This window comes from Prevotella corporis DSM 18810 = JCM 8529 (assembly GCF_000430525.1).
Taxonomy (GTDB): Bacteria; Bacteroidota; Bacteroidia; order Bacteroidales; family Bacteroidaceae; genus Prevotella; species Prevotella corporis.
The window spans coordinates 115,344-173,014 of the sequence record NZ_AUME01000002.1 but is presented as its reverse complement, the minus strand read 5'-3'; the positions used below and the strand labels follow the sequence as shown (position 1 = coordinate 173,014).

At 45.2% G+C, this 57,671-nt stretch carries 46 protein-coding genes; 34 read left to right on the top strand and 12 right to left on the bottom strand.

Annotated features, from left to right (window positions below; all coding sequences use genetic code 11):
- Nucleotides 1-435 precede the first annotated feature (435 nt).
- Genes H515_RS0101630 through H515_RS0101620 form a run of 3 tightly spaced genes read right to left on the bottom strand, consistent with a single transcriptional unit; the run spans nt 436 to nt 3,937 of the window.
- Nucleotides 436-1,191 (bottom strand): succinate dehydrogenase/fumarate reductase iron-sulfur subunit, encoded by a 756-nt coding sequence (locus H515_RS0101630; protein WP_028901488.1) that lies wholly within the window; start codon nt 1,189-1,191, stop codon nt 436-438.
- A gap of 45 nt (nt 1,192-1,236) precedes the next feature.
- A complete protein-coding gene (locus tag H515_RS0101625; protein WP_028901487.1) occupies nt 1,237-3,219 on the bottom strand; it encodes a fumarate reductase/succinate dehydrogenase flavoprotein subunit in 1,983 nt (660 codons plus the stop codon).
- A gap of 28 nt (nt 3,220-3,247) precedes the next feature.
- Nucleotides 3,248-3,937: a fumarate reductase gene (locus H515_RS0101620; protein ID WP_025875930.1), complete on the bottom strand. Its 690-nt coding sequence runs from the start codon at nt 3,935-3,937 to the stop codon at nt 3,248-3,250.
- Between the two features lie 900 nt (nt 3,938-4,837).
- Between H515_RS0101620 and mnmG the strand changes: the two genes are divergently transcribed.
- The 9 genes from mnmG (at nt 4,838) to H515_RS0101570 (ending at nt 13,801) form a co-directional block, all read left to right on the top strand.
- Complete coding sequence (mnmG, locus tag H515_RS0101615; protein WP_028901486.1) at nt 4,838-6,709, top strand: tRNA uridine-5-carboxymethylaminomethyl(34) synthesis enzyme MnmG; 1,872 nt, start codon at nt 4,838-4,840, stop codon at nt 6,707-6,709.
- Between the two features lie 58 nt (nt 6,710-6,767).
- Complete coding sequence (locus H515_RS0101610; RefSeq protein WP_025875932.1) at nt 6,768-7,298, top strand: adenine phosphoribosyltransferase; 531 nt, start codon at nt 6,768-6,770, stop codon at nt 7,296-7,298.
- Between the two features lie 176 nt (nt 7,299-7,474).
- On the top strand, nt 7,475-9,319 hold the full coding sequence (gene uvrC, locus H515_RS0101605; RefSeq protein ID WP_025875934.1) for an excinuclease ABC subunit UvrC: 1,845 nt from the start codon (nt 7,475-7,477) through the stop codon (nt 9,317-9,319).
- 18 nt (nt 9,320-9,337) lie between these two features.
- Nucleotides 9,338-9,790, top strand: coding sequence for a D-aminoacyl-tRNA deacylase (gene dtd, locus H515_RS0101600; RefSeq protein WP_025875936.1), 453 nt, complete (start codon nt 9,338-9,340; stop codon nt 9,788-9,790).
- A 71-nt stretch (nt 9,791-9,861) separates the two neighbouring features.
- A complete protein-coding gene (locus H515_RS0101595) occupies nt 9,862-10,146 on the top strand; it encodes a hypothetical protein (RefSeq protein ID WP_025875938.1) in 285 nt (94 codons plus the stop codon).
- Nucleotides 10,147-10,168: 22 nt separating this feature from the next.
- Nucleotides 10,169-10,510: a nucleotide pyrophosphohydrolase gene (locus H515_RS0101590; RefSeq protein WP_025875940.1), complete on the top strand. Its 342-nt coding sequence runs from the start codon at nt 10,169-10,171 to the stop codon at nt 10,508-10,510.
- Nucleotides 10,511-10,557: 47 nt separating this feature from the next.
- Nucleotides 10,558-11,403 carry a type II CAAX endopeptidase family protein gene (locus H515_RS0101585; RefSeq protein WP_025875942.1) on the top strand — a complete coding sequence of 282 codons (846 nt, stop codon included), beginning with the start codon at nt 10,558-10,560 and terminating at the stop codon, nt 11,401-11,403.
- Nucleotides 11,404-11,428: 25 nt separating this feature from the next.
- Nucleotides 11,429-12,340: a deoxyribose-phosphate aldolase gene (gene deoC / locus H515_RS0101580; protein ID WP_036891423.1), complete on the top strand. Its 912-nt coding sequence runs from the start codon at nt 11,429-11,431 to the stop codon at nt 12,338-12,340.
- A 96-nt stretch (nt 12,341-12,436) separates the two neighbouring features.
- On the top strand, nt 12,437-13,801 hold the full coding sequence (locus tag H515_RS0101570; protein ID WP_161625394.1) for a WG repeat-containing protein: 1,365 nt from the start codon (nt 12,437-12,439) through the stop codon (nt 13,799-13,801).
- Nucleotides 13,802-14,002: 201 nt separating this feature from the next.
- On the opposite strand, the gene H515_RS0101565 is transcribed toward H515_RS0101570, so the two are convergent.
- The gene (locus H515_RS0101565; protein ID WP_025875946.1) at nt 14,003-14,980 is read right to left on the bottom strand and encodes a polyprenyl synthetase family protein; all 978 of its coding nucleotides are present in this window, start codon (nt 14,978-14,980) and stop codon (nt 14,003-14,005) included.
- Nucleotides 14,981-15,066: 86 nt separating this feature from the next.
- Here H515_RS0101565 and polA point away from each other — a divergent pair, with 86 nt between their 5' ends.
- Complete coding sequence (gene polA / locus H515_RS0101560) at nt 15,067-17,829, top strand: DNA polymerase I (RefSeq protein ID WP_028901484.1); 2,763 nt, start codon at nt 15,067-15,069, stop codon at nt 17,827-17,829.
- Nucleotides 17,830-17,854: 25 nt separating this feature from the next.
- On the opposite strand, the gene H515_RS0101555 is transcribed toward polA, so the two are convergent.
- Nucleotides 17,855-18,796 carry an acyltransferase family protein gene (locus H515_RS0101555; RefSeq protein ID WP_025875948.1) on the bottom strand — a complete coding sequence of 314 codons (942 nt, stop codon included), beginning with the start codon at nt 18,794-18,796 and terminating at the stop codon, nt 17,855-17,857.
- Nucleotides 18,797-19,659: 863 nt separating this feature from the next.
- On the opposite strand from H515_RS0101555, the gene ychF reads away from it, so the two are divergent.
- Nucleotides 19,660-20,763 carry a redox-regulated ATPase YchF gene (gene ychF, locus H515_RS0101545; protein ID WP_025875950.1) on the top strand — a complete coding sequence of 368 codons (1,104 nt, stop codon included), beginning with the start codon at nt 19,660-19,662 and terminating at the stop codon, nt 20,761-20,763.
- A gap of 170 nt (nt 20,764-20,933) precedes the next feature.
- On the top strand, nt 20,934-21,782 hold the full coding sequence (gene lgt, locus H515_RS0101540; RefSeq protein ID WP_025875952.1) for a prolipoprotein diacylglyceryl transferase: 849 nt from the start codon (nt 20,934-20,936) through the stop codon (nt 21,780-21,782).
- 182 nt (nt 21,783-21,964) lie between these two features.
- On the opposite strand, the gene mutS is transcribed toward lgt, so the two are convergent.
- Both mutS and H515_RS0101530 read right to left on the bottom strand, forming a co-directional pair.
- Nucleotides 21,965-24,628 (bottom strand): DNA mismatch repair protein MutS, encoded by a 2,664-nt coding sequence (gene mutS, locus H515_RS0101535; protein ID WP_028901483.1) that lies wholly within the window; start codon nt 24,626-24,628, stop codon nt 21,965-21,967.
- A 148-nt stretch (nt 24,629-24,776) separates the two neighbouring features.
- The gene (locus tag H515_RS0101530) at nt 24,777-26,276 is read right to left on the bottom strand and encodes a DUF3943 domain-containing protein (RefSeq protein ID WP_025875954.1); all 1,500 of its coding nucleotides are present in this window, start codon (nt 26,274-26,276) and stop codon (nt 24,777-24,779) included.
- Nucleotides 26,277-26,518: 242 nt separating this feature from the next.
- Here H515_RS0101530 and H515_RS14360 point away from each other — a divergent pair, with 242 nt between their 5' ends.
- From H515_RS14360 to porZ, 6 genes are all read left to right on the top strand, one after another.
- Complete coding sequence (locus H515_RS14360; protein WP_154653611.1) at nt 26,519-26,677, top strand: hypothetical protein; 159 nt, start codon at nt 26,519-26,521, stop codon at nt 26,675-26,677.
- Between the two features lie 347 nt (nt 26,678-27,024).
- A complete protein-coding gene (leuS, locus tag H515_RS0101525; protein WP_028901482.1) occupies nt 27,025-29,874 on the top strand; it encodes a leucine--tRNA ligase in 2,850 nt (949 codons plus the stop codon).
- 75 nt (nt 29,875-29,949) lie between these two features.
- Entirely contained in the window at nt 29,950-30,924 is a 975-nt protein-coding gene (locus H515_RS0101520) for a YitT family protein (protein ID WP_025875956.1), read from the top strand.
- 15 nt (nt 30,925-30,939) lie between these two features.
- Nucleotides 30,940-31,533: a non-canonical purine NTP diphosphatase gene (locus H515_RS0101515; RefSeq protein ID WP_025875958.1), complete on the top strand. Its 594-nt coding sequence runs from the start codon at nt 30,940-30,942 to the stop codon at nt 31,531-31,533.
- A 256-nt stretch (nt 31,534-31,789) separates the two neighbouring features.
- Nucleotides 31,790-32,674 (top strand): glycosyltransferase family 2 protein, encoded by an 885-nt coding sequence (locus H515_RS0101510; RefSeq protein WP_028901481.1) that lies wholly within the window; start codon nt 31,790-31,792, stop codon nt 32,672-32,674.
- Between the two features lie 3 nt (nt 32,675-32,677).
- Nucleotides 32,678-34,705, top strand: coding sequence for a type IX secretion system anionic LPS delivery protein PorZ (gene porZ, locus H515_RS0101505; protein ID WP_036890690.1), 2,028 nt, complete (start codon nt 32,678-32,680; stop codon nt 34,703-34,705).
- A gap of 247 nt (nt 34,706-34,952) precedes the next feature.
- Here porZ and H515_RS0101500 read toward each other — a convergent pair whose 3' ends face one another.
- Nucleotides 34,953-36,311, bottom strand: coding sequence for a hypothetical protein (locus H515_RS0101500; protein ID WP_154653610.1), 1,359 nt, complete (start codon nt 36,309-36,311; stop codon nt 34,953-34,955).
- 109 nt (nt 36,312-36,420) lie between these two features.
- The gene (locus H515_RS0101495; protein WP_025875964.1) at nt 36,421-37,371 is read right to left on the bottom strand and encodes a glycosyltransferase family 2 protein; all 951 of its coding nucleotides are present in this window, start codon (nt 37,369-37,371) and stop codon (nt 36,421-36,423) included.
- Nucleotides 37,372-37,456: 85 nt separating this feature from the next.
- Between H515_RS0101495 and H515_RS12785 the strand changes: the two genes are divergently transcribed.
- From H515_RS12785 to rsxA, 9 genes are all read left to right on the top strand, one after another.
- Nucleotides 37,457-38,221, top strand: coding sequence for an acyltransferase family protein (locus H515_RS12785; RefSeq protein WP_306302510.1), 765 nt, complete (start codon nt 37,457-37,459; stop codon nt 38,219-38,221).
- A 1,136-nt stretch (nt 38,222-39,357) separates the two neighbouring features.
- Nucleotides 39,358-39,675, top strand: coding sequence for a heavy metal-binding domain-containing protein (locus H515_RS0101485; RefSeq protein ID WP_025874700.1), 318 nt, complete (start codon nt 39,358-39,360; stop codon nt 39,673-39,675).
- Between the two features lie 321 nt (nt 39,676-39,996).
- A complete protein-coding gene (locus H515_RS0101480; RefSeq protein WP_025874701.1) occupies nt 39,997-40,431 on the top strand; it encodes a SoxR reducing system RseC family protein in 435 nt (144 codons plus the stop codon).
- Between the two features lie 35 nt (nt 40,432-40,466).
- Nucleotides 40,467-41,375 carry a Fe-S cluster domain-containing protein gene (locus tag H515_RS0101475; protein WP_028901480.1) on the top strand — a complete coding sequence of 303 codons (909 nt, stop codon included), beginning with the start codon at nt 40,467-40,469 and terminating at the stop codon, nt 41,373-41,375.
- Nucleotides 41,372-42,733 carry an electron transport complex subunit RsxC gene (gene rsxC / locus H515_RS0101470; RefSeq protein ID WP_028901479.1) on the top strand — a complete coding sequence of 454 codons (1,362 nt, stop codon included), beginning with the start codon at nt 41,372-41,374 and terminating at the stop codon, nt 42,731-42,733. The genes H515_RS0101475 and rsxC overlap by 4 nt, the downstream gene beginning before the upstream one ends.
- 8 nt (nt 42,734-42,741) lie before the next feature.
- Complete coding sequence (locus H515_RS0101465) at nt 42,742-43,737, top strand: RnfABCDGE type electron transport complex subunit D (RefSeq protein WP_025874702.1); 996 nt, start codon at nt 42,742-42,744, stop codon at nt 43,735-43,737.
- Nucleotides 43,734-44,312: an RnfABCDGE type electron transport complex subunit G gene (locus H515_RS0101460; RefSeq protein WP_028901478.1), complete on the top strand. Its 579-nt coding sequence runs from the start codon at nt 43,734-43,736 to the stop codon at nt 44,310-44,312. Before H515_RS0101465 ends, H515_RS0101460 begins: the two co-directional genes overlap by 4 nt.
- 15 nt (nt 44,313-44,327) lie before the next feature.
- Nucleotides 44,328-44,912 carry an electron transport complex subunit RsxE gene (rsxE, locus tag H515_RS0101455; protein WP_028901477.1) on the top strand — a complete coding sequence of 195 codons (585 nt, stop codon included), beginning with the start codon at nt 44,328-44,330 and terminating at the stop codon, nt 44,910-44,912.
- 6 nt (nt 44,913-44,918) lie between these two features.
- Nucleotides 44,919-45,521 carry an electron transport complex subunit RsxA gene (gene rsxA / locus H515_RS0101450; protein WP_025874703.1) on the top strand — a complete coding sequence of 201 codons (603 nt, stop codon included), beginning with the start codon at nt 44,919-44,921 and terminating at the stop codon, nt 45,519-45,521.
- A gap of 220 nt (nt 45,522-45,741) precedes the next feature.
- Here rsxA and H515_RS0101445 read toward each other — a convergent pair whose 3' ends face one another.
- Entirely contained in the window at nt 45,742-46,551 is an 810-nt protein-coding gene (locus H515_RS0101445) for a DUF3108 domain-containing protein (RefSeq protein ID WP_028901476.1), read from the bottom strand.
- Nucleotides 46,552-47,043: 492 nt separating this feature from the next.
- Between H515_RS0101445 and H515_RS0101440 the strand changes: the two genes are divergently transcribed.
- Nucleotides 47,044-47,346 carry a hypothetical protein gene (locus tag H515_RS0101440; protein ID WP_028901475.1) on the top strand — a complete coding sequence of 101 codons (303 nt, stop codon included), beginning with the start codon at nt 47,044-47,046 and terminating at the stop codon, nt 47,344-47,346.
- A gap of 323 nt (nt 47,347-47,669) precedes the next feature.
- Nucleotides 47,670-48,191: a hypothetical protein gene (locus H515_RS0101435; RefSeq protein WP_036890483.1), complete on the top strand. Its 522-nt coding sequence runs from the start codon at nt 47,670-47,672 to the stop codon at nt 48,189-48,191.
- Nucleotides 48,192-48,583: 392 nt separating this feature from the next.
- Here H515_RS0101435 and H515_RS0101430 read toward each other — a convergent pair whose 3' ends face one another.
- Together H515_RS0101430 and H515_RS0101425 are read right to left on the bottom strand one after the other, a co-directional pair.
- Complete coding sequence (locus H515_RS0101430; RefSeq protein ID WP_025874706.1) at nt 48,584-49,633, bottom strand: glycosyltransferase family 9 protein; 1,050 nt, start codon at nt 49,631-49,633, stop codon at nt 48,584-48,586.
- Nucleotides 49,634-50,236 carry a DUF4254 domain-containing protein gene (locus tag H515_RS0101425; protein ID WP_025874708.1) on the bottom strand — a complete coding sequence of 201 codons (603 nt, stop codon included), beginning with the start codon at nt 50,234-50,236 and terminating at the stop codon, nt 49,634-49,636. It lies immediately after the preceding gene.
- Between the two features lie 330 nt (nt 50,237-50,566).
- On the opposite strand from H515_RS0101425, the gene H515_RS0101420 reads away from it, so the two are divergent.
- From H515_RS0101420 to H515_RS12780, 5 genes are all read left to right on the top strand, one after another.
- Nucleotides 50,567-50,803 carry an acyl carrier protein gene (locus H515_RS0101420; RefSeq protein ID WP_025874710.1) on the top strand — a complete coding sequence of 79 codons (237 nt, stop codon included), beginning with the start codon at nt 50,567-50,569 and terminating at the stop codon, nt 50,801-50,803.
- A gap of 254 nt (nt 50,804-51,057) precedes the next feature.
- Nucleotides 51,058-52,320 (top strand): beta-ketoacyl-ACP synthase II, encoded by a 1,263-nt coding sequence (fabF, locus tag H515_RS0101415; protein WP_025874712.1) that lies wholly within the window; start codon nt 51,058-51,060, stop codon nt 52,318-52,320.
- Nucleotides 52,310-53,356 carry a ribonuclease III gene (gene rnc / locus H515_RS0101410; RefSeq protein WP_025874714.1) on the top strand — a complete coding sequence of 349 codons (1,047 nt, stop codon included), beginning with the start codon at nt 52,310-52,312 and terminating at the stop codon, nt 53,354-53,356. The genes fabF and rnc overlap by 11 nt, the downstream gene beginning before the upstream one ends.
- Nucleotides 53,357-53,547: 191 nt before the next feature.
- The gene (locus tag H515_RS0101405; protein ID WP_028901474.1) at nt 53,548-55,083 is read left to right on the top strand and encodes a GH3 auxin-responsive promoter family protein; all 1,536 of its coding nucleotides are present in this window, start codon (nt 53,548-53,550) and stop codon (nt 55,081-55,083) included.
- Nucleotides 55,084-55,159: 76 nt separating this feature from the next.
- Entirely contained in the window at nt 55,160-57,199 is a 2,040-nt protein-coding gene (locus tag H515_RS12780) for an Ig-like domain-containing domain (protein WP_081410099.1), read from the top strand.
- Nucleotides 57,200-57,671: the final 472 nt, after the last annotated feature.

Here is a 57,671-nt window from a genome sequence, read left to right as displayed (position 1 = left end):
GGCACTCCCGTGCAATTGTAAAATATTTTCGCAAACGGAACGTCATAACTGACCTTCGATGAGCCCAAAGGTCAGCTATCGCCATGCAAAAGGTGAGCTTTTGAGAGCTAATAGGTAAGGTTTTGCGTATCAAAATATAATATACTGATTATCAATTTATTATAGATGAAAAAAGATTGCTTAGCATTGTAAAGAATTTTTACGTTCACTGGAGTTGGGATGTGGGAGGAAGCAAAGGCAGAATCGGACACAAGACCGTGGGGTTCACACCATCATCAGGAGAAATGGCTGCGCCGACAGCTTTCAGATGATGGGCGGGAAGATTCACAATGGCACGGTTTGACTCAAAAAAAATCCCACGACACCAATGAAAGTGTCATGGGATTTGTATCAGATCTTAGTAAGAAAAGTGTAGCTTTCCTTAAAAATTAGAAGTTAGTCGGCAAGCTTCGCCTTGATGAACTCACGGTTCAGGCGGGCGATATTGGCGATAGACTCGTTCTTTGGGCACTCTGCCTCACAGGCACGGGTGTTGGTACAGTTACCGAAGCCGAGCTCCTCCATCTTCATAATCATGTTCTTGGCACGTCTTGCAGCCTCTGGGCGACCCTGTGGGAGCAATGCCAGCTGACTGACCTTTGAAGAGAGGAACAACATTGCCGAACCGTTCTTGCAAGCTGCAACGCAAGCCGCGCAACCGATACATGTGGCACAGTCCATTGCTTCGTCGGCAGCCTCTTTGGAAATAAGGATGGCATTGGCGTCCTGTGGTTGTCCGGTGCGAACACTGGTGTAGCCACCTGCCTGAATAATCTTGTCGAATGCGCCACGGTCAACCATGCAATCCTTGATAACTGGGAATGCGGCTGAGCGCCAAGGCTCTACGGTGATGACGTCGCCATCGTTGAAACGACGCATGTAAAGCTGGCAAGTGGTAGCACCCGTAGCAAGTCCGTGTGGGTGACCGTTGATGTAGAGTGAGCACATACCGCAGATACCCTCGCGGCAGTCATGGTCGAAGACAAATGGCTCCTGACCGTCCTCGATGAGTTGCTCATTGAGTATATCCAGCATCTCAAGGAAGGAAGTGTCGCCAGTGATGTCCTTCATCTCAAAAGTATCAAAATGGCCCTTTGCTGTAGGTCCGTTCTGACGCCAAACTCTAAGTGTGAAACTTATATTTTTTTCCATATTGAATTTCTTTTTATTGTTTGTTGAAAGCAACTTTGACCTATATTAATTCTTGTAGTTACGTGTTTGAACCTTGATTGCCTCATATTCGAGCGGTTCCTTGGTGAGTTCTGGAGCAACCTTATCATCGCCCATGTACTCCCAGCAGCCTACATAGAAGTAGTTTTCGTCGTCGCGCTTGGCCTCGCCTTCCTCGGTTTGATACTCTTCGCGGAAGTGACCACCACAGCTTTCATTACGTGAGATTGCGTCGAAAGCAATCAGCTCGCCCATAAGGATGAAGTCACGGAGGTGGATAGCTTTGTCGAGCTCGACGTTGAGTCCTTCCTTGCTTCCGGGAATGAAGAGGTTGGTGTTGAATTCGTCACGAAGTGCTTTCATTTTCTCAAGTCCCGTCTTCAGACCTTCGAGCGTACGGCCCATGCCTACGTACTCCCAGAGGATGCGTCCGAACTCCTTGTGGATTGAATCAACAGAGCGCTTGCCCTGAATGCCCATCAAACGGTCGATTTCGGCTTGTACTCCCTTCTCGGCAGCTTCGAATTCAGGAAGATCTGTTGATAAATGCGGCCAGATTTCCTGATCGGCCAAATAGTTCTGAATGGTGTAAGGCAACACGAAATAACCGTCGGCAAGACCTTGCATCAAAGCAGAGGCACCCAGACGGTTGGCTCCGTGGTCTGAGAAGTTGCATTCTCCGATAGCGAAGAGACCCCTGATGGTAGTCTGAAGCTCATAATCTACCCAAATTCCGCCCATCGTATAGTGGATGGCAGGATAGATCATCATTGGATTATAGTACTTAACACCATTGATTTCCTTAGCCAACTCGCCTGGATTCACATCGGTGATTTCCTCATACATGTCGAAGAGGTTGCCGTAACGCTGGCGAATGACGTCGATACCGAGACGGTTGATACTCTCGGAGAAGTCGAGGAATACGGCCAAACCAGTGTTGTTGACACCAAATCCGTGGTCGCAACGTTCCTTTGCAGCACGAGAAGCCACATCGCGAGGTACGAGGTTACCGAATGCTGGATAACGACGTTCCAAATAATAGTCGCGCTCTTCTTCAGGAATGTCTGAGCCCTTCTTTGTCCCTTCCTGAAGTGCCTTTGCGTCCTCGATGTTCTTAGGCACCCAGATACGTCCGTCGTTACGCAGAGACTCTGACATCAGGGTCAACTTTGACTGCTTGTCGCCGTGAACGGGGATACAGGTTGGGTGAATCTGAACAAAGGCAGGGTTGGCAAAGAACGCACCCTTGCGATAACATTGAACGGCCGCAGTACAGTTGCAACCCATGGCATTGGTTGAAAGGAAGTAAGCATTGCCATAACCACCAGTGGCAATCACAACGGCATTGGCTGAGAAACGCTCCAACTTTCCGGTAACCAAGTTCTTGGCAATGATACCGCGTGCTCGGTCGTTGACAATCACCACGTCTTCCATTTCGTAACGGGTGTAGAGCTTTACACGACCGTCGTGAACCTGCTTGCTGAGCGCAGAATAAGCGCCGAGAAGAAGTTGCTGACCCGTCTGTCCCTTGGCATAGAACGTACGGGAAACCTGTGCGCCACCGAAAGAACGGTTTGCCAACATACCACCATACTCACGAGCGAATGGAACGCCTTGTGCCACACACTGGTCAATTATGCTGTTTGACACTTCCGCTAAGCGATAGACGTTGGCTTCACGAGCACGGTAGTCGCCACCTTTGACTGTATCGTAGAAAAGGCGATAAATAGAGTCGCCATCGTTCTGATAATTCTTTGCGGCATTGATACCTCCCTGGGCAGCAATAGAGTGAGCGCGACGCGGTGAGTCCTGAATGCAGAAGTTATATACGGTAAAGCCCATCTCACCGAGTGAGGCAGCAGCACTGGCTCCGGCCAGTCCCGTACCAACAACGATGACATCAAGCTTCAGTTTGTTTTTAGGATTAACCAGTCGTTGGTGAGCTTTGTAGTTGCTCCACTTCTCAGCTACTGGTCCTTCTGGAATTTTCGAATCTAATATTTTAGCCATAATCTTGTACTTTTCTAAATATTATGAATTAAGCAACACAGCAAAGACTTGGTGCGCAGCCAAATGCGAATGCAAGAACAACAACCAAGAAGCCGAGCATGAGAAGGGTTGTGTAAACCAAACCTATGATTCTCCAGCGGTTGAACCACACCTTGCCATTGATACCAATGGTCTGCATGGCGCTCCAGAAACCATGTGAGAGATGGAACCAGATGGCAACAAGCCAAATGACATAGAGAACGACGAATACTGGATTGGCAAATGTCTCCTTGATGTAACCGAAACCGTTAGTAGGGTCGCCCAATGGATCGGCAACATGGAAGAGTTCAGCAAACATCATGTTGTACCAGAAGTTGAAGAAGTGGAGTACCAGACCCAAAAGGATAATGATACCCAGCACCAACATGTTCTTTGAAGCCCACTCTACCATTGGTTGTGAAGCGGAAACTTCATAACGCTCGTTACCACGTGCACGACGGTTCTGCGCTGTCAGAATAAACGCGTAAACAATATGACACACTGTCAATGCTCCAAGTCCAATTGTAGCAACGACTGCATACCAATTGGCACCCAGGAACTCACAAATCATGTTGTAAGCCTCGCCTGAGAACAACGCAACAACATTCATCGACATGTGGAATGTCAGGAATAGAATAAGAGCAATGCCGGTTACGGACATCACAACCTTTCTACCGATGGATGAATTGATTAACCACATAAATGTTTTGATTTTAAATATTTAAACTGTTAGAATTAATTTCCTCGATAATACATGAAGCTTTCGCAAATAGGTGTTTTAACTATTTTTAAACGAATAATACCCACGTATTGGTATTCATAGGGTCTTTCTGTGCTGCAAAAATACTACATTTTAATGATAAAACAAAGTTTTTTGACTAAAAAGCAAGGCTTCATGACACGCTAAACACACTATATTGACAATTTCTAAACAAGAAATGTAAAACTATCAGTAAAGTGGCTAAACCACGGCACTTACAAAGAATCAAAAGGATGATGATAAAGCGGAACAAATATATACAATATTCAAAGATTCACTTACAAGATGTTAGCCAGCGGGAAAGGATTGAAATTATCAGTCCAGAGTACTGATCATTCATGCATGTCTTGACTTTCATTCTCTCGTCAATAGTCGTTGCACTTACAGGGAATTATCACTATTTTAATCGGATTTGGCCGTAGATTGTAAAATAATTTCAAAAACAGCGGATAAAGACTCAGCTATGACAGTGCAAAAGGTCAGCTATGACGTCACAAAAGGTCAGCTATGACATCACAAAAGGTCAGCTTTTTAGGATAGTTTTATAAGTCGCTATATATCTGTCTATTAAAAATGAAACAGAAAAATTGAATTTTGTAAAATAAAAGGATGTCAAAGGAGATCAAAACTCTTTTCAAAGATACTGTATATTCAACATTAATGCCCGTCACTCACCTTCTCCCACCCGCTAATCGAAAAGATGTGTAAAATCATCTGTTGAATGGTTATAAGCCGATGGCTCACATTATTATACAGAGGTCATCAAGTCTAATAATAAGAAATATTTACGGATACTTTCAATTAAATTGCTTACTTTTGCAAAAAAAATAAGGCAAAAAGATGAATTTCAGGTATGATATACTTGTAATAGGTGGCGGACACGCAGGTTGCGAAGCAGCAACGGCGGCAGCAAACATGGGTGCAAAGACATGTTTGGTTACAATGGACATGAACAAGATTGCGCAAATGAGCTGCAATCCTGCCATTGGGGGAATTGCCAAAGGCCAAATAGTCAGGGAAATAGATGCACTCGGAGGTTATATGGGACTTATCACTGACGCAACTGCCATCCAATTCCGCATGCTTAACCGCTCTAAAGGACCAGCAGTGTGGAGTCCGAGAGCTCAATGCGACCGCGAGAAATTCATTTCGGAATGGAAAAGAACACTTGACCATACCGACAACCTCGACATTATTCAAGACCAAGCCGACGAATTGCTTGTAAAGGATAATAAAGTGATGGGTATCAGGACAATATGGGGTATTGAAATATTTGCCAAAGCAGTGATAGTGTCAGCTGGAACGTTCCTAAACGGACTGATGCACATCGGACACCGGCAGGTGGAGGGTGGACGATGCGCCGAGTTGGCCGTACATAACTTTACGGAAAGTATAACACGTTGGGGGATAAGGAGTTTGCGAATGAAAACGGGTACACCGGTACGCATAGACAAACGGTCGGTTCACTTCGACGAAATGGAAGAACAGCCGGGCGAAAACGACTATCACCACTTCTCTTATCTTAATAAAGTGAGGAAGTTGCCTCAACTGCCGTGTTGGACTTGCTCCACCAACGAGGAATCACACGAGATTCTAAGGTCGGGAATTGCAGACTCTCCGCTCTTCAACGGACAAATTCAAAGCACAGGACCACGCTACTGTCCGTCTATCGAAACAAAGCTCGTCATATTCCCCGACAAACCTACTCACCCGCTTTTCCTCGAACCTGAGGGTACCGACACAAACGAAATGTACCTGAACGGGTTTTCATCAAGTATGCCATGGGAAATCCAACTGGAGGCCATACACAAGATACCAGCGTTGAGAGATGCGAAAATCTATCGGCCAGGATATGCCATTGAGTACGATTACTTCGACCCAACGCAACTGAAACCTTCGTTGGAATCGAAGATTATTGAAGGATTATTCTTCGCAGGACAGGTGAATGGAACAACAGGATATGAGGAAGCTGGTGGACAAGGATTGGTGGCCGGCATCAATGCAGCCCACCTATGCTCAGGCAAAGACCCGTTTATCATGAAACGAGACGAGAGCTATATCGGCGTACTCATCGACGATTTGACCACTAAAGGTGTCGATGAACCCTATCGAATGTTCACATCAAGGGCAGAATACCGAATACTTTTGCGACAGGATGATGCTGATGCCAGACTCACGGAGAAGGCCTATGAATTAGGAATTGCAACAAGAGAGAGATATGACTGGTGGGTAGAAAAGAAAGAAAATATCGCCAGAATCATCGGCTTTTGTGAGAAAAATGCTGTCAAACCAAACGATATCAACGGCTATTTGGAAAGCATCGGCAGCTCCCCACTCCACTCAACTGTTAAGGTTGTTGATCTGATTGCGCGTCCAGGAATTAGCATTGAAGAATTGGCAAAGCAGATTCCAAAGCTCAAAGAAATATTGGAAGCGTCGAAAAACCGAAAGCACGAAATTTCCGAAGCTGCCGAAATAAAGATGAAATATAAAGGTTACATCGAGCGGGAGCGAACCTTCGCAGAGAAAATGCATCGTCTGGAGGACATCAAAATAAAAGGTCACTTCGACTATAACAAGATTCATGACCTGTCAACCGAATGCCGACAGAAATTGGAACGCATACAACCTGAGACATTAGCCCAAGCAAGCCGCATTCCAGGGGTCAGTCCAAGCGACATAAATGTTCTGCTCGTGCTGATGGGAAGATAGGGAATATATAGTTTCACGTGAAACAAATAAAAGAAAACAATCATACAACTAACTGAAAATGAACAGTAAAATATTACTTGATAATCTGAGATGTATTCCAGATTGGCCTATCAAAGGAGTTAATTTTCGTGATGTCACAACCCTCTTTAAATCACCAGAGGCCTTGAGAGAGATAACCGACGAGATGTACGACATCTATAAAGACAAAGGAATCACTAAGATTGTGGGCATCGAAAGTCGGGGATTCGTGATGTCTTCTGCTCTTGCGCTCAGACTTGGGGCAGGTATCGTCCTCTGTCGCAAGCCCGGCAAGCTACCTTGCGAGACCGTTCAAGAGAGCTATGCTAAGGAATACGGTATCGATACAATAGAAATCCACAAGGATGCCATCAACGAAAACGATGTGATTCTTCTGCACGACGACCTATTGGCTACAGGAGGAACGATGAAAGCCGCATGCGATCTTGTCAAAAAGTTCAATCCTAAGAGAGTGTATTGCAACTTTATCATCGAACTGCATGAGGAGTTTCCTAACAGTAGAGATTGCTTTGACAAGGACATTGAGATAACATCGCTTCTCAAATTCTGACATTCATCTGATTATTGCTTCAGTGAACAAGCACTAATCCCGCAACCTTTGGATGTCATTTGACTATCGCACTAATCCCATTAGCTTGCCCACGACAAAGTGAATCCAAATCGGCCACGCTTTGTTCCACGTGGAACAAGCAAGCGTTTAACCGCTTTACATAAGTTAGTTACAACATGACAAAGGAAGAAAACCTGAAACGTTTGGAACGTTTGAAGAACATAGCATTGAACTTGCCTGAACTACCAGGCACGTATCAGTACTATGACGACCAACATACGATTATCTATGTCGGCAAGGCGAAGAACTTAAAGAACAGGGTATCTTCCTATTTCCACAAGGAAGTTGACCGGTTCAAGACGAAAGTGCTGGTTTCGAAGATTCATGACATAACTTACACAGTCGTAAAGTCGGAGGAAGACGCATTGTTGATCGAGAATCAGCTCATCAAACAATATCAACCGAGGTACAATGTTTTACTGAAAGACGGCAAGACCTATCCCAGCATCTGTGTAACCAACGAATACTTGCCGCGTATCTTCAAGACTCGAACCATAAACAAGCGATATGGCACCTATTATGGTCCGTATAGCCATATCGGGAGCATGTATGCCATTCTCGATATCATCAAAAAAATATATAAGCCTCGTACATGTTTGATGCCAATTACCAAAGAGGGGATTGAGCGGAAGAAGTACAAACCTTGTTTGGAATATCACCTTGGGAACTGCGGTGCACCATGTATTGGGAAGCAAGGGTACGAGGATTATCAGCAAAACATCGACCTTGCCCGACAGATTCTCAAGGGTAACACCCGTGACGTTCAACGCTTGTTACGCCAGAAGATGGAGAAATGCGCCGAGGAGCTTCGATTCGAAGAGGCGGAGGCCTACAAACAACAGTTTATAGCACTCGAAAACTTTGCCGCTAAAAGCGAAATCGTAAGCTATTCCATATCAGATGTTGATGTATTCTCTATCGTAAATGACGATAAGAAGAACGCTTTTATCAACTATATTCATGTGACTAACGGTGCTATTAATCAGAGCTTTACCTTCGAATACCGACGTAAATTGGACGAAACAGACACCGAGCTGCTCAACGAGGCTATCCTTGACATTCGCAAGCGATTCAAGAGCACAGCAAAAGAGATTATTGTTCCCTTTGAAATGGATTTCCGAATCAAAGACGCTGAGTTCTTTATCCCACAACGAGGGGACAAGAAACACTTGCTGGAGCTGTCGGAGATGAATGCCAAACAGTACAAATTCGACCGCCTTAAAAGAGCTGAAAAGTTGAATCCGGAGCAGAAACAGACTCGATTAATGAAGGAATTACAGGAGAAACTCAAACTGCCGAAGTTGCCTTATCATATTGAATGTTTCGACAATTCCAACATTTCGGGAACTGATGCCGTAGCCGGCTGCGTCGTATATAAGGGGATGAAACCCTCGAAAAAGGACTATCGGAAATACAATATCAGAACCGTTGCCGGACCAGACGACTATGCTTCCATGCAAGAAGTTGTGAGAAGGCGATACAGTCGCATAATAGAAGCTAAGGAACCCCTACCCGACCTCATCATCACCGATGGCGGAAAAGGCCAGATGGAGGTGGTCAGAGAGGTCGTTGAGGACGAGTTGCAACTACAAATCCCAATCGCTGGCCTTGCCAAGGACAACCGACACCGCACAAACGAACTGCTCTTTGGCTTTCCCCCACAAACAATAGGACTGCCAACAAACTCCGAACTCTTCAAAATTCTGACACAAATACAAGACGAAGTGCATCGGTTCGCTATTACATTCCACCGCAACAAACGCTCCAAGCATCAGCTACACAGCGAGTTAGATGAGATAAAAGGAATCGGTGAGAAATCAAAGGAGCTACTATTGAAGAACTTTAAGACCGTAAAAAGGATAAAAAGCGCTGACATTCAAGAACTTACTGGAGTTATTGGACCACAAAAAGCTACATTAATACACAATTATTTCCACCTCTCTGGGGAGCAATCAAAATAAAATGATTATATTTGCGCTATGAGAATAGTAATCCAACGCGTAAAAAATGCCTCCGTTACGATCGAAGGCAATGTGAAATCTGCCATCCAACAAGGATTTCTCATCCTTTTAGGTATCGGCGATGACGACAGCAACGAGGATATAGACTGGCTCGTGAGAAAAGTCATCGGACTACGTATATTCGACGATGAGAACGGGGTTATGAACCGGAATATCATGGAAACAGGAGGTGACGCACTCGTTGTGTCGCAGTTTACACTCATGGCGAGCTACAAAAAGGGCAATCGTCCCAGCTATATCCACGCCGCCAAACATGAAATCGCCATCCCACTCTACAACCATTTCTGCGAGGAACTGAGCAAGGCGATGGGCAAACCTGTGGGAACGGGCGAGTTTGGGGCTGACATGAAGGTGGAATTGCTCAACGATGGTCCGGTAACCATCTGCATGGACACGAGAAACAAGGAGTAATGACGCTCACATCTGACATAAAATACAGAATAAAGAAACAACATTCAGCAATGGATAAGCCCGATAAGTAGATGAAAATCAGAACCAAAGACAATGAGGATAGTCTCCGAATAATTACTCTGATTACTGCCATTTCCGCCTCTCTCCTCACCCATTTCAGCGAGAATATAGGCGAAACTGCGATTCCCTTGGCAGCCATCTTCGTCGGAGTTGGCACCTTAGCCCTCACCGCCCACCTATGGTTATACTGGGGTATGATGTCGAAATTTACAAAAATCATCGACCTCCTCGCTTTGATAATTATTTGTTTGTTTATCCTGATTTACGCATTTGGATTAAATACCTTCACCAATTAAGGAGCAACATACGCACAAGACAATGACGATAGATGAATTGCAAAAGCAAGTAGATCAATGGATTCACGAATACGGTGTGCGCTATTTCAGTGAGTTGACTAATATGGCGTGCCTCACTGAGGAAGTGGGCGAGCTGGCTAGGGTGATGGCTCGCACTTATGGCGACCAGAGTTTCAAGCCCGGCGAGCGACCCAACATAGGCGAAGAGATGGCTGACATTCTATGGGTGCTCACCTGTCTGGCCAACCAAACGGGTGTAAATCTTACCGATGAACTTCAAAAGAGCTTTAAAAAAAAGACTATCCGCGACAGGGAAAGGCATAAAAACAACGAGAAACTAAAGGAAAAGCCCACTAACTCTTAAGCGTTATACTTCATTTTCACAACTGATAATCACAATAAAAAAACAGAATGAACAAAAAGACGGTTATCGACAATCTTCGCTGGATTACAAAACTGGTACTCGGATTCGCACTCTTCATCATCTTAGGAGGCGTTGCCGAGGTACCATTCGAGCTAAGTACATCGCCAACGGTCATCATAATAGGTTGCAGTTTGCTCTCAATCGCCGTTTTACAGCTCTACAAAATATGGGTATGGAAGGTGGAAAAACGAAGCGCAGACGAGCTTAAATGGAGCAATATGCCATCCATGATCCTCAAGGGCTTTGCCATAGGATTCGGCTTCTTCAGCTCTGTCGTCCTAATCATGGCGCTACTGGGTGCCTACCGGATAGCCAACGTCCGCTTCGACCTGATTTCCCAGCTGCAAGGCTTTGCCTTCTTTCTGAGCGTTGCCGCCTGCGAGGAAATCACTTTCCGCGGATTTCTTTTCCGTATGCTCGACGAGAAATACGGCTTTTGGCTAGCAACAGCCGTCTCAGCCATCACCTTCGGCTTCATCCACCTCACCAACGACCATACTACATGGTGGTCAGCAACGGCCATCGTTCTCGAAATAGGCTTCTTTTTCGGAGCCATCTACAAATATACAGGTAGTCTCTGGGTGCCAATCGGAATCCATTGGATATGGAACTACATGCAGGGCAACATCTATGGCTTTGCTGTGTCGGGCAATAACATAGGAGATAGCATCCTCACCCCAGTCATCGAAGGCAACAACTACATCACCGGCGGTGAGTTTGGGGCCGAGGGCTCGGTCATTGCCGCAACAATAGGTGTGATTATCAGTGTTTATCTCATCAAGAAACTGTACGACAAGGGCCTCATCAGTGGCCAAAGACAGAGCAGGAACTAATTGTTTAATTAATAATAAATAGATTATGGAATCAAACGAACAAAAGATTGTAAGCGTAAGCAAGTACGATGAAATGCTGAAAAACTACAACCTCGATATCACCGACGAGGAAGTGAAAGCAGCCGTTAAGAAAATCATCAGCGAGAAAGTACCAGAAAATGACAACAAAGAAGTGAAGAAATTCCTGTTGGGCAGCGTAGAGCTGACCTCGCTCCGCACTACTGACACCGAAGAGGAGATTCTGGCCATGGTTGAGAAGGTAAACAAGTTTGCCAGCGAATATCCCAACTTGCCTCACGTAGGTGCCGTGTGTGCCTATCCTTGCTTCACCAAGTTCATCGCCGACAGTCTTGAGGTAGATGGCGTTGACATCACCAACGTGACAGGCTGCTTCCCATCATCGCAGGCGCTGCTTGAGGTCAAGACCATCGAGACAGCACTGGCCGTAAAGGACGGAGCGACACAGATTGACATTGTGCTCCCAGTGGGCAAGTTCCTCTCTGGCGACTATGAGGATGTCTGCGACACCATCAGCGAGCTGAAACAGACTTGTGGCGACATTCCAATGAAGGTCATTCTCGAAACCGGCGACTTGAAGAATGCCAAGAACATCAAGACCGCTGCCCTACTCTCCATGTTTGCTGGTGCCAACTATATCAAGACAAGCACGGGCAAGGAGAAGATCAGCGCTACACCAGAGTCGGTATATGTAATGTGCCTTGCCATCAAGGAATTTTACGAAAAGACTGGTATTCAAGTTGGTTTGAAGCCTGCAGGTGGCATCAACACCGTAATGGACGCTGTTATTTTCTACACCATCTATAAGGAAATTTTGGGCGAGAAATGGCTCGACAACTATTGGTTCCGCCTCGGTACAAGCCGTCTCACCAACCTCTTGTTGAGCGAAATCGAAGGCAAGGAAATCAATTTCTTCTAAACTGATAGGAAATACTCCTCCTCCTTTCCGGCGGAGGGGTATTTATTTTCCATCTGAATTTTAACATTCCAAACACAAAATATGGTCATAGCCACAATGAAAAGACACTTACTGCTACTCGCTTTATTAATACCTACCGTGTCAAACCACCTTTTCGCACAAAACAGAAAGCCTATATACCATATTGATCTCGTTGAAAGGACTATAAGCGAGGCACCAAACGGGAAATATATTCTATGGAAATATCCGAATAAAAAGGTTATCAGCAATGCCGACAGTATCAAACTAAGGAAAAACAGATGGTATTATGTATGGAAGAAGGGCAAACAAGGCTTGTACAACGAACGCAAGGAGCGTTGCATTCCAATAAAATACGAGGCCATTGTACAAATCACCGATAACTTGTTCCGCGTAGAAAAGAACGGGAAAAAAGGTGTTTACAACAGCAATGGTACCAAGGTTCTCAGTCCTATATACGATGAAATCATAGAAAAAGGCTTCTGGTTTGGCAACAATGGGTGTCTGAAAGTTGGCAAAGATGGGAAATATGGTATCTGCAACGAGCATGGAATACCCATTACCAAGCTTATATACAGCAAGATAAAAGGAGACTCCTATAAATTAGAACTTGTAAAAGGAAATACATCCGACTTCCTTTTGAACTATAAATACTTGGTTTACGACTGCAAGACTATCAAAGATGCATTCTCAGTGCCTGTCAATGGAATACAAACTAAGGACTATTTCGTATTTAAGAAAGACTCCTTATTCGGCTTACTCAACGAAAAGGGCGAAATGGTCATTACCCCCCAATACACAAAACTTATAAACAGATACTTAGGCTATCGATATGGTAAAACTTCTTGGCTTATTGCCTGCAATGGAAAAAAGTACGGAATTATCGATATAAACAACCATATTATCCTCCCATTTGAGTATAAAGACATCCGCTCAACAAACATTGAGGATTACTTCAGCGTAGAAACGGAATCGGGAAAACATTTCTACGACTACGTTGAAAAGAAGTTTATCACCGATTATACCTACGATTATTTCTTCGGTAACGGCACATACACCTCCATTAAGAAGGACGGTAAGGTAACAGTGATTAACAATGACACTAAGAAAATGATGTTCCCATATAAATATCAGGACATTATCAGTATATGGTCCAAACCGTATTTCTGCGTGCAACAAAACGATTTATACGGTATTATTGATGACAACGACAATCTAATCGTTCCCATTATATACCAAAGACCACTCTGGATCGTCTGCAAGGACAAAGTGGTTGTTTACAAAGATGGCAAGTATGGTATCATCAACCTAAAGAATGAACTACTGTATGGTATGACGGAGAAACGCATTGTGGGCTACAAAAACTTTTTCTCCATCATAGATTCCAAAGGAGAAGAGACAAAGTTGGATGCCAACTTAAAGGTTATCGAGACAGCAAAGTAAAGCAAAAATATTTACAAACAGAACCATCTTAGTATCATTTGTAAATCACTGATTACCAAACAGATATAGATTGCATTATAAAAGGTCATCTTTTGCATGCCAAAAGATGACCTTTTACATTGCGAAAGCTGACCTTTTGAACAACAAAACATCACCTTTAAGTCTGTGCTTCTAAAATTTTTTTACAACAATCGCTTATATTTAGCTCTTACGCTGGATGACAAAATCAAGATAGGCAATAAGCGACTGGCGTATTGCATCGCACTTAACATATTGATGAACGAACGAAAGGGCTGCATCGTGAAACTCCAACATCTTCTTTTCAGCATACTCAATACCGCCGTTTTCTTTCGTAAAAGCGACTAAATGGGCGATTTCATCGGCAGAAACGGTTCCCTCTTTCACCTTCATAGCCAACTTCATCATCGGCTGGTTACCAGCCGATTGCAAAGCATGAATCACCGGTAGCGTCAGCTTTCCTTCCGCCATGTCATTGCCCGTTGGCTTACCGATTTCCTTTGAGTCGTAATAATCGAATATATCATCGCGGATTTGGAAGATAATTCCTATGTTCTGACCAAACAAACGGGCTGCCTCCACCGCCTCCGAAGTGGCATTTCCGGCTTTCGCCCCTATCACGGCACAGGCCTCAAAGAGTGCTGCGGTCTTTTGTTTAATCACCTGATAGTAAACATCTTCTGATATTTCCTGATTCGATATGTTCGTCAATTGCAGTATTTCGCCATTGGAGAGTGTGCGACCGAGATTGGCCAGGTCGCGAACGATGGATTCCGATTTTGTGAGCGATACGTTCAAGAGTGCGGTTGACAAGATATAATCGCCCACGAGCACCGCCACCTTGTTGTTATAGGTGGCATTCACCGATGCCTGCCCTCGCCGTTCGCCACTCTCATCCACTACGTCGTCATGGACAAGGCTGGCTGTATGGAGCAGTTCCAATCCCACCGCAGCACGTTGAGCCACATAAGTAACATCACCGAAGTTCTTGGCAATGAGTAATATCAGCATGGGACGCATGCGCTTCCCTCCCCTATTTCGGATATGTTTTAAAGCACTGGCCAGCAATCCCTCCTCGTGCGTCAAAGATTGGTTGAAGAGCGAAACAAACTCGTCCAGTTCCTTTATAATCGGTTGTTTAATAATCGACAGATAATCCATACACTGATATTTTGTTACAAAAATACTGAATAATCTCCGTATATATGCCATTTTTTTAGTAATTTTACCCTAAAATTAGATTTAATATGGATAAACTGTTTCTCATAGATGCCTATGCACTGGTCTATCGTTCCTACTACGCATTCATAAACAACCCACGCGTCAACTCAAAAGGACTGAACACATCGGCCATCATGGGGTTCTGCAACACACTCAACGAGGTGTTGACCAAGGAACAACCAACTCACATCGGTGTAGCGTTCGACCACGGCCTCACCTTCCGCCACGAAGCATACCCACAATACAAGGCGCAACGCGAGGAAACACCAGAGGACATCAAGCTGGCGGTGCCCATTATCAAGCAGATACTTGAGGCTATGCGCATCCCTATCCTACAAGTCGATGGCTTTGAGGCCGACGATGTTATAGGGACTGTTGCGACAAGGGCTGGCGTTGATGGAATAGAGACTTTTATGCTCACACCCGACAAAGACTATGGACAACTGATCCGACCGAATGTATATATGTACCGGCCTCGGCATGGTGGCGGATACGAGCAAATCGGTGAGAAACAAATACAGGATAAATATGGCATCGCCACCCCGCAACAGGTCATCGACCTGCTGGCACTCATGGGCGACTCCGCCGATAATTTCCCAGGATGCCCTGGTGTGGGAGAAAAGACAGCTGCCAAACTCATCAACCAGTTCGGCTCTATTGAGAACATGCTTGAACATACCGACGAGATAAAAGGCAAACTCAGAGAAAAAGTAGAGGCAGCTGTCAATGACATCAAAATCTCAAAGTACCTTGCAACCATCCGACTTGATGTTCCGGTTGACATCAGATGGGACGACTTGAAGTTAGAGCAGCCCGATATTGAGAAATTGCGCACCATCTTCACCGAATTGGAATTTAAAACGTTGCTCAAGAAGTTTGTTAACGAACCTCAACAAACGCAAAAAAAAGACGATTCGCAGCTCGATTTATTTGCCGTAAATCAAGACAAAGACCAGGAAATGCCAGAAAAGACGAAATTTGACAGCCTTAAAACGGTATCAACCGACTATAAACTCATTGATAATGAGAAGGAAGCGATTACGATTCGTGACTTTTTCTTGACAAAACAAATTCTAAGTATAGACACAGAGACGACCTCTACCGATCCGATTGATGCCGAATTGGTCGGTTTGAGCTTTGCGGTGGAGGAAAAAAAGGCTTTTTATGTGCCAATCCCTGCTGACCGTCAAGAAACGTTAAGATTTGTAAACATATTTAAACCGCTCTACGAAAACGAAAAAATCATCAAGGTAGGACAAAACATCAAGTATGACTACGAGGTGCTGAACAAGTACGGAGTGAATGTGAAAGGTAAGATGTTCGACACGATGATTGCCCATTATCTCATCCAACCTGAGCTTCATCACAACATGGACTACATGGCTGAGACGCTACTCCACTACAAAACCGTTCACATTGATGAGCTAATAGGACCAAAAGGTAAGCACCAGAAAAACATGCGTGACCTTTCGCCCCACGACATCTATGTCTATGCGTGCGAAGATGCCGACATCACGCTGCAATTGAAGAACGTCCTCGAACCGAAGCTCAAGGAAGTGAATGCCGAAGATTTGTTCTGGGACATCGAAATGCCACTCGTTCCCGTTTTGGCAGACATGGAACTCAACGGAGTTTGTCTGGATACGGATGCATTGGAGGAGACATCACGAATCTTCACCGAACGGATGAAGCGCTACGAGCTCGATATTTACGAGCTGGCAGGAGAGCAATTCAACATCTCTAGTCCAAAACAGGTGGGTGATATCCTCTTCGGCAAGTTGCAGATCATGGAGAAACCCAAGAAGACCAAGACTGGACAATATGTCACAAGCGAAGAAGTCTTAGTGAGTTTGAAAGCCAAACACCCCATCGTAGAGAAGATATTGAATTACAGAGGGGTAAAGAAGCTGCTCAGCACCTATATCGATGCACTTCCGAAGCTCATCAAGAAGCAGACAGGGCATATCCACACATCGTTCAATCAGGCATTGACAGCCACAGGACGCCTGTCGTCGAGCGACCCAAACCTACAGAATATTCCGGTGAGAACCGACGATGGCAAAGAGATTCGCAAGTGCTTCATCCCCGAACCAGGATGTCTTTTCTTCTCAGCAGACTACAGTCAGATTGAGTTGCGCATCATGGCGCATCTCTCTGAGGATGAGAACATGATGGAAGCGTTCCGCGAAGGCTTCGACATTCACAAGGCAACAGCGGCCAAAATATGGCATGAGGACATTGAAAAGGTGAGCGACGCACAGCGAAAGAAGGCTAAGCAAGCCAATTTCGGTATCATCTATGGCATCACCACCTATGGTCTGGCGCAACGAATGGACATCCCCAACGGCGAGGCAAAGCAGCTGATTGAGGATTATTTCAAGACTTTCCCGAAAGTAAAGGCATACATGGAGAAAGCAAAGCGCATGGCCCGCGAGAAAGGATATGCCGAAACGCTTTTCCAACGTCGGCGATATCTTGCCGATATCAACAGCCGCAATGCCACCGTCAGAGGTTTTGCCGAGCGGAATGCCATCAATGCCCCTATCCAAGGGTCGGAAGCCGACATCATCAAAGTGGCAATGATTCGCATTTGGAAACGTTTCAAAGCCGAAAACATCCGTTCGAAGATGATTCTGCAAGTCCACGACGAACTCAACTTCTCGGTTTATCCCGACGAACGTGAGCAAGTGGAGCGCATTGTCATAGAAGAGATGGAAAACGCCTATCCTCTCAACGTGCCGTTGGTGGCAGATGCCGGATGGGGAAAGAACTGGCTGGAAGCGCATTAGGACCAATGTCACACAACCGCCCTACTCATCGTGCTGCCCTGAAGAACTTTTTTCTACCAAAGACGTTAGACAAGTTGGTCTTGTCCAACAGCCATGCAATAAGGAGCGAACCGCAAACAGCAAGCAAGAGGGTGAGAATGGTGAAGCAAATGCCTGTTGAATCCCATGCAAAGAAGGGGAGATAGAACTTCCCAACCATCGTAAATATGGGATGGAAGAGATAGATAGGCAGCGTGTTCATGCCTATCCAGTCGGCATAATCGCTGAGACGGGGAGAGAGAAAACGATGAACCCAGTTGGAAAAGGCCAGAAACGAAATAACGGTCAGCACGACAAAGATGCTTCCCCAGTCTCTGTTATTGGTAAGAAAGAGCAGCGCAAAGAGGCAAAAACCGCCCAAAACCGTAGGGAAAAAGACCGAACTGTACTCCAGTTTCAACTGTCGCAAGGCAGCACCGGCAAAATAGTACATCACAATCTTCACCGTCATGAGTGGCACCACTAAGGAAGCGAGATACAAAAGACCAGCGAACGCTATCAACCGCACGGCGACGTGCTTCCCTATCGGCAGAATTTTGAAGCTCAGATAGTAGCAGATGCCACATCCCATCATGACATAGAGAAACCAATAGGGGCCAATCGACGACACGAACACCCTCTCTAAAAGCACCGAAACAGTGATTTCCGCTATCCCGTCGCGTACGGGCAGAAAGGCGGAAAGCACTGAGAAGCCAACCACCATTATGAGATAGGGAACGAAGATGCGGAAAAGATAAAGCGAAAACTCCTTGAACGTCTTTTCGATGTTCACCAAATAGCCCGTTACGACAAGAAACGAAGGCATCATGAATCCCAAAATGCCCGCCTTGACTGTGGGATACAACTCTCCGAAGTACACAATGTGTACTAAAATCACCAACAGTATCAGCACCGACCGCACAAAGTTTATTTCATGATATTGCTTCATCCTTCATAAAAATCAAGTCGTTGGCAAAATTACAAAAATAAAATTGTTTGACTGCAAACAAACTTCCATTAATGATCTCTCAAGTGCTAAACCTTAATCGGCCGCCTGACCGCAAGAGCACTCATCAATATCGACAACATCATAGTACGTCAGCCCCTGATGACGGAATAGGTTTAGATTGAGCCGTTTAAAAACATTTCATTAGAAAGCAAAAGCTATTAATTTCTGTAAATTACACTGTTTCAATCAAAAAACAAATTGATTTCAATGCGATTCGGCAGTTAATATTCCGTTTTAAAGAAGAATGGCAGAGCATTTGCAATCCATTTTACAGCCCTTTATTTTCCATTAAAATATAATTACCCGACATTTTATAATAACGAAATCAAGATAAGATGATGTCACTGTTGTAGAAACAACAAAGATGGGAAGTTCTAAAACTTACTTCAAAATAAGCAATAATTAGAAGATATGCAACTATCTGTTAATCAACATCATATAGAATGCATTGTGAAAGGTCAGCTATCATGTGGCGATAGGTGAGCTTTTACCGCCTGATAAGTGAGCTTTCGCAACGCGATAGCTAAGCAATGATAAAATCACTGGTCACAGCATTAGCTGCAGTTGCTTTCCTTCAGGCGAAAAACTGTGGCGGAGATAGGCGCCGTTCATCAGCAAAAACGTGGCAATGACGCCGCTCAGCACATGGCGCCGATAATTGCCTAACACTCTATAACGAGCCGTTGCCAGACCTGAAATGAGCATTCGTCCATCATCGCACACAATCCCGTTTAAAAAAACGCTTATTTCTCGATTTTATTCCCTACCTTTGCACACAAAGAAAATAAACGTTTATTTAAGATATGGCATTAAAATGTGGTATAGTGGGTCTGCCAAACGTGGGCAAATCTACTCTTTTCAACTGTCTTAGCAGTGCCAAAGCACAGGCAGCCAACTTTCCATTCTGTACGATTGAGCCCAATCTCGGCGTCATTACCGTGCCCGACGAGCGTCTGAACAAGCTCGCCGAGATTGTCCATCCAGGCAGAATCGTTCCCGCAACGTGCGAGATTGTCGATATTGCGGGCCTCGTCAAGGGCGCAAGCAAGGGCGAAGGACTGGGCAACAAGTTCTTAGGGAACATCCGTGAGTGCGACGCTATCATCCATGTGGTTCGCTGCTTCGAGGACGATAACATTGTGCGCGAGGGCGGAGCGGCCGTCAATCCTATTGAGGACAAGGAGATTATCGACACCGAATTGCAGTTGAAAGACCTTGAGACGATAGAGTCTCAACTGGCGAAAAATCAGAAAATTGCCGCTACTGGCAACAAGGATGCAAAGGTTTTGGTCACGGTTCTGGAGGCTTTCAAGGAGGTGTTGGAGCAAGGAAAGAATGCCCGCAGCGTCAGTTTCGAGAGTAAGGAGGAGCAACTGGCTGCCCACAACCTGTTCCTTCTGACCACCAAGCCGGTGCTCTATGTCTGCAATGTGGACGAGAACAGCGCGAAAGAAGGCAACGAATACAGCCGACAAATCGAGAAAATTGCTGCCGAGGAAGGTGCTGAGGCAATGATTATTGCCGCCAAGACCGAAGAGGATATCGCATCGTTGGAGAGCTACGAGGACAAAAAGCTCTTCCTCGACGAACTCGGATTGGAGGAAAGCGGTGTCAATCGACTCATCAAGAAGGCTTACCACCTGCTCAACCTCCAGACATTCATCACTGCCGGCGAGATGGAAGTGAAGGCATGGACATTCCAAAAGGGATGGAAGGCACCACAATGCGCCGGTGTCATCCACACCGACTTTGAGAAAGGTTTCATCCGTGCCGAAGTTATCAAATACGAGGATTACCTCAAATACGGCTCAGAAGCTGCCATCCGTGAAGCTGGAAAATTAGGTATCGAAGGCAAGGAGTATGTCGTTCAGGACGGCGACATCATGCACTTCCGCTTCAACGTATAAGAGAACCTCATTCCGACGCTCCCCTTCGTTGAGGGGATTTCCGGCTGATGGCTTCCCAGTCGTACGGCAGCTTTCGCTTTTTCAGACATCGTTATAAACAAAGATATATAAACAAGTACCCCGCATGCAGCTCGCTCTTTGGAGAAGAGGGCTGGGGTTGAGGCTTCATTATGAACAAATTACTACTTTATATCCCATGGCAACCCGACGAGTATCTCGTTCGTATCGGTTCCACAGGCATTCGCTGGTATGGTCTGTGCTGGCTCATTGGCCTGTCACTCGGCTTCTTTCTGATGCAATGGCTCTACAAACGGCACAAATATCCCGATGAGAAGTTCGAGCCTATGTTCCTTTACGTCTTTCTCGGCGCACTCATCGGAGCGCGACTGGGACATTGTATTTTCTACGAACCTGAGGAATTCTTCGATTCATGGCAACATTTCGTTGAGATTTTCATACCTATCAAGTTCCTTTCCGACGGCTCGTGGAAGTTCGTAGGTTTCCAAGGACTGGCCTCTCACGGGGGTGTCATCGGCCTGTTGGTCGGACTTTATCTCTACATCAAGCGGTCAAAGATGAACACTTGGGTAGTGCTCGATTTCATGGGCATCTGTTCGGCCATAGCTTCAACGTTCATCCGGCTCGGAAACCTCATGAATTCAGAAATCATCGGTAAGGTAACTGACGTTCCTTGGGCATTCATCTTCTATAAAGTAGATACCTATCCGCGCCATCCGGGGCAACTTTATGAGGCCATTGCCTACTTCTGCTTCTTCTGGATCATACTGCTCATCTATCGGAAGCATCCCACCAAGGTGGGGACAGGTCTCTATTTCGGCCTTTGTCTGACACTTATCTTCACCTTCAGGTTCTTCATCGAATACACGAAAGAAGTGCAGGTGGCTTTCGAAGCTGGCCTACCCATCGACATGGGACAGATTCTCAGTATCCCGTTCATAGCCATCGGCTTGTGGTCGGTGATGCGATCGAGGGGGAAAAACGTGCCTTTGGGTGCCTGACGGCTGCAGCTTCAGGCTGCGATGGCCGACCGCTTAAAGCTGGAAGTAAGATCATAAAAAAATGGCTGCCCAATAAATGAGCAGCCATTATTCTTTTCTGTGATTCCAAAACTTGCCTGTTGTAGGACGAACAGCGCCTGACCAACGGGCGACAGGTATGCCACGATACCGGTTTTGCCGAGTCAGGCATTGGGGTTCACTATCTTCTTAATCTCGTTGAGCTTGTTGAGCGCCTCCATTGGCGTGAGGTTGTTGATGTCAAGACCTAATATCTCGTCACGGATTTGCATCAGCACGGGGTCGTCTAATTGGAAGAAACTCAGTTGCACCCCTTCCCTACTGCGGTCCAGTTTCTCTGCCGACGGCTTCCCCATGCCACCCACCTGCGCATTGTCCTCCTCCAATTGCCGCAAGACTACATTGGCACGCTTCACGATAGATCGGGGCATGCCGGCGATATCTGCCACATGGATACCAAACGAGTGCTCGCTCCCACCCCGTTCGAGCTTGCGAAGGAAGATGATCTTTCCGTCAACCTCCTTAACCGATACGTTGTAGTTCTTGATTCGGTTGAAGTTCTTCTCCATTTCATTCAGCTCGTGGTAGTGCGTGGCAAAGAGAGTGCGGGCCGCTGCCTTAGGATGTTCGTGCAGATACTCCACAATCGCCCATGCGATACTGATGCCGTCGTAAGTGCTTGTGCCACGTCCGAGCTCGTCGAAGAGCACCAATGAGCGCGGCGTAACATTGTTGAGGATGTTCGAAGCCTCTGTCATCTCCACCATAAAGGTAGATTCGCCGAGCGAGATGTTGTCCGACGCACCCACACGGGTGAATATCTTATCAACCAGACCTATCCTGGCGCCTTCTGCCGGTACGAAACAACCCACTTGGGCCAGAAGTACGATCAGAGCAGTTTGGCGCAATAGAGCGGACTTACCAGCCATATTCGGACCCGTTATCATCATAATCTGCTGGCGTTCGTTGTCCAACAGTACATCGTTGGGTACATATTGCTCGCCCAAAGGCAACTGCGTTTCAATCACTGGGTGACGTCCTTGCTTGATATCAATCACCTCCGACTCGTCAACTACTGGTCTGACATACTTGTTTTCCTCAGAAACGGCTGCGAAAGAGTACAGGCAATCCAGATGGGCGATAAGGTTTGCGTTGATCTGTATTTGTGGAATATACTCCTGCATGTCCTGTATGAGCTCCGCAAAGAGTCTTGTTTCCAACATAATAATCTTCTCATCGGCCCCCAATATCTTAGCCTCGTATTCCTTCAGCTCAGGTGTGATGTAGCGTTCAGCCTGTGCCAGCGTCTGCTTTCTTATCCAATCTTCGGGCACTCTGTCCTTGAACGTGTTGCGAACCTCAAGGTAATAGCCGAAAACATTGTTGAAACCAATCTTCAATGAGTTAATTCCCGTCTGCTCAGCCTCCTTCTCTTGTATCTCAAGAAGATACTGTTTGCTATTGTCTCGCATGGAACGGAGGTCATCGAGGTCAGCGCTGAATCCACTTGCGATAACCCCTCCCTTGTTCACCAGTTGCGGAGGATCGTTCTTTATCTCAGCTTCGATTCTGTCACGAATCAACTCACACAGATTCAATTGTTCGCCAATACGCTTCAATGCCTCATTATCCGTACTCAGACAAGCAGCTTTCATGGGTTTGATGGCCGTCAACGCATTCTTCAACTGCACCATCTCACGTGGCGAGACACGACCAACGGCTACCTTGGAGATGATTCTTTCCAAATCGCCGATGCGGTGCAACTGGTCGTCGAGGCACCTACGGAAGTCTGGTTGACGAAAGAAGTAATCCACAACATCCAGCCTTTCGTTGATAGGCTTCACTTCTTTGAGAGGGAAAACGAGCCAGCGACGCAGCATTCGTCCACCCATTGGTGTGATAGTGCGGTCGATTACGTTGAGCAACGATGAGCCGTCGTCTTGCATTGGCGCCACCAACTCCAGCGAGCGGATGGTGAAACGATCGAGCCTGACATACTTTTCCTCTTCTATTCGAGCCAATGAGGTGATGTGATTGATGTTCGTATGCTGCGTCACCTCTAAGTATTGCATGATGGCTCCTGCTGCAACGACACCGTTATTGAGATGATCCACACCGAAGCCCTTGAGGTTTTTCGTGCCGAAATGCTTCAAAAGCTTCTGCCGTGCCGTCTGATCGGTAAACACCCAGTCGTCCATTTCGAAGGTACAGAGGCGTGTTCCGAACTGCTTTTCAAAGTCATTCTTCCGCGCTCGGTCATAAAGGACCTCCTTTGGGGAGAAGTTTCCGATAAGTTTTTCCACATAATCGAACGTTCCTTCACCTGTAAGGAACTCACCAGTGGAGATGTCAAGGAAGCTGACACCACACGATCCCTTACCAAAATGCACAGCTGCGAGAAAGTTGTTCTCCTTGTAATTCAGCACGCTGTCGCCCATTGCCACACCCGGTGTTACGAGTTCGGTAATGCCCCGACGCACCATCTTATCCTCGGCCGTGAGCCCTTTCTTACCCTTCAGTTGCTCACGTTTCTTCTTCGGGTCTTCCAGTTGGTCGCAAATGGCCACCCTCTTTCCGGCCCTGATGAGTTTCGGCAGGAAAGTATCTAAAGCATGGTGTGGGAAACCTGCCATCTCGTCGCCCGCTGCCGCACCGTTGTTTCGGCGAGTCAGCGTAATGCCGAGTATCTTAGCGGCTTCTATGGCATCATCACAGTAAGTCTCGTAGAAGTCGCCACAGCGAAAGAGCATCAAAGCATCGGGATGTTGCGCCTTCATTGAGAAGAACTGTCGCATCATTGGGGTTAGTCCCTTGTCGTTTTTTGCCATAACTGGGTATTCTTTCTTACTTGTTTGTAGAAATGCAAAAATACAAAATAAAGGCTGAATGAGCAAATGATAACCTAATCTTTTAGTGGTATTAATGTCGTTTGGCTAACTTTGTACCATTACTTTGCCCATTGGCTATACCGTCCTATCAGAACCTATACTTCACCCCCACTCTATAGTCATAGGCTGTGGATGATACATCGGGATGATACTTGTAATGGAAATCTCGGAAAACAAAGAAGGCCGAGGTCTCGATTCCCCAATGACGGTTGAGCAAAAGTTCCAAAGACGGACGCAAAAGCAGGCTGACCACACTCCCACGGTCGCCCATCACGCTGTATTCGATGTATTCCTTTGTGGGATCTTCGTCCTCATAGCCGTGCCACGAGAACAAATGCTTCATGTCGGCTAACAGACGCACACGTAGCCACCAAGCTATGTCAATCCCAGTGATGCTCTTCAGGCTGTAACCGCTGCCCACACTGTACTCGCGCTTGTAGCGATTCTCACGATAATCGGAAAGTGCGCCACCCAGCAGCACACCATTCACATAGAGCTCCTCGGACAACCGCACGTCGTGCTTCTGCCGACACCATGCCAGACCTGCCCCAACACTCGCCGCCTCTGATATCTTGTAGGGCGTTTTGCCGTGAATGGAATCGGTGGCATAATAGTCGAAATGCTGATAAATGCCCAGCGACAGTCTGTTGGCATCGGTTTCGGTGAGCATCCATTGCCTTATCTGCCCGATGATGTTCAGATTGCCCACTGTTGATTCGCCTCCTGACAAGTCAAATCCTATGTTAGCACGGAAGAAATCGTAGGGCTTGGAATTGGTCGGTTCAACCGGTGAACCGTAGGTGAAATCGAAATTGAGCGTGCCCCCTAACCGATGTGATTGCTCGCCCTGATTTGTGCCCAGAAAACGGCCTCCCAAAAGCACCGAAAACTCAAGCGGTAACTGTTTGATTTCCAAATCGTTTAAAGGGTCATTCGTCAAGCGGAAAGTATTGCCAGTCACCAACCGTGTAAAACCACCTGCCGGATTGAGCAACGCACCCACAATTTCGCGACCCACACGCTCAGCTCCCCGTGAGCGGTTGTCGTAGATTCGCTCTGCCAAACGATGGGTCACCTCCCCTATCGCCAAGCCACTGACCGACGTTGCCAGAAAATCGTTAATCGACGGATGTTCCATCTCACCGGCAATCTCCCACATCAGACTACCGCCGACAGCAAATGGTATCGACTCGTAGAAGTTCAGTCCATTGCTCCGTGCGGCATTGTAATAAATCGAGCCATGATAGGGATGCAGCATCAGGTTAGTGCGGAAGATGTCGCTATCCCAATACCACTTCGAGGGCGAGAAATTGCGACCCACCGTTCGCCAAGTGACTTTCGCAAACTCTGCATCGAGCACATAATGATCGAAAGCCAATATGCCAAGGTTCGCCGCCACCACCTCGGCAGCCGCCAACCACGGACGTCGGGGTGTACGATGAGCGACTGGCACCGTATCGGCGACAGTCAGTGTGTCGTCAACCGCCACCGTCGCCACACTGTCCACACCGCTGGGCCGCAGTGTTTGGGAATGACAGGCTACAGCAAGAGAAGTCAAAACAAAAAGAATCAGACTTCGAATAGTCATACCAACTTATTTCTCGAATTGAGCTACAAAGATAATTCATTTTTGTATCATATTATCCCGATTGACCAAAAAGATGAGAACAGCTCCGCCAATCGCCACAATTTTGTAAAGAAAAGCTACCCGATTTTAACACTTCGCCAAGTGCCGTTTCAGCAATCGGAGAGCTAAAGACAAGTGAAAAGACTGTCATAACAACCAATTTTTACACCGTTTCACTGCCACAACTCAGTCGTTGCTTACCTATGACAACGTGGAAGCTCAGCGATGGTCCGACAAAAGCTCATCCATCATCTGGCGAAAGCTACATCTACGGCTGGCAGAATGTCGGACACTTTTGCACAATCGGGCATTCAAAACGGAACGGAAATCGGTTAATCATCTATCCATCAGTAGGTTGCTAACAAACTGTCACATTTCTCTCATTTCCAATCCACCGACCTTCTATTTCAGAATACTCCCGTATTTTCATCCCGTTTGTAAATATTTTTCACAAGCGAGCCTACTTAGTTGTTGAAATTCTGAACACAAGAAACCTTCAAACACATGGCTTTTTAGCTTTCAGATTGGTGACTATTCGAACATGTCTTGAGACAAACAAGCTGTCGGAAGTGTACACTTTTTCATGGCTATTGAGCTAATTTACAGAAACATTTAGTAATTTTGCAGCTGATTATTGTACTCATCCGATAATTCAAATATCAGTACAGTATTGCAGTACAATACAGATTAAAATTCAATAGTATAAAGAATGGAATACAACTTCACTGAAATTGAGAAGAAATGGCAAAGGAAATGGGTCGAGAAGCAAACCTATAAGGTACAGGAGGACAAGAACAGAGAGAAGTTCTATGTGCTCAACATGTTCCCTTATCCATCAGGGGCAGGTTTGCACGTAGGACATCCGCTCGGATACATCGCCAGCGATATCTATGCACGCTATAAACGGCTCAAAGGATTTAACGTCCTGAATCCGATGGGTTACGATGCATACGGACTTCCAGCCGAACAGTATGCCATTCAGACAGGTCAGCATCCTGCCATCACTACCGAAAAAAACATCACCCGCTATCGTGAGCAGTTAGACAAGATTGGTTTCAGCTTCGACTGGGATAGGGAAGTGCGCACCTGCGATCCTAAATACTACCATTGGACGCAATGGGCATTCCAACAAATGTTCAACTCTTGCTACGACAACCGTCAGCAGAAGGCTGTTCCCATCAAACAGCTAATCAGACATTTCGAAGAAGAGGGAACGCTGAACCTAGACGTGGCACAGGGCGAAGAGAAGATGTTTTCGGCCCGCGACTGGATGAGCATGGACGAAAAGGAACAGCAGGAGATATTGATGAACTACAGAATAGCTTATCTCGGCGAAACGATGGTGAACTGGTGTCCAGGACTCGGCACGGTATTGGCCAACGACGAAGTGGTCGATGGTGTCAGTGAGCGTGGCGGTTTCCCTGTGATTCAGAAGAAAATGAAGCAGTGGTGCTTGCGAGTATCGGCCTATGCACAGCGCATGCTTGACGGACTCGACAAAGTTCAGTGGTCGGACTCCATAAAAGAGACACAGCGCAATTGGATCGGACGTTCGGAAGGAACGGAGATTGAGTTCAAGAGCGTAACTCCAGTCGATGGGAAAGAAGTGGAAAATGCTTTCACAATCTTTACCACAAGAGCTGACACGATGTTTGGAGTAACGTTCATGGTACTGGCACCGGAAAGCGAATTGGTGGAGAAACTCACAACTGCCGAACAACGGAAAGAAGTGGAAGAATATCTCACTTATGTGAAGAAGCGCACCGAACTCGACCGTATGAGCGACCGAAAGGTTACAGGAGTATTCACCGGTTCTTACGGCATCAATCCTCTTACAGGCGAGAAATTGCCAATTTGGATTTCAGAATATGTGCTATCTGGTTATGGAACGGGAGCCATCATGGCGGTTCCAGCTCACGACAGCCGCGATTATGCCTTTGCAAAGCATTTCAATCTTCCCATCATTCCATTGATAGAAGGTGCCGATGTGTCGGAAGAGAGCTTCGATGCAAAGGAGGGAACGGTGATAAACAGTCCTGTAAAGGAAACCGAAGGATGCTTCTCGCTCAATGGATTGAGTGTCAAAGAAGCCATCGCCGCTACCAAAAAATATGTTACGGACAAAGGTATCGGACACGTAAAGGTGAACTACCGCTTGCGCGATGCCATCTTCTCGCGTCAGCGTTACTGGGGCGAGCCATTCCCAGTCTATTATAAAGACGGTATGCCTTATATGATTCCGACGGATTGTCTGCCATTGGAATTGCCTGAAATAGACAAGTTTGAGCCGACCGAAAGCGGTGAACCACCATTGGGTCGGGCAAAGATATGGGCTTGGGACGAGGCAAACAAAAAGCTTGTTGATAAATCGCTGATCGACAACAAGACCATTTTCCCCGTTGAATTGAACACCATGCCGGGGTTCGCAGGTAGCTCAGCGTATTACCTTCGCTACATGGATCCGCACAATGACGAAGCACTCGTGGGCAAGGAAGCCGACGAATACTGGCAGAATGTTGACCTCTATGTGGGTGGAACGGAACATGCCACCGGGCATTTGATCTACAGTCGCTTCTGGAACAAGTTCCTACACGACTACGGTTACAGCTGTAAGGAAGAGCCATACGAGAAACTTGTCAACCAAGGCATGATACAAGGGCGCTCCAATTTCGTATATCGCATCAACTCAGACGACCACTCTAAGGCTCCCGTATTTGTGAGTCTCGGACTCAAAGACCAATATGAGACCACACCAATCCACGTGGATGTAAACATCGTTCATGGGGATATGCTTGACGTCGAGGCATTCAAGGCATGGCGACCAGAGTACAACAATGCCGAGTTCATCCTCGAAAACGACAAGTATGTTTGCGGTTGGGCAGTGGAAAAGATGTCGAAATCCATGTTCAACGTCGTCAATCCCGATGTCATCATTGAGCAATACGGCGCCGATACTCTCCGTTTGTACGAAATGTTCTTAGGTCCTGTCGAAGCAAGCAAACCTTGGGACACCAATGGAATCGACGGTTGTCATCGCTTCCTGAAGAAATTCTGGAAGATCTATCAGCAAGAACTCACCGAAGACGAACCTTCTAAGGAGTCGTTGAAGAGCGTTCATAAGCTCATCAAGAAGGTTTCGGGCGACATTGAACAGTTCTCGTACAACACTGCCATATCAGCATTCATGATTTGCGTGAACGAACTCGGACAGCAGAAGTGCAACAACCGTTCCTTGCTCAAGGATATGCTCATCCTCATCGCACCCTTCGCACCGCATATTGCCGAGGAACTCTGGGAGACACTGGGCCAAAAAGAGAGCATTTGCGACGCTAAGTGGCCACAATGGAACGAAGCTTACCTGATCGAAAGTGAGGTTCAGCTCACCATTTCCTTCAACGGCAAGGCGCGTTTCCAGATGACTTTCCCAGCCGATGCTGGCAAAGAGGAGATTGAGAGGATAGCCGTCGCCGACGAACGGAGCCAGAAATACATCGATGGCAAGACTATTATCAAAGTCATTGTCGTACCAAAGAAGATCGTTAATATAGTCTGCAAGTAATCACAATAGGACAAAAACTCCCAGTTTCCTCAACTAAGCATGAGGAAACTGGCCTTAAAACATCATAATAGAAATATGACAATTAATCAACAACTCATCAGAAATGAAATCAAGGATTATGTTTTCATAACTCTTGGTTTACTTTTGTACGCTTCGGCCTTCACTGTTTTTCTCATGCCTTATGAGATTGTGACAGGCGGTCTCACTGGTTTCTCAGCCATTATCTTCTATGCCACGAGCTTTAAGATTGAGAACACATACATGATAGTCAACATTATATTGCTGTCTGCCGCACTGAAGATTCTCGGATTAAAGTTCATGATGAAGACCATCTATGCCATTTTTGCCTTGTATTTCATGTTGAAGTTTGCTCAGGAGCTGATGCCAGTCGATGCGAACGGCGACTTTATAAAGGTACTGGGCAAAGATCAGGCATTCATGTCGCTCATCGTTGGTTGCTGTATAACAGGTGTTGGCATGGCAACAGTGTTCCTCAACAACGGCAGCATGGGCGGTACGGACATCATTGCAGCCTGCGTCAACAAGTACCGTGACATCTCTTTAGGTCAGGTACTTATGGCTGTGGATATCTGTATCATAGGCACTTGTATGCTGTTTCCACAGTTTGGTGGCTATGTGGAGCGTTTCCACAAGGTGGTCTTTGGTCTGTGCACCATGTTCATTGAGTGTTTCATGCTCGACCATGTCATGAATCTGCGACGCCAGTCGGTTCAATTCCTTATCTTCTCAAAGAAATACGAGGAAATATCCGATGCCATCATGAAGGAAAGAGACAGGGGTATCACGATTTTAGACGGCCACGGATGGTACACAGGAAAAGAAGTGAAAGTGATTTGCTTGATGGCTAAACGCAACGAGAGTCAGTCAATATTCCGCATTGTCAAGATAATCGACCCACTGGCGTTCGTCTCCCAAACTTCGGTCATTGGTGTTTACGGTGAGGGATTCGATAAAATCAAGGTGAAAACGAAAGATGCCGACAAGGCGTTAACGCAGGTTTATGCCGACGATAGCGAGGTGAATGTATAACGAAATCAAAGCTATATGAAGATCGTTTTTGCAACCAACAACAATCATAAGCTCAAGGAGATAAAAGAAATATTAGGCAGCGACTTCGAAATAGTTTCATTGAGGGACATCGGTTGTGACGTTGACATCCCTGAAACAGCCGACACGTTGGAGGAAAATGCCAGCATCAAGTCGAGATACATCTATGAGCACTACGGATTGGATTGCTTTGCCGACGACACGGGGTTGGAAGTAGATGTGCTCGGAGGAGAGCCGGGGGTTCACTCGGCCCGCTACGATGATCACACCGACCACGATAGTGAGGCAAACATGGCAAAACTCTTGCGGAAATTGGGCGACAATCCCAATCGGAAAGCTCATTTTCGGACCGTCGTTTCGTTGCTCATCGGAGGTGAGGAGCACCAGTTCGAGGGTAGGGTAGAAGGTCGAATTGCAAAGGAAAAATCGGGTAGCGAGGGCTTTGGCTACGATCCCATCTTCATCCCAGAAGGCTACGACAAGAGCTTTGCCGAGCTGGGAGAGGATGTCAAGAACCAAATCTCACACAGGGCAAGGGCGGTAAGGAAGCTGGCCGAGTATTTAAAAGCCTCGAAAAACTGCATGAAATAAGGAGTTGAGCTACGTGGAAGGCAAGTCATAGGCCAGCGAAAAAATTTTACAAAACAAATATCGCTTATTGATTTGTAATCATTTGGTAATCAATGGGTTAATTTTCACCCTCCAAAAGCTGACCTTTGATGCTCCCAGAGGTGACCTTTCACCATCCAAAAGATGAGCTTTTGCGAGACAAAGGCTCAACTTTTGGAACACGATAGTAAATTTATTTTACACAAACCGCTCATCGCTCATAAAATCATACGACAATATGCAGAAGTCAATATCCATACTTTTACCCACTTACAACTGCACTTGCGTGGCACTTGTCAGAGCGTTGCAGGCGCAATGTGTGGCTGCTGGGATTGACTTCGAGATTCTTGTAGCCGATGATGCCTCGACCGACAAAAGCTGCATTGTCACCAACCGTGCGATAGAAGCTTTGGAGGGCGTCCGCTATATCGTCAGAAACGTTAACGTTGGACGTTCTGCCATCCGCAACTTCCTGGTCAACGAAGCATCGAAAGAATGGCTCCTGTTCATCGATGGAGACCTTTCGCTGGACAATCCGCAATTCATCCGCAACTATCTGGCGACCGACGGCGATGTCATTGTGGGCGGATTGAAAATCGGAGGAGATGAAAATGTATGGAAAAGCAACCTCCGCTACCGCTACGAACGAGCAAGCGAGGAGCAAATCAATGCCATCAACCGCGCCAAACGACCCTATCAGCATTTGAGTACCAACTTCATGGTTCACAAAACGCTGACAGGAGAACATCCCTATAACACGAATTTCAAGAGATATGGCTATGAGGATGTGCTATTAGGCAAAGATTTCCAACGGAAGAAACTGAAGGTTCGCCACATCGACAATGCGGTATTGTTTGATTCTTTTGAGCCAAACGACGTCTTTATCGCCAAAACTGAAGAGTCCTTGCGCACACTTTATCATTTCAAAAGCGAGCTGAACGGCTATTCAAAACTACTTGCTATGGCTGAGAAAATTAACAGACTCCATTGTGCGGGGGCAGTTTCCTTCCTTTACAAACTCACCAACAAGCCCATCAAACGGCAGCTCCAAAGCAATAATCCAAGCGTTTTTCTGTTTAATATCTATAAACTCATGTACTATTGTACACTACCAATCAAGTAAATCATGATAAAAAGACTCTATCTTTTGGCATTCGCCTGCGTGTTGGCTTTTCTTCAACAACAAGTTCAGGCAGGTGGGGTAGGCACTTGGAAGGCTTATTTGGCCTATCACGATATAACATGGGCCGAGAAAGGGGGCAACCGAATCTATATCCTCGCATCCAACGATCTCTATTCCTACAACGAGAACGACAACAGCATTCAGACATTCGACAAGATAAACGGACTGAGCGACAATAATATCGGCTTCATCGGTTGGAACAAAGTGGCGAAACGGCTCGTGATAGCCTATTCCAACTACAACATCGACTTGATGGACGAGAAGGGGAATATTACGAATATAGCAGATTATTACAACAAGTCGATGACCGAGAACAAAGCCATCAACGACCTCTATATGAACGGTAATTTCTGTTACATCTCCACCGGTTTCGGGATTCTCAAACTCAATGTAGCCAATGCCGAAGTAAGCGACACATATAACCTTGGCTTCAATGTCAACTACACCTATATTGAGGGAGACAACATCTATGCAGCCAGCAGCCAAAGCGGACTTTACAAAGGCTCACAGGCCAGCAATCTGCTCGACAAGAAGAACTGGACGAGGGTGGGGGATTACGTCCAGCAGACCAAAGCTGCTGATCCAGACCTGATGGCAAAGGCAAGGACACTCAATCCCGGAGGTCCGAAATACAATCGCTTCTTCTTCATGCAGTTCAAGAACAACCGACTCTATTCGTCAGGGGGCGCCTTCGAATCGGGTAGGGTGGCAATGGAACAGCCCGGAACCATCCAAGTGCTCAACAACGATGAATGGACGATTTTCCAAGACGACCTTTCAAACATCACTGGCTACAGATATACCGACATGAACTGCCTGGCCATCGACCCAAAGAACCCTGACCACGTGTTCGCTAGTGGTAAAACAGGACTTTATGAGTTTCTCAACGGACGTATGAAGGCCTACTATAATAAAGACAACAGCCCGCTCCAACCCGCTGTTGATGACGGAAAAGAACTCGACAACAACTATGTGCTGGTTCATGGCTTGGCCTTCGACAACAAAGGCAGTCTGTGGATACTCAATAGTCAGACCAAATCGCAGTCGATTCTCGAACTTAAACCAGATGGAACAATGACGACCCATCACCAAAACACCTTGACACAGGATGGCGTGGGTCTGTCGGTAATGAGCCATGCCATGTTCGACAGCAAGGGACTGCTATGGTTTTGCAACAAACACTTTCTGTTTCCTGGACTGTTCTGCTATGAAACAGCTACGGGAGAGCTCAACTCCTACACAAAATTCATCAACCAAGATGGCAGCACTGTGGCAGTAACAGTGGTGACTTGCCTAACCGAGGACTTGAACAAAGATATATGGGTGGGCACGAATGTCGGCCCATTAGTGCTCAAGCGGTCGCAAATGAACAATCCTGACGAGACGGTTTTCGAACAGGTAAAAGTGCCTCGCAACGACGGAACCAACCTTGCAGACTACCTTCTTTCAGGAGTCAATATCACTTGCATGGCGATTGACAGTGGCGGACGTAAGTGGTTCGGAACGGCGAACAACGGAGTCTATCTCATTAGCGCCGACAACATGACGCAGGTACACCACTTTCTCAGCTCGAACAGCAAGCTCCTGTCCGACAACATTGAGAGTATAGCCATCAACGATAAGACAGGAGAGGTGTTTTTCGGAACAGACAAAGGCCTTTGCTCCTACATGAGCGATGCGACGCAGACCGTTGAGAAGATGGACACGGAGGTCACCTACGCTTATCCCAACCCCGTCCGTCCTGGTTACACAGGCCCTATCACAATCGTAGGACTCACTTATAATACCGACGTTAAGATAGTGACCACCAACGGCGTACTCGTGGCAGAAGGAACAAGCAACGGAGGCACGTTCGTATGGAACGGAAACGATAGGAATGGAAAGCGTGTGGCATCGGGAGTTTACATGGTGCAGACGGCCGATCAAAACGGCGACAACGGAACAGTATGCAAAATAGCCATCGTCAACTGACCAATAGAATCACCATCATTCAGCAAACGGCTGTTGTTTCTTGTTGAGACGGCAGCCGTTTGGTTTTGTTTCGTTTGTCTTAACCCAAACCGAGCGATAAAGCCTGAACAGATTTTATTTGGTTGTTGAGCAGATTGTTTGACGTTGGCTCAAAGGCATAGCGAGCTACGGCGAGAACGAACAACAGACAAGATGCTAACAAGCAGATGAAAAATGACCGAAGCTAATCATCTCAATACTGCATAGTTCAATTGTGATTTGACAACCGCTTTGGATTTAATCTAAGAAGCAGCAAGTTATTTGCTTTGTCTCTGCGATACGGAAGATAACGTTTTTCGAGAATATCCCTTACCTTACTTGTTTCAAAATCTTGCACAAGAATCCATTCTGCGTTGCCTTTTGTATAAGTTTCTCTTACTTTCTGCAATAGCGAAGCACCATTCTTTATTGCCCAATCTTGACAAACGAAGAAACGATAATACGGCTTAATACCCAGCGAAAGATAGATGTCCGGTTCGCAATTATAAGCCACAAAAGAAGCACCGACCTTATTTTCAAGTCCCTTCATTATCTGTCTGTAGGTAGGAACCTCATGAGTATAAGAGCGAAAGACTCTCACATGGTTGACAAAACCAAGCAAAATGAATCCAAAGAGAACAACCCCGACAAGTCTGAACTTAGGCTTTACTTCTGTTATTTGTCGCATTTCCAAAGCTGCAACCACAACAAAAGGCGAAAAAATAATACCATAATTAGCATTTGCATACGACTTGTAGAGCCACAATAGCACTGCAATTGCCACGAGTGCCCAAAGCATATTCAACTTCCTTCGTCGGGGATTGAACAACAAATTCAAAATATTGACGAACAGAAGTACAATGACTGGCGAAAAATAGAGTAGGGAATAAACAAGGTTTGAACTGCTCTGAACCACCTTTTCGGGATTAGACACCAAAGCATATTCCACATTATACTCCAACATAGCATACCACATTTCGGCAAAAGCTCCATGCAGACCAAAATATAAGGCAAAAGGAACGAACAAAAGAGCAAAGCCTACCACAAAACCAATGGTGTTTTCAAGCAGATTATGCCAAAGATGATGCCGAACAAGATAAACAAAAACAATCAGAATCATCAAGCAGAGTGCTGCAGCATTGGTAAGTCGGGAAAGCAGACTGGCAGCAAAGAATATCCCATAGATAAGCGCATATTGCCAAGGATGGAATATCTGTCGCCTCGTCTGCAACCGATGGGTCCATTGATAAAAAACAACCATCGACCCAATGGCTGGCAACAAGCTGTAATCGCTCACCTGATTGCCACCACTGCACACCGTAATATAAGCAAAGAGAACGAATACGGTGGCGACAAGCGAGAAAACAGACGATAAATGCTTGACAGCGAATAGATAAATAACTATCAGGCAGAGCGAAAGGTTGACCACTTCAATCCAAAAAATGGCCGTTCTACCACCCATTAAGTAGCCCAACATATTAAAAAAGAATATAATAGGACCTTTGCTGTCCCAAGTTTCTATATAAGGTAGATGTCCTTCTGCCCAGTCGCGCCCAATAATCTCAAAGATTCCCTGATCGAAATTCATTACCATATCGTAGAGAAACGATGTGGTAAAGGCGAAAACCATCTGTGACAAGAAAGCAAGAAGACTTAGAAAGCCAAAAATAAGTATATTTCGTTTTATTGAAGCCATATTAATCTATCACTTTTTCGATGTTGAAACGTGGCCGGTCTTTCACTTCGATGTAAATTTTCCCAACGTATTCGCCAATAATTCCCAGTCCCATCAATATGCAACCTCCAACAAACCATACAGAAAGTATCAATGAAGTCCAACCCGGAACAACATTGCCAGTCCAATAAGCAATGATTGCATAAAGAAGAATGATAAAAGCAACGGTGATGAATAGTATGCCCATTGTCATGACAAGGCGAACAGGTTTGACACTAAACGATGTGATGCCATCAATGGCAAAGTTCATCATCTTTCTGAAAGGATACTTCGTTGTGCCAGCAACACGCCTCTGACGATTGTAATAAACACTTGTCGAAGCATAGCCTATAAGGGGAACCATGCCACGAAGAAAAAGGTTTCGCTCACGGAACGTACACAGGTGTTCAACAGCCCGACGACTCAAAAGTCTGAAATCAGCGTGATTGTAAATCGTTCTTACACCCAACGCACCCATTAGCTTGTAGAAGGCCAATGCACTGGTGCGTTTAAACCAACTATCCACCTTGCGAGAACTCCTCACACCAAAGACAATGTCGAAACCTTCGCTATACTTCTTCACCATCTCTGGAATCACCTCGATGTCGTCTTGCAAGTCGCAATCTATCGAAACAATCATATCGGCCATACTCTTTGCATGCTCCAATCCAGCCATCAATGCGTTTTGATGGCCCACATTGCAAGCAAGTTTCAACCCTTTCACATGCGAGTCCTTTGAATGTGCTTCCTCAATTATCTTCCAAGTGCTGTCTGATGACCCATCATCGACAAACAACAGTATATAATCGTCGATTAGAATGTCTTGCAGACGCTCATCCATGAGTTTCTCAAGTCGTGATATTGTCTCAGGCAAAACTGCTTCCTCATTGAAGCAAGGCAGTACAACGGCTAGCTTTCCCGTAGATATGTTCATGATTATGAAATGTTTCTACAAAGATAACAAATTATCGTAAATAGAGAATAGGAATCATCTAATTTATTTATATCTTTGCAACACTATGCTTGAAAGGAAAACATGGATTGACCTTCTTCGTGGAATCTGTATGCTGGCAATACTGCTCGACCACACAGAACTATATTATACGGGAGGAAACATCATTGACTACAATTTCTATGTTGTCAATGCACTTGTAGTTTTCTTTTTCCTTTCGGGCTATCTTTTCTTCAAGAATGAAGCTTTTTCGCTGCAACGGAAACTCAAGTCGGTAGGACAGAGCATCATTATGCCCTATTTTATCTTCACTACGGTCATTGCAGTTCCAAAAGCATTGGTTCATGGCCACAATATCAGTGACACGTTGATGACCATTGTTACAGGCGAAGCATCGTGGTTTGTTGCTGCTCTTGCCGTTTCAGAAATTGTGTTTGCCATTCTACTGTGGATAACCAAATCTAAAACATGGATTTTATCCACTGTCGCAATAACGAGTCTTATCATCTGCACACTTTTACCCAGTTATACCGACACTTATTGGCAACTTGAAAATGCTTGCTTTGCACTCCCAATCCTCTATTCAGGTTACTTGTACCATCAGTACGAAAAAGTTTTCAACCGTTTCAACACACCATCATCTATTTCATTCTTATTCATTCTATTAGTAATAATAAAAGTATATGAATATAAGCATGGCATAAATCTACTCATCGAACCCATTGCGGTCAACAACTGGGCGACTTTCATCATCGATTCCATCATCGCTACTTTGTTTTTGGTGAGTCTTGCCAAACAACTTCCCACCAATCGTCCAATAGAGTGGATTTGAGCGCACAGCATCGTTTATTACTTTATGAGTGGGGGAATACCACTTTTAGTGGCAAAAGCCCTTCAGAAAGCAAATTTACCCTATCAAGGCCAATATCACAGAGTAGTCATCGCCTTTCTTTTGGTATGCTTTTTCGCCTCGATTGTCACATGGTTGATTTATCGTTATATTCCTTTCATCACTGGTAGAAAACCAACTGCACGGAAAATTAATTAGAAAAATCTTTACAAACACCTCCAAATAACTGACCTATTCTGAACCAACCCTTAATTTGATTCGAAATACGCAAATTTTTAGTTTATCCATAACCTATTGTTTTCCAAAGTTTTATAAAAATAATATTCGAAAAAAATAAAATAAAACCCCATTATTACTCATCATAGCTTAAGCTTTCTAATTGCAAAAGGTGACCTATGGCAAGACGAAAGGTCAACAATCATCGTGCGAAAGGTCAGCTATTAAAAAATTATCCTCAACTTTCAATAAAAAAAACGTAAAAAACAGACGTAAAAACGTTGAATGTTGAAGTTGGAAAACATAGAACAAGGAGTGCCAGAATGTTAAATTTAGGGAATAATATTTTACAAATCAGCGTGCAAAGGTTAGCAACAGAAATGCAATGGCTAATCCATAACAATGAAATCAACGAACAAATGGCATTGAACCAAAACGGTTCATTAGACCGCATTTACTCTATTGATTATTGATTTTAATGCTTCCTATAATCTTTCATTTGCTTGTTGGCAGCTTGTCTGTCGTTCGTTCTCGACGTAGCCCGCTACGCCTTCGAGCCAACGGCAAACAATCTGCTCAACAATCAAATAAAATCTTTTTCACTATAATGAACGATTTGGCTTGAAAACTATGAAATGATGAGGAAAACATTCAATACTCATATAATTTAATTTATATTATAATATAAAATAAGTTATTTTATAAAACATGTAAGATAATTCACTGATAAAAATATTTTTATATATTATGAATCATTAGATTGATTTACCCAAGAAAATGAATAACAAAAAGTTTGAATATCGCTAAGATGAATACAATTTATAAATCATTTATTCGTTAGTAGTAAATCGTTTAGCAACAGAAAAATCAACAGATTCAATAACAATTAAATTACCAAAATTATGATTATTTCAACAACACCCACCATCGAAGGGCACAAAATCATTGAGTATAAGGGCATTGTAACAGGCGAAACCATTATCGGTGCCAACTTCATCAAAGACTTCCTGGCAGGAATCCGTGATATAGTGGGCGGACGAAGCCAATCGTATGAGAAGGTTTTGAGAGAGGCAAAAGACACGTCAATCCGAGAGATGATGGAACGGGCACAGGCTCTTGGCGCCAACGCTATTGTGGGAATCGACATTGATTATGAGACAATTGGGAGTGGAAACTCCATGCTCATGGTCTCTTGTTCAGGTACGGCAGTCGTCATCTGAAACATTTCACTTTTTTGTCGCAGTTGTATTGGATTCAATTCAGGGAATACAACAAACGGAACGTTGATTTTCGTGATCTAACAGCTTCACTTTGGGAGAATATTCCATCCAACAAGGCAATCTCGTTGCTTGTTACGGCAACGAGACTTCTATTTATATATAATGTATAGGCTCATTTTCGGAGAATGAGAGTTAATTAACGCTTAGATAATGTGACTTAATTAAAAAAAAGTCGGATAAATATTTGGTATATAAAAATATAGTGCTAAATTTGCAATTGTAAACTCTACATTGCAAAATGGGGGTTTAATGCAAAAACAAATGGACAGCAAGATAAAACATTTTGGAGTCATTCAGTCGATTGAATCCAACCATGTCAAGGTTCGAATCGCACAAACATCAGCATGTGAGACTTGCAGTGCGTCTGCACATTGTAGCGCATCAGAAAGCAAAGAGAAGATAATCGACGTTTACAACGTACCTAAACAACAACAATTCAAGGTCGGCGACGGAGTAATACTCGTAGAATCGCAAGCCACGGGTATGAAAGCTGTATTCCTTGGCTTTGGAATACCTTTCTTAATCCTCACCGCCACACTGTTCATTAGCATGAAACTCACTGCCAATGAGCCTTTTGCGGCTCTATTAAGCCTTGCCTCACTGATACCGTATTACGCCATATTGTACATCATGAGAGGCAAATTACGCAGAAAACTCACATTCCATATTGAGCAGGCGGTGGCTGGAGATGCATAGATTAATAATCTGCTTCTAATAATACAAAGACATATATGAACTTTATTTTAATTGCAGTAATCGTACTTGGGGCAATAGCGCTCGTTTCAGCAGTGGTATTGTACATCACATCCAAGAGATTTGCTGTGTACGAAGATCCAAGATTGGAAACCGTTACCGAAGCCTTGCCTGGTGCAAACTGCGGTGGCTGCGGATTTCCAGGCTGTGGTGGTATGGCCGACGCACTGGTGAAAGGTGCTGATGCCGGGTCAATCGAAGGCCTCTTCTGTCCAGTTGGTGGACAGAAGGTAATGGAAAACGTGGCCGACCTCTTAGGTATGACGGTGGAAAAGACTGACCCAATGGTGGCTGTTGTCCGCTGTAACGGAACCTGTGAGAACCGTCCTCGCATTGCCGAATACAACGGCTTGCGCACGTGTGCTGCCATACATGCCACGGGAGCTGGCGAAACGGCCTGCGGTTTTGGATGTCTTGGATGTGGCGACTGTGTTTCCGCATGCCAATTTGAAGCCATTCACATGAATCCGGAGACAGGTCTGCCCGAAGTCGATGACGAGAAGTGTACGGCTTGTGGAGCTTGCGTCAAGGCTTGCCCACGTAGCATCATTGAATTGCGCAAGAAAGGCCCGAAAAACCGCCGCATCTACGTGCAATGTGTCAACAAAGACAAAGGCCCTGCTGCCATGAAGGCATGCAAGGTGTCGTGCATCGCTTGCGGTAAGTGTTTCAAGGCATGCAAATTTGATGCCATTACCATAGAAAACAATCTTTCTTACATTGACTATAACAAGTGCAAAATGTGCCGTAAGTGCGTCAATGAATGTCCGACACATGCCATTACAGCACTCAATTTCCCTGTAAAGAAGACCGTAAAGGTGGAAGAAAAAAATACCATCGACCAGCAACCGGTTGCGGAGAACAAGCAAGAGGAGGTAAAGCAATGAGACTACATACATTCAAAAAGGGTGGAGTGCACCCAGAAGAAAACAAACTGACCAACAATGAGGTTACGAAAGTAGCAGCTTTGCCCAAGCAAGCCATCTATCCTCTTCAGCAACACATTGGCGCTCCCACTAAACCCGTGGTGAAAAAGGGCGATGAAGTGAAGGTGGGTACACTCATAGCAGAGGCGGGAGGTTTCGTTTCGGCACCCATTTTCTCAGCCGTTTCGGGCAAAGTTTTCAAGATTGACACAGCAATTGATGCAACGGGATATCGTGTTCCAGCTATAATTATCAACGTAGAAGGCGACGAATGGGAGGAGAGTATCGACCGTTCTGATGAACTTGTCACACTGGAGCAACGACCAGAACTGACTCCCGAAAACATCATTCAGCATATCAAGGATGCCGGTATCACTGGCATGGGAGGCGCAAGTTTCCCGACTTTCATCAAACTCACTCCGCCTCCAGGCACGAAAGCTGAGTGCGTGATCATCAATGCCGTAGAGTGCGAGCCTTATATCACCTCCGATTTCCGATTGATGATGGAACATGCAGAGGAGATTATCGTAGGACTGGAATTGCTGATGAAGGCCGCTAAGGTGGAAAAAGGGTACATTGGAATCGAGGAAAACAAACCTGAAGCCATTGAACTTCTGACGAAAAAAGCTGCCAAAAACCAAAAAATTGAAGTTGTTCCATTAGCTCAGAAATATCCGCAAGGGGGTGAAAAGCAATTGGTTGATGCCGTAATTGGGCGTCAGGTGCCAGCTCCGCCAGCCATTCCCGTACACGTTGGTGCGATTGTGCAGAACGTTGGTACCGCGTTTGCCGTCTATCAAGCCGTAATGAAGAACAAACCACTGTTCGAACGCTACACGACAATCACCGGAAAGAAACTTTCCCATCCAGGAAACTTCCTCGTCCGCATGGGAACACCGATGAAAGACCTCATAGAAGCTTGTGGAGGAATGCCAGAAGGTGACAACAAGGTACTGGCAGGTGGCCCAATGATGGGCAAAGCCTTAATCACCACCGATGTACCAGTCTGCAAAGGTACGAATAGCGTAACCATTCTCACCGAGAACGATGCGCGACGGAAGAAAGTTCAGCCATGTATCCGCTGTGCTAAGTGCGTAAGCGTCTGTCCTATGGGACTTGAGCCATATCTGATTGCCACCGCAAGCAACATGAAAGATTGGGAACGGTGTGAGCGTGAAGACATACCATCGTGCATTGAGTGCGGTTCGTGCCAATTTACATGCCCGTCTCATCGCCCGCTTCTTGACAATATCCGTAACGGAAAACAAACCGTTATGAAGATAATCCGCAGTAGAAATGCCCAACAAGCTAAAAAATAAAGAGAAAGATGAGTAAATTAATAGTTTCATTATCACCACATGCGCATGGCAATGAGACAGTGGAGAAAAATATGTACGGAGTGATCATCGCACTTGTACCAGCTCTGCTCGTGTCGTTCCTTTATTTCGGTATTGGTTCGGTGATAGTTTGTCTTACCAGTGTTTCCGCCTGTATGTTCTTTGAGTGGGCAATCACCAAATATATGTTGAAGGAAGAACCCACGCTTATGGACGGTTCAGCCATTGTTACGGGACTTTTATTGGGATTTAACTTACCCAGTAATCTACCAATATGGATTACTTTGATTGGTGCTTTGGTAGCCATTGGTATTGGAAAGATGACTTTTGGCGGACTCGGATCTAACCCTTTCAATCCTGCTTTGGTGGGCCGATGCTTCCTGTTAGTTAGCTTTCCAGCACAAATGACCTCATGGCCAGTACTCGGACAGTTGAGCAAATACACCGATGCAGCTACGGGAGCAACTCCCCTTAGCGTAATGAAAAGCGCCATAAAGACGGGCGATGCCACAATGCTTGACAAGCTTCCGAACTCACTCCATCTGCTTTTAGGTAACAATGTCTCTGGCGGTATGGGTACAATCGGTGAAGTCTGCGCATTGGCGCTCATTGGTGGATTGATTTTCATGTTATGGAGAAAGATCATCACATGGCATATTCCAATCTCAATCTTCGCCACTGTATTCGTATTTTCTGGTCTTTTGCACCTTGTAAACCCAATCTATGCCGATCCTCTCACAGTGTTATTCAGTGGAGGACTGATGCTTGGAGCCATATTCATGGCCACAGATTACGTCACTTCGCCAATGACGCCAAAGGGACAACTCATCTACGGCATTGCGATTGGTTTCCTAACAGTTGTACTTCGTAACTGGGGAAGTTATCCAGAGGGCATGTCATTTGCCATTCTCATCATGAACGCATTTACACCGCTCATCAATGCTTACATTAAACCTAAACGATTCGGGGAGGTAGTGAAGAAATGAAAAAATTAGAATCCTCTTTAACAAACATGGTAGTTGTGCTTGTGGCAGTGGCTTTGGTGATGGGAGGCATCCTTGCCTACATCAACGAACTGACAAAGGGCAAAATTGAGGCACAAGCAGAAAAGAATTTAGCCGATGGTATCACAACAGTCATGGGCGGTGGCAAACTCTCCGTGACATCGAATGACACCATCAAACAGATCATTGATGGAAAAGAAGCTGCCTTTGTTGTACACAAGGTTGCCAACAACGGACAACCATTGGGTGCTGCCGTAGAAAGCACGACACAAGGTTTCGGCGGCGACCTGAAAGTGCTCGTCGGTTTCAGTCCTGAAGGAAAGATTCTGGGTTATACCATCTTGGCTTCGACCGAAACACCAGGACTTGGTGCAAAGGCAGATAAGTGGTTTCAGAAAGACGGAAAAGGTTCAGTGATAGGCAAAAGTCCAAGTGAGAAGCCGCTGACGGTGAGCAAAGATGGTGGAGACATCGACGCTATCACTGCCAGCACCATCACCTCGCGTGCGTTTCTCAATGCCATCAACCATGCCTACACAGCCTACGTAAAGAAATAAAGAAGGGAAAAAACTATGAACTATCTGAAAATATTGACAAACGGACTGATAAAGGAGAACCCTACCTTTGTGTTGCTCCTTGGTATGTGTCCCACGCTTGCCACAACGACGAGCGCTCTCAACGGATTATCTATGGGACTTGCCACCATGTTTGTGCTTATCTGCTCAAATCTGGCCATCTCCTGCATTAAGAACGTCACTCCCGACAAGGTGCGCATTCCTGTTTTCGTTGTGGTGATAGCCTCATTCGTCACCGTTCTGCAAATGCTCATCAAAGCCTACGCACCTGCGGTAGATAAATCACTGGGCATTTTCATCCCATTGATTGTGGTAAACTGTATTATTCTCGGACGTGCCGAAGCCTTTGCCTGCAAGAATACACCGTTGGCGAGCATCTTCGATGGATTGGGAATAGGACTTGGTTTCACGTTTGCTCTTACACTGCTTGGCGCTGTCAGGGAATTGCTCGGCGCAGGATCACTCTTCGGTTTCGTCATGTTGCCCGAAACCACCAACATACTTCTCTTTGTGTTGCCTCCAGGCGCATTCATCACGCTGGGCTATCTAATTGCTATTGTAAACAAACTCAAGAAAGGATAAAGCACTATGGAATATTTACTGATATTTATCTCGGCTATTTTCGTCAACAACATCGTTCTTTCGCAGTTTCTCGGCATCTGTCCGTTCCTCGGAGTCTCACGAAAAGTTGACACAGCCTTAGGCATGGGTGCCGCAGTGGCTTTCGTTCTTACGCTGGCAACTATCGTCACCTATCTCGTTCAGGTGTATGTGCTCAATCCTTTCGGACTTCAGTATCTACAGACACTGGCCTTCATCCTCGTTATAGCTGCACTCGTGCAGATGGTTGAAATCATTTTGAAGAAAGTTTCGCCAGCCCTCTATCAGGCTTTGGGCATCTTCCTGCCGCTGATCACCACAAACTGCGCCGTTCTTGGTGTAGCAATTCTCGTGATACAGAAAGACTTCTCACTACTGGAAAGCGTGGTTTATGCCTTCTCAACCGCATTAGGTTTCGCACTGGCCCTGACCGTTTTTGCCGGCATTCGTGAGCAACTGGCTTATACTCGTGTACCGAAAGGAATGCAAGGCATGGCTATCGTACTTGTGACCGCCGGACTTTTATCACTTGCCTTCATGGGATTCTCTGGAGTTGATGGTGGTTTGAAGACATTGTTTGGACTGGATTGATTGGTGGAAACCAATCTATAAACCCATCATTTCAGCACTATCAGATACAGAATGCCCCATCTGATTGGCAGACAAGCAAAATTAGAACAGACATTCAAAAACAAATTAGATTTTTATAAAATAGATGCGAGATTACCTTAAACTGGCAATCTCGCATTTTATTTTATGGAAAGAAGCTCAAACTAACCACTTTCCGCTCTCTACAACCATCCAAATAATATCACCTCACCTGTGAGCTTATATTGCTTCTGATGCCTTTCATACTGACTAAAAATGCCTTTGCGCTACCAAACTTTAGACGCATGTCGAGGCGAACGGGAATATGGTTGGTGTCGTCAGTGACATAGAAAGTAGAGATATTGCGCCATTTCCTATCTTCCTGCTCATAATAGGCCAACGTAAGACAACGGTATTTTTTACCATTATCAGCCTTAATTTTCTTTTTTCCTTTATAAATGATACGAGCAGAGTTCAGACTATTTCCATCAACAATGCCGAAATTGACCACCTGACCGTTTCTCCAGCTTTCAGGATTGAAACTACGTGCTCGCAGGAAAATACTCATCATATCGAAAACACATTGCCCCGGCGTTTTCGTCATCCAGTGATGATTGCCATCATTGTCAATTCTATGAAGCCTCACCTTTGGTTTGCCATTGGGATAGCTGTAGAAAACCTCATCGACGGTATAACGCTTTCCTTCCCTCGCTCCTTTTCGATAGTAGAGTGGTGCCATATCTTTAGTGTTATAACACAGCAACGTATCGCGCAAAACGAAGTACGCGTCAAGTTTGCCATTGCCACGGGTGGTGAGCGACGCACGATAAGCAGACCGACCCTGATAGGTTGATGCCACAGTGTACCACGATGCCGTTCCGGCCTTCACCCAAACGAACTTCCAGTTATAGTAAAGATTGTAGGTCAGGTATTCACCGCTATTGAAAGCAGTGTTCTTAAAAGTGCACTGTGCTGCTGAATGCAATGTCAACATCAGTAGCACAGCCGTGATATACGTCTTAAAATTTTTCATTATTCAATAGTTATTCGTTCTCATTTCATTATATTCTTATTTTTATTTTAAAATAAAAAAAGAATGTATTAGTATGATATGCCGTTGATAAGTGCAAAAGTTTTTCGCTTATTTCTTGCTTATTTGGTTATCAACCCGTGGAAATGAATTATCAACACTCACTGTTTATTTTTAAATGCTGACTATCAGTTCATTTTTTGACTTATCCACAATGTTTTAATCCATTGCAAAGATAATAAGTTTATATCTTTTTAAGCCCTAATCATGTGCAAAACTTCCATAAAAGCGCATTAATAACTCTGTGAATATCCACACATCATTGCTTTTCTCCTTTCTATTGTGGATATTCAGGTGGTTGTTAAAAACTTGTTAGGTAGTTTTCCACATACTTTTCCACAATAAAAATTATTGCTTTCACAAAATATTGTATATTTGTAGTCTGAAAATGATCATTCATACAAATATAATATATTAATAGAAAGGAAAATATCGATGAAACCAATATTGAGCGATTATTATAAGATATTTCTTTCTTGTCCCGTGGGAGCCATGATGCAGGCAGCCCAGCGGCGGATGCTTGAAAATGTGAAGCTATGGGCAGAGAAAGAATATACTGAGCAAGCGACTTTCGATGATGTGAGAGATTTCTTAGAAAGCTGTCAGGATGCGCCTGTGCTCACCGAGTTTATTGAGAAGGTGATGCAACCGTTGATTGACGAAGAGTCAACAAAGGGCGAAACAACCGTCAGCGACTACTTGGAATATCTGCGCGAAGAGGACAGGGTGGATGAGTAAAGGTTGAAATTCAAGAAATTAGTCTGAAATGAAAAGGAAACCTTATGAATCATTATTATAAAAGAAAGGCAGTTTTAGAGATCATCGCAATGATCTATGTGACTATTGTTATCATATTATCAATTCCTAATATGGGTTGGTTTATGTTTTTTATGGGTATGCTGTGCTTCATCACTTTCCCTGTCATACTCGTATCGCTTTTTCTATTTTTCAGAGCTTTCAGGTTTAAATATAGGAAAGACAAGATTATATTGGCTTTAGGACTAATAAATATTTTGTCATTGTTCTATTTATTTACCAGAACGATTAGCTACGCTGAGGATATGGAAGATTTCTACGAGGATAACAAAGTGGAACTCAACGAGCTATGTAGCTACACTCGTTCGGCCATTCTTCCCAACTCATCGGTATATATTGAATTTGAGAACGACACCATAAGCATATTCAATGTATCGACTCCAAACGACTCGATAGTTTCTGATAATTATCATGAAACCAAGGAAAATAATGACTCTTTGATGCGTGTTGCCGGACTGACATCACAGGAATTGTCTGAAATAAAACAACGGTTATACCATTTAGGCTGTATTTCAATATCTTCTGATTCCAAAGATAAGAATCAGACAACTGTGGGTTACAAACGTGTTGGCATGGGACTGTATTCATTTTTATTGTACAACCGTCCGATAACCTCTTCCAAATTCAATGAATATCTTGAAGATATGTCAACCATCCCTTATAATAGCAAGGTGATATTCCTATATTCTTCAGGTGCAATTGGTAATATGGATTTTGACGGTAAGGAAGAGTATCTGAACAAACTCTCAAAGAAGTCTGTAAAATAAATTCACAACGATTATCCCCAATCGGCCAATGGCTCCTGTACCGATTTTATTTGATAGCCGGGCGGCTTGTTCTTCGTTCTTTTGAAGACGCAGAGAGCTACGGCGATATCGAACGAAAGGGAAGTTGCCAGCAAGCGAATGAAACCATTTTGAAATCCATATTGTCATCAGCTAATTGTGAAATTGCGGTTAAAAAAATGATTTGTGATTATTCCATACCTCAGTTTCGGCAATGCAAAAGGTCAGCTATCAGCGAGTGAAAGGTCAGCTTTTGGCCAACGATAGCTGACCTTTTGTAATACAAAATCTATCTTGTTGATTATCAGATAATTATAAAATAGGATAAGAAACACCTATTGGCATAAAAAAACACAGCTGCGAAGGCGCTTTGTTTACTCGTTGTTTAACTTCAATCGGCTGACAATGTCTGCGGGTTCAATGGTATTCATGCAAGCAAAGTCGCCACGATGGCATGGTTTGTTGCCAAATACGGAGCATGGACGGCATGATAGTTGGTTGTTCTGAACAGCATCATCGCTACTCTGTTTCCAACCGAGGAAACCGCAATAGGGATGAGTAGCGCCCCAGATGCTCACCACACGTGTTCCAACGAGCGAGGCAAGGTGCATGTTGGCACTGTCCATGGAAATCATGACGTCGAGATGGCTCATCAGAATAAGTTCTTCCGATAGTCCGTGAAGAACCGATGAAGCACAGAGACAGCCCTTATATTTGGTAGCCCATGAATTGAGTATTTCCTTTTCTTGGCTGCCACCACCGAAAAGGAAGATTCTGAGATGCTGATGCTCTACAGTCAGCAACCGCACCGTTTCCTCCATCTTCTCAAGTGGATACATTTTGCCTTCATGGGCGGCAAAGGGAGCGATTCCGAGCCAAGTCTCGCCTTCGTTTTTCACACCTATTATATTTGGGAGTGTATGGATGTCGTTTCCGCCATTGGTGAAAATACTCTTGAAATCTGGTTGGATGGGATAGCCTAATTGTTCCAAAACATCCATATAGTTTTGGAACGAGGTGGGTTGTTGGACGAAACTCTTGTTGTTTTTTCGGCAAAGCTTTCGCTTTCCTGACTTGTGCTTGTCAATATGGGCTGTCTTGAACCTGTCGAAGTTAAAGCGGAATCGCAGGTATCTTGTGCGCAGTACGTTGTGAAAGTCAGCAACGTGAGTGGGATGCTTCGCCAGCAGCCTCCTGTAGAGTTTGTTGAGGCCGTGGATGCCTTTGTACTCATTCTTTAAATCGGCTTCCATGAATTCCACGTTGTCCGGCAGATTCTGAAAGAAAGCCCGTGCAAAGGGTCGCGACAGTACACTGATTCGTAGTTTAGGGTATTGGTGTGCCAATGCGAAGACCACAGGCACCGTCATGGCGACGTCGCCCATTGCGGAGAACCGCATGATGATGATGTGGTCGGTCTTCAATTACTTTTTATAGAGAACAGGGTTGGTTGCTGGGTCATTGTACATTTTCATCTGACGATACACCTTCATGTACTTGCGCCCTTCTTTGATGTCATCGAGCAACTGGTCGATGGCCGTTCCGAGATCCACCTGCTGTTCAAGAAGGATGGCGAGCTTGTTCTTGCATTTTTGGAGATGTTCCTCAGATGCATCGGTACGCTCTGTCTGTTCCTTCATGTGGTAGATTTTGAGTGCGAGGATAGACAATCGGTCAATAGCCCATGCCGGACTCTCTGTATTGATGGTGGCATCGTCGTGCACTTTCACGTCGGAATAAAGCTGTCTGAAGTACGAATCGATCTGCTCTACGAGATCTGTTCGGTCCTGATTTGATCGATCGATTCGATGTTTAAGGCTCATCCCGTCTTCGGGTGCGATGTGTGGATCGCGGATAAGGTCCTCAAAATGCCATTGTACAGTGTCAATCCAACATTTCAGATAGAGGCGATTCTCAATGGAATCTCTATCATAGGGATTATTAATAGGTGTGTCAACGTTGTCTGTGATGTGGTAATCACGAATAGCCTGACTGAAAATCTTGTTACAATGTTCTGTAAATGACATTTTATTTAGGTTTTAATTTATTGTGCAAATATACTCTAAATTAATTAGATGAGCAAAATTAAATTGATAGTTTTGACTTTATGAACGTAAAAATGTCAGTTGTTGTCCGTCTTTGCTATGAAAGTATTATTCGAATAGTTTATGATAAAGTCTTGATTTGTCGCAATATAATGCTTTTTTTTGTTAAAATGTATGCACAATGTTGTATAGTGTGTGCAAAGTGATGCACTTTTTTAATAGAAAAATTTGTGTACGTGGAAAATTTGTCTTTCCTTTGCAGCCGAATTTTAGATTTGAAAATAATATTAAACGTTTTAAAACTTAGAAATTATGTCAGAAATTGAATCAAAAGTAAAGGCTATTATTGTGGACAAGCTCGGTGTTGATGAAGCAGAAGTTAAGCCAGAAGCAAGCTTCACAAATGATCTCGGTGCTGACTCATTGGATACCGTAGAGCTGATTATGGAATTCGAGAAGGAATTCGGTATTTCTATTCCTGATGACAAGGCTGAGAACATCAGTACCGTAGGTGACGCTATCAGCTATATCGAAGAGAACGCAAAGTAAAGTCAAAATAAAATAAAGGCGGAGGAACAGTTCTCCGCTTGACTTTTGTCTTTAACTTTTCACTTATATCTTTACTCAAGTTTCGCTATAAGCAAGGAGTAATGAAATAAGAATTAGGGAGTTATGCCAACAGTTTTACTTCTTGGTGTTGTTTCAGATGCTGGTGGTAGAACGTTAGCCTAACTCCCTAATTTGAATTATTTAGGAAAATCATGTTTATTCCGAGATGATGCGAAACAAAAAATATTACTTAAATGGAATTAAAAAGAGTAGTAGTAACAGGCCTTGGTGCTGTAACACCATTAGGTAATTCACCAGAGGAAACCTGGAAGGCTATGCTGGAGGGCAAGAGCGGTGCTGCTCCTATAACACAATTCGATACAACCAACTTCAAGACTCATTTTGCCTGCGAGGTGAAAGACCTCAATATAAATGATTATATCGACCGTAAGGAAGCTCGAAAGCTCGACCGCTACACACAACTGGCCATCATTAGCGCCATACAGGGTGTGAAAGATTGTGGAATCGATCTCGAAACAGCCGACAAAAATAGAATAGGTGTGGTCTATGGCGTTGGAATCGGCGGTATAAAGACATTCGAGGAAGAAGTGGTCTATTGGGGACAACATCTTGATCAGGAACCAAAGTTCAACCCATTCTTCATTCCAAAGATGATTTCCGATATCGCAGCGGGTCAAATCAGCATACGATTCGGATTCCACGGACCTAACTTCGCAACAACGTCGGCTTGCGCATCATCAACCAATGCCATTGGTACGGCATTGAATCTCATTCGCTTGGGCAAGGCCGACATGATTGTAAGCGGTGGTGCTGAAGCAGCTATTTGCGCCTGTGGATTGGGCGGTTTCAATGCAATGCACGCACTGTCAACTCGCAATGATGACCCAGAGCATGCTTCCCGTCCATTCTCGGCAAGTCGAGACGGATTCGTTATGGGCGAAGGAGCTGGTTGTCTCATCCTCGAAGAACTCGAACACGCCAAGGCTCGTGGAGCTAAAATCTATGCAGAGCTCGTTGGAGAAGGAGAGTCAGCTGACGCATACCACATTACTGCTTCCCATCCAGAAGGATTAGGTGCCCGCTTGGTGATGCAGGCAGCACTCGACGATGCAGGCTTGAAGCCTGAAGACATCGACTATATCAATGTTCATGGTACCTCAACGCCAGTCGGCGATGTGTCAGAAGCAAAGGCTATCAAGGATTTGTTTGGCGATGCGGCATACAAATTGAACATCTCCTCGACTAAGAGTATGACCGGTCACCTCCTCGGAGCTGCCGGAGCAATAGAGGCTATGGCTTGTATCTTGGCCATTAAGAATGGAATCATTCCTCCAACCATCAACCATGAGGAAGATGACAAAGACGAAAATCTTGACTATAATTTGAATTTTACGTTCAATAAGGCCCAAAAACGCGAAGTACGTGCTGCGCTCAGTAACACATTTGGCTTTGGCGGACACAACGCTTGCGTGATTTTCAAGAAATATGCTGACTAATATTATTGATAGAATAAAGCTCCCTTTCCGAAAGGAAAAGGAACTTTATTTGTCTTTGTATCAGATAATAGGAATACTTCCGCACAATCTCAGCTACTATCAGACAGCTCTCTTGCACAAGAGTGTGGCACATCGCAACGCAAAAGGAAAGCCTGTAAACAATGAAAGGTTGGAGTTTTTGGGTGATGCCATCCTCGATGCTATTGTCGGAGATATCGTTTACGAGCATTTTCCTGGTAAACGGGAGGGATTTTTGACCAACACTCGCTCTAAGATAGTACAGCGAGAAACGCTCAATCATTTAGCCAAGGAGTTGGGAATCAATGATTTAATACTATCAAACGGTCATTCATCGTCGCATAATAGCTATCTTGGGGGCAATGCGTTCGAGGCTTTAGTAGGTGCGCTTTATCTGGATCATGGCTACAATGCCTGCATGAAGTTCATGAAAAAGCAGATATTGGGCGAGATGATCAACATCGATAAGGTGGCTTACAAAGAAGTGAATTTCAAGTCGAAGCTGATTGAGTGGGGACAGAAGAACAAGGTTAAGCTTGAGTTTAATCTGCTCCAGCACGCCAAAGATAAGGAAGGAAGCCCTACTTTCGACTTTCAGGTCGTCATTGAGGGAATAGCCTCAGGTCAAGGGCACGGCTATTCAAAGAAGGAAAGCCAGCAGGAGGCTGCAAAAATTACGCTACAGCGTCTGCGTCGTGAGCCACAATTCATCGATGAAGTGTTCAATGCAAAGTCAAACCGTACTAAAATGGAGGAAGAACCTGTGCTCGATGTCCCTGATACCAAACAAAATATGAACTTTATGGTGGGTACTGAGATGAAAGAGGAGAAGTGCGAAAATCCTATTCATGAGGAAGTATTCATTGACGGTTCATCGGAATCTTCCATTCCGGCTGCAAAAGAAACGGCCGTGGATGAGGCAAAGGCCGATGACCACAAACTCCCTGAATTTGAGACTGCCGCTGATGATGATAGAGAGGCTATCATTGCAGCCGCAGAAGCTAAGGCCTTCGGTTAGCGAAGACTTTGTATAGGAAGTGAAGGAGTGAAAGACAAGACTACAAACTATCAATGGTTTACAAGTAGTATTTGCTCTTTCGCTCCTTCACTTCTTCAGTATCTTCCTATCATTATTAAAATAAGTAAAAATCAGACATATTCAGTAATTTTACATTACTTTTGTATTTTTAAAAACAATATGGATGACCAATGAATCTTACGAGCATAGTAAATAAGCTGTATTTTCAACCACGCCACCGTGAATTGGAACGTTACACGCATGGTGGTGATGCTATCCAGGATGAGATTCTACGCTATTTGGTGGAACAAGGAAAGGATACAGAGTATGGGAGGAATCATCTTTTTTCTACTATTCATTCATATGACGACTTCGCGCAGAACATTCCCGTCAACACCTATGAGGAACTCAAGTCCGATATCGACCGAATGCGTCATGGTGAGCATAATGTTCTGTGGCCGGGACAGGTGAAATGGTATGCCAAATCGTCGGGAACGACAAACGACAAGAGCAAGTTTATCCCCGTTTCTTCAGAAGGATTGCAATCGATTCATTACCAAGGCGGAAAGGATGTTGTGGCTTTGTATCTGGCCAACCATCCAGAGAGCCGTCTTTTCGATGGAAAAAGCCTTATTTTAGGCGGTAGTCACTCCCCAAATTATAATCTTCCTAACTCGTTGGTTGGCGATCTGAGTGCCATTCTCATTGAGAACATCAATCCGCTGGCCAACCTTCGTCGCGTGCCTTCCAAGCAAGTGGCTTTGCTGAGCGACTTCGAGGTGAAGCGTAACCGCATTGCCGAGGACACGCTGAGGCAGGATGTCCGCAGCATTTCAGGCGTACCGTCATGGATGCTCTCCGTGTTGGTGCGTGTTATGGAGCTTTCCGGCAAGACCCATCTTGAGGAAGTGTGGCCGAACCTTGAGGTATTCTTCCACGGAGGCATAGCCTTCACGCCCTATCGCGAGCAGTTCGAGCAGCTGATAACCAAGTCGGACATGCACTACATGGAGACTTACAATGCCTCAGAGGGATTTTTCGGCATCCAGAGCGACCCTTCCGAACGCAGTATGCTTCTCATGCTCGACTACGGAGTGTTCTACGAGTTTCTTCCGATGGACGAGTTCGGCAGCGAGAAGCCCAACATCGTGCCCCTCAGCGGAGTAGAAGTGGGAAAGAACTATGCCATGCTCATCACCACCGCCTGCGGATTGTGGCGTTACGAGATAGGAGACACCGTCCAATTCACCTCCATCAATCCCTACAAGTTCATCATCACCGGTCGGACGAAATACTTTATCAATGCCTTCGGTGAGGAACTGATTATGGACAATGCCGAAAAGGGGATTGAGGCGGCATGCAAGGCAACGGGAGCGCAGGTTTCCGAGTACACCGCTGCACCCATTTACATGGATGCCAATGCAAAATGCCGCCACCAATGGCTCATAGAGTTTGCCAAAGAGCCCAGCAGTCTTGAGGAGTTTACAATTATACTCGACACCAAGCTACAGGAAATCAATTCCGACTATGAAGCCAAGCGTTTCCGTGATATCACGCTTCAGCGACTGGAGGTTATCCCTGCTCGCAAGAATCTTTTCAATGACTGGCTCAAATCGAAGGGAAAGCTGGGTGGGCAACACAAGATTCCGCGTCTTTCCAACAGCCGGAAGAACATCGAAGAGATGCTTTTGCTGAACAATGAGGCACCGAAGCCCACCTCAATATAAGGTAATTCACGCACGGTTGCCTACAATGAAATGCTTAAACATCTGCTGAGAATAATCTCATGTAAAGGATAAACTCATGTTTTCAAGATTGTTACATATTATAATAAGCTTCTTCAAGTATCTCCTCTCTTTGCGAGAGGTTTGGAGAGGCTTTTCTTTTTTCTTTCAATCCTCCCGCTACGGAGGATTCCTCCCAGTCCTTTTGTTCGTCTTGCTACTGGTGTCGTGCGCCAAGATGGGTCAACCCGACGGCGGTTGGTTCGACGAGACGCCACCGAAGATACTCGGTCAGTCGCCCGCTGACCGCTCAACCGACGTCAACAGTCGGAAAATAAGCATCCTCTTCGATGAGTTTATCAAACTTGACAACCCCACAGAGAAAGTCGTTGTATCGCCACCGCAGCTGGAGGCTCCAGAAATCAAAACCAATGGAAAGCGAATCACCGTGGAGTTGCAAGACTCTTTGAAGCCCAATACCACCTACACGATTGATTTTTCGGATGCCATCTCCGACAACAACGAGGGCAATCCGCTCGGCAATTATACCTACACATTCTCCACTGGCGACCATATCGACACCATGGAGGTGGCCGGCTATGTGCTGGAGGCCGAGAACTTGGAGCCTATCAAAGGCATACTCGTCGGACTTTACACCAACCAGTCTGACACGGTCTTTCAGAAAGAGCCGATGCTTCGCGTATCGCGCACTGACGACCGTGGGCATTTCATCATCAAAGGCGTGCCACAAAGGGATTGCCGCATCTACGCATTGCAAGACGCCGATGGAAACTACAGGTTCAGTCAGCAGAGCGAAAAATTGGCGTTCACACCCGAAATCATCATGCCTTCGTCCAAACCCGACATCCGTCAGGACACCATTTGGCAAGATTCACTCCGCATTTTGGACATCAAACGCTCACCCTACACCCACTTTTTGCCCGACGACGTGGTGCTGACGGCCTTCAACGAGGTGCAGACCGATAGGTATTTCCTGAAAGCAGAAAGGCTGAAAGCCGAGAATTTCACCCTGTTTTTCAGCTATGGCCACAAGGATTTGCCAATTATCAAGGGCTTGAATTTCGATGCCACCGATGCCTTTGTCATAGAGCCTTCGCTCAATCAGGACACCATCACCTACTGGCTGCGCGACAGTATGCTTGTGAACCAAGACACACTCCGCATGGAATTGAGCTATGAGGCCAGCGACTCACTCGGAAAACTTCAGCTGATGACCGACACGATGGAAGTGTTGTCGAAAGAGCCCTATGCCAAACGGGTGAAAAAGCGCCAAGAAGCATACGACAAATGGAAGAAACGACAAGATAAGAACAAGGAACGGGGACGCGACTACGAAACTGTGTTTCCCGTAGATCCGCTCGACGTGCGCTATAAAGTCAACTCGCAGATGGCGCCCGACGAGAATCCGACATTCGATTTGCCGTCGCCCATTGCGGTTTTAGATACCTCGAAGATACATCTCTACGAGAAGATAGACACCCTCTGGTATAGGGCGAAGTATCAGTTGGGCACCGATCCCAGTGTGTCGCGCCGCTACAAGCTCATTGGAGCATGGAAACCCGGCCACGAATATAGTCTTGAACTCGACTCAATGGCTTTCACAGACATCTACGGAAAGGTGTCGAATAAGTACAAGCAGGGCATCAGCGTGAAGGCGCTCGAAGAGTACTCAACCGTCATCATCACCGTTCAGGGACTCGACGGACGCAACTGCATACTGCAGCTCCTCAACGAAGGCGACAAACCAGTGAAGGAAGTGCAGGTGAAAGACAACCTTGCCACCATCTACTATGTGAAACCGGGTGTCTATTACATGCGTCTTTTGGTCGATGACAACGACAACGGCCGATGGGACACCGGACTCTACAGCGAGCAGCGGCAGGCAGAGGCGGTGTATTATTACCCACGTGAGATTGAGTGCAAGGCAAACTGGGAGGTTCGGGAGACTTGGCGACCGCGTGACATCCCGTTGTATCAGCAGAAACCTGGACGGATAACCAAGCAGAAGCCAGAGACCGAGCGCAGAAATAGGGGCCGCAACATCCAGCGGGCCAAGAGTCTGGGATTGGATTACAATCCAAAGATGGGTGCGAAGTAAGTAAAAAAATGCGGACAAGCCACCATTGAATATCTGTTTTGCAAACATCTGGAAATCAGCAGTATAGACATCATGTTTCAATAGGTCACCTTTCGCAGCCCGAAAGGTGACCTATTGTCTTGCAAAAGCTCACCTTTTGCCGTGCGAAAGCTCATGCTAAAGAAATCTAACCCCACAGTCTGATGTATCCGACAAACAATCAACCCAAATTATTCATTAGACCGCACGCTCACAATGAGATGATGACAATATGTCATCCTGACTGCTTTTATTCGTTTATCGGTCCCTTTCCAGCCATTCTCTCTCGCTGTAGCCCGTTACCTCTTCAATCAAACGACAATCAAACTACTCGGCAATTCAATTCAATCAATATAGGCGCTAATGAACGATTTGAGATAAATCGTAAGTGCTTTTTAATTAAACATTTGCGAGTGTGCCGACAATTTCTTACCTTTGCACGCCAGCTCGAAAA

Bases quoted from the DNA above. Each gene is read 5' to 3' on its own strand.
- lgt (WP_025875952.1), top strand. From the start codon at position 20,934: ATGAACAAATTACTACTTTATATCCCATGGCAACCCGACGAGTATCTC.
- H515_RS0101625 (WP_028901487.1), bottom strand. From the start codon at position 3,219: ATGGCTAAAATATTAGATTCGAAAATTCCAGAAGGACCAGTAGCTGAG.
- H515_RS0101465 (WP_025874702.1), top strand. From the start codon at position 42,742: ATGAGTAAATTAATAGTTTCATTATCACCACATGCGCATGGCAATGAG.
- H515_RS0101425 (WP_025874708.1), bottom strand. From the start codon at position 50,236: ATGTCATTTACAGAACATTGTAACAAGATTTTCAGTCAGGCTATTCGT.
- ychF (WP_025875950.1), top strand. From the start codon at position 19,660: ATGGCATTAAAATGTGGTATAGTGGGTCTGCCAAACGTGGGCAAATCT.
- H515_RS0101565 (WP_025875946.1), bottom strand. From the start codon at position 14,980: ATGGATTATCTGTCGATTATTAAACAACCGATTATAAAGGAACTGGAC.
- mnmG (WP_028901486.1), top strand. From the start codon at position 4,838: ATGAATTTCAGGTATGATATACTTGTAATAGGTGGCGGACACGCAGGT.
- H515_RS0101590 (WP_025875940.1), top strand. From the start codon at position 10,169: ATGACGATAGATGAATTGCAAAAGCAAGTAGATCAATGGATTCACGAA.
- H515_RS0101500 (WP_154653610.1), bottom strand. From the start codon at position 36,311: ATGAATTTCGATCAGGGAATCTTTGAGATTATTGGGCGCGACTGGGCA.
- H515_RS0101475 (WP_028901480.1), top strand. From the start codon at position 40,467: ATGAACTTTATTTTAATTGCAGTAATCGTACTTGGGGCAATAGCGCTC.
- H515_RS0101435 (WP_036890483.1), top strand. From the start codon at position 47,670: ATGGAAGATTTCTACGAGGATAACAAAGTGGAACTCAACGAGCTATGT.
- H515_RS0101495 (WP_025875964.1), bottom strand. From the start codon at position 37,371: ATGAACATATCTACGGGAAAGCTAGCCGTTGTACTGCCTTGCTTCAAT.
- rsxC (WP_028901479.1), top strand. From the start codon at position 41,372: ATGAGACTACATACATTCAAAAAGGGTGGAGTGCACCCAGAAGAAAAC.
- H515_RS0101420 (WP_025874710.1), top strand. From the start codon at position 50,567: ATGTCAGAAATTGAATCAAAAGTAAAGGCTATTATTGTGGACAAGCTC.
- rsxA (WP_025874703.1), top strand. From the start codon at position 44,919: ATGGAATATTTACTGATATTTATCTCGGCTATTTTCGTCAACAACATC.
- H515_RS0101595 (WP_025875938.1), top strand. From the start codon at position 9,862: ATGAAAATCAGAACCAAAGACAATGAGGATAGTCTCCGAATAATTACT.
- H515_RS0101530 (WP_025875954.1), bottom strand. From the start codon at position 26,276: ATGACTATTCGAAGTCTGATTCTTTTTGTTTTGACTTCTCTTGCTGTA.
- porZ (WP_036890690.1), top strand. From the start codon at position 32,678: ATGATAAAAAGACTCTATCTTTTGGCATTCGCCTGCGTGTTGGCTTTT.
- H515_RS0101445 (WP_028901476.1), bottom strand. From the start codon at position 46,551: ATGAAAAATTTTAAGACGTATATCACGGCTGTGCTACTGATGTTGACA.
- H515_RS0101520 (WP_025875956.1), top strand. From the start codon at position 29,950: ATGACAATTAATCAACAACTCATCAGAAATGAAATCAAGGATTATGTT.
- H515_RS0101405 (WP_028901474.1), top strand. From the start codon at position 53,548: ATGAATCTTACGAGCATAGTAAATAAGCTGTATTTTCAACCACGCCAC.
- H515_RS12780 (WP_081410099.1), top strand. From the start codon at position 55,160: ATGTTTTCAAGATTGTTACATATTATAATAAGCTTCTTCAAGTATCTC.
- H515_RS0101480 (WP_025874701.1), top strand. From the start codon at position 39,997: ATGGACAGCAAGATAAAACATTTTGGAGTCATTCAGTCGATTGAATCC.
- leuS (WP_028901482.1), top strand. From the start codon at position 27,025: ATGGAATACAACTTCACTGAAATTGAGAAGAAATGGCAAAGGAAATGG.
- H515_RS0101585 (WP_025875942.1), top strand. From the start codon at position 10,558: ATGAACAAAAAGACGGTTATCGACAATCTTCGCTGGATTACAAAACTG.
- H515_RS12785 (WP_306302510.1), top strand. From the start codon at position 37,457: ATGCTTGAAAGGAAAACATGGATTGACCTTCTTCGTGGAATCTGTATG.
- H515_RS0101570 (WP_161625394.1), top strand. From the start codon at position 12,437: ATGAAAAGACACTTACTGCTACTCGCTTTATTAATACCTACCGTGTCA.
- H515_RS0101485 (WP_025874700.1), top strand. From the start codon at position 39,358: ATGATTATTTCAACAACACCCACCATCGAAGGGCACAAAATCATTGAG.
- dtd (WP_025875936.1), top strand. From the start codon at position 9,338: ATGAGAATAGTAATCCAACGCGTAAAAAATGCCTCCGTTACGATCGAA.
- rnc (WP_025874714.1), top strand. From the start codon at position 52,310: ATGCTGACTAATATTATTGATAGAATAAAGCTCCCTTTCCGAAAGGAA.
- H515_RS14360 (WP_154653611.1), top strand. From the start codon at position 26,519: ATGACAACGTGGAAGCTCAGCGATGGTCCGACAAAAGCTCATCCATCA.
- H515_RS0101460 (WP_028901478.1), top strand. From the start codon at position 43,734: ATGAAAAAATTAGAATCCTCTTTAACAAACATGGTAGTTGTGCTTGTG.
- fabF (WP_025874712.1), top strand. From the start codon at position 51,058: ATGGAATTAAAAAGAGTAGTAGTAACAGGCCTTGGTGCTGTAACACCA.
- H515_RS0101555 (WP_025875948.1), bottom strand. From the start codon at position 18,796: ATGAAGCAATATCATGAAATAAACTTTGTGCGGTCGGTGCTGATACTG.
- H515_RS0101630 (WP_028901488.1), bottom strand. From the start codon at position 1,191: ATGGAAAAAAATATAAGTTTCACACTTAGAGTTTGGCGTCAGAACGGA.
- uvrC (WP_025875934.1), top strand. From the start codon at position 7,475: ATGACAAAGGAAGAAAACCTGAAACGTTTGGAACGTTTGAAGAACATA.
- polA (WP_028901484.1), top strand. From the start codon at position 15,067: ATGGATAAACTGTTTCTCATAGATGCCTATGCACTGGTCTATCGTTCC.
- deoC (WP_036891423.1), top strand. From the start codon at position 11,429: ATGGAATCAAACGAACAAAAGATTGTAAGCGTAAGCAAGTACGATGAA.
- mutS (WP_028901483.1), bottom strand. From the start codon at position 24,628: ATGGCAAAAAACGACAAGGGACTAACCCCAATGATGCGACAGTTCTTC.
- rsxE (WP_028901477.1), top strand. From the start codon at position 44,328: ATGAACTATCTGAAAATATTGACAAACGGACTGATAAAGGAGAACCCT.
- H515_RS0101440 (WP_028901475.1), top strand. From the start codon at position 47,044: ATGAAACCAATATTGAGCGATTATTATAAGATATTTCTTTCTTGTCCC.
- H515_RS0101620 (WP_025875930.1), bottom strand. From the start codon at position 3,937: ATGTGGTTAATCAATTCATCCATCGGTAGAAAGGTTGTGATGTCCGTA.
- H515_RS0101515 (WP_025875958.1), top strand. From the start codon at position 30,940: ATGAAGATCGTTTTTGCAACCAACAACAATCATAAGCTCAAGGAGATA.
- H515_RS0101510 (WP_028901481.1), top strand. From the start codon at position 31,790: ATGCAGAAGTCAATATCCATACTTTTACCCACTTACAACTGCACTTGC.
- H515_RS0101610 (WP_025875932.1), top strand. From the start codon at position 6,768: ATGAACAGTAAAATATTACTTGATAATCTGAGATGTATTCCAGATTGG.